The sequence below is a fragment of the Caulobacter sp. genome (assembly GCF_965279145.1).
GTDB lineage: Bacteria > Pseudomonadota > Alphaproteobacteria > Caulobacterales > Caulobacteraceae > Caulobacter.
Genome location: NZ_OZ257139.1, coordinates 2,497,982 through 2,555,652 on the forward strand (window position 1 = coordinate 2,497,982; position 57,671 = coordinate 2,555,652).

Consider the following 57,671-nt stretch of genomic DNA (forward strand, 5'->3'; position numbering starts at 1 on the left):
CACCTTGGTATAGCCCAGATTGATGCGGGCGGTGTCGATGGCGGCCTTCTGGGCGGCGACGTTGGCGGCGGCCTGCTGGCTGGCGGCCTGCGCCTCGTCATTGTCCTGGCGGCTGACGGCGCCGGTCTCGACCAGGGCCTTGTAGCGGTCGGCCTTCAGCTTGGCGGCGGTATAGGTCGCCTGGGCCTGGGCCAGGCCGGCGGCGGCGCTGTTGTAAGAGGCCTGATAGGTGGCGGGATCGATCTGGTACAGGGCCTGGCCGGCGCGGACGACGCCGCCTTCCTGGAACAGGCGCGCCTTGACGATGCCGCTGACCTGCGGACGCACCTCCGAGATCAGAAAGGCCGAGGTGCGGCCAGACAGTTCGGTGGTCAGGCTGACGGGCTCGGTCTTCGCGACAATCACCCCCACGTTCGAGGGGCCGCCCATGCCCGCCATCCCGGCGGCGCCCTTGCCCTGGCCGCAGGCGGCGAGGGTCAGGGAAATGGCGGCGAGTGCGACGGCCGTCGCCGTCGAACGGTGAGAAAACATATGAGACCCCGGATTTTTTGGTCGGAAGGCGCCATCGCCGGGCCATTGCCCTTGACGAAGACCTTATGATGAACAATTTGAGAATGAACGTTCATTCTCAATCGAGGCTGGACATAAGTGCGAGGCTGTCGCAAGTCAACACCGACCGCGTCGCTTTTTGGCTGACCTAACGGAAATGTAATGCGAAACGAGATTTTCGATGTCCGATGAGGCGCAAGTCGGCCGTCCGTCGGTGGAATCGCGCCGCCAGCAGATTCTCGACGCGGCCTGCGACCGCGTGCGTCAGTCGGGCTTTCACGGCGCCAGCATGGCCGAGATCGCCAAGGCGGCGGGCCTCAGCGTCGGCCAGATCTATCGCTACTTCGAGAACAAGGAGGCGATCATCGCCGCCATCGTCGCCCAGGACCTGGCCGAGATGCGCGAGAAGTTCGCCGAACTGGAGCGCGAGCCGGGCGCCCTTCTTGACGCCCTGGAGGCGCATCTTCCGGACGGCGTGGAGAAGTGCTTCGATCCCAAGCGGGGGGCGCTGGTGCTCGAGGTGCTGGCCGAGGCCGCGCGCAATCCCAAGGTCGCCGCCATCGTCCGCGAGGCCGACAAGCAGGAGCGGGCCCTGGCGCAGTCCATGCTGCAGCGCAGTCGCCAGCCCGAATGGTCGGACGCCGAGTTCGAGGCGCGGGGCGCGGTGATCGGCCTGGTGTTCGACGGCATCATCATGCGCGCGGTCAATGATCCGGACCTGGACCGCGAAGCCCTGACCAAGGTGATCCGCGTGGTGATGCGGGCCCTGCTGAGCTAGACCGCCGCGGCGCGGTTCCGACGTCCGCGCCACGCGGTGATCGCCACCAGCGTGACCAGTATGGCCAGCAGCACGGCGGTCGAGCCGATCGTGCCAAAGCCCAGTCCGCCCTTGGCCGGGGTCTTGGTCAGAAGGTCGCCCATGGTCGCGCCGAACGGCCGGGTCAGGACGAAAGCGGCCCAGAACAGGGCCGTGCGCGAGATTTTCGTGAAGCGCCAGCCCAGGATCGTCAGGGCGATGCCGCCCGAGATCAGCAGGTTGCTGGTCAGATAGCCCAGGCCCGAACTGTCGGCCAGATAGTCGCCCAGCGCCGTGCCCAGGGTGTTGGAGGCCAGTATGGCGGTCCAGTAGAAGGCCTCTACCCGGGCGTCGCTGATGTGGTCGACCTTCAGCGAGCCCAGGGTGAAGCGCCAGGTCAGCAGCACGGTCACCAGAATGGCGATCAGGATCGCCGAGCCGGTCGCGTATCCCAGGCCCAGCGAGCGGTCCATGTAGTCCGACATCGTGGTGCCGGCCGTGCTGGTCGACAGGATCACCGCCCAATAGAGGAACGGGTGGAAGGTCCTGGCCCTGAGCTGGGCGATCAGGGTGATCACGAAGATCCCGACCAGGATCAGCGAGCTGGCCGCGTAGCCGACGTTGAGGGTCATCGACAGCAGGTCGCCGCCGGTTTCGCCCACGGTCGTGGCGCAGATCTTCATGATCCAGAACGCCAGGGTCACCTGGGCGACCTTGTTGGCGTGATCGGCGGGCGTTTGGCGCATCGCGAGATCTCCGAGGGAGCGCCGGACTGCGGCGCGCGGAGCCTGGAACACAATTCCGCTGAAGTCGATCCGGGCGGCGACGCCCGACTAGCCCTTGTGTGCGCGTGGTCCCAGAGGGCCAAGGGTAGATATGGTTACCGCCCGCTGCGACAATCTGTCGCGAAATATAGTCTCTTTGCGCGTAAATGTCGCAGAGTTCATCTCAGTATTTCTATGGGTATGTCAGGTTGTTTGCAGCTCAACTTTTCGGACTTTGAAATTATAAAACCCATATTGCACTCGTTAACCATCCTATTTCATTCGGAATAAATTGCCTGGATCGAAACTGCAGCCAGGCAAAAGCCTACCGGCAGTCAAAATGACGTCGGAAAACCTTGAATAGGAAATCTTCGTTATGGCGCTGAACAGCATCAACACGAACAGCGGCGCGATGATCGCGCTGCAAAACCTGAACACCACGAACGCCGACCTGGCGACCGTTCAGCAGCGCATCAACACCGGCAAGAAGGTGGGCAGCGCCAAGGACAACGGCGCGATCTGGGCGACCGCCAAGAACCAGTCAGCGATGGCGTCGTCGATCAATTCGGTGAAGGACTCGCTGCAACGCGGTCAGTCGACCATCGACGTGGCCCTGGCCGCCGGCGACACGATCACCGACCTGCTGGGCAAGATGAAGGAAAAGGCCCTGGCCGCTTCCGACACCTCGCTCAACACCTCGTCGTTCAACGCTCTGAAGGCCGACTTTGAATCCCTGCGCGATCAGGTGACCAAGGCCGCCACGAACGCCCAGTTCAATGGCGTCAGCATCGCCGACGGCTCGACCACCAAGCTGACCTTCCTGGCCAACTCGGACGGCTCGGGCTTCACCGTCGCCGGCAAGACCCTGACGCTGGCCGGCCTCGGTCTGTCGACCACCTCGAGCTTCACCGACGCCGCCACGGCCAAGACCATGATCGCCACGGTGACCACGGCCCTGGGCACGGCGACCAACAAGCTGGCCTCGCTGGGCACCAGCTCGGTTGGCCTGGACACCCACCTCACCTTCGTCGGCAAGCTGCAAGACAGCCTCGACGCCGGCGTGGGTAACCTGGTTGACGCCGACCTGGCCAAGGAAAGCGCCAAGCTGCAGTCGCTGCAAACCAAGCAACAGCTGGGTGTGCAGGCGCTGTCGATCGCCAACCAGTCTTCGTCGTCGATCCTGAGCCTGTTCCGCTAGACACAAGCGGTTCCGGTACGGAAAAGGGCGGGTCTTCGGACCCGCCCTTTTTTGTTGTTCGCGAGGGTGTGGGGCATGGCGCTTGCCCGTCACCGGGGGTAGCGTGGTCTCATGCGCACCAACTTCACCGGCGACGATCGTATCCTGCTCGACCGCTTCATCGAGAGCGTCCTGCTGCGGTTCAGTGACGGCAAATACAATCTGGCCGACGCGACCGAGGAACTGGCCCAGGCCTTCACCCGCGTCGCGGGCGGAGAGCCGGACGCCCTCGACCACATGCGCGGCTTGATCGAGGCCGGCGACGACGCCTAGACCAGCGCCCGGTACCTGAAGTTCCGGAACCGCGCCGAGCCCTTGCCGGCCGCGTAAAGTCCCGGCTTCAGCATCAGGAACCCGCCGCGCACATTGTGGTGGTAGCCGCTGACCTCCATGCCCCGGTCGAAACGCTTCCAGGTCGCTCCGCCGTCACCGCTGGTGTGGAAGGCGACGATGTGGCGGTCGTTGCGCAGGCGCAGCAGCATCTTGGCCCCATGCGGATTGGCCGGGCGGCCGCGCTCGATGCCGTACTGGTGGGTGACGAAGTTCTTCTGGTCGAACCCCAGGCCGCAATAGAGCTGGCGGTCATAAAACAGGATCAGCCCGGCGCGGGTGTCGGGATCGACCTCGATCTCGCACTCGATCTCATAGGCCTGGTCGCCATTGACGAAGATCAGCGGCGCGCCGGTCGACGGGGCTTCGCCGGCGCCCTTCAGGGTCAGGACGCCGTTCTCGCGCGTCATGCGGTCGTGCTCGCCCGGCTTGGGGTCGAAGAAGTTCCACTGCACGCCGTACTTGTCGGTGGAGAAGTCGTCCGACAGCGCCATGCCGTGCGGTACGGCCTTGCCGCCTTTCGGCTTGGGCAGAGGCTTGGCCAGGTCGCCGCCACCGACCGTGAACCAGCCGTCCTTGGTCCAGGTCACCGGAGCCAGCAGGGTCTGGCGGCCCAGGGTGTAGAAGCCGTTTTCATAGCCGTGATAGACGGTCCACCAGTCGCCGGCCGGGCCCTCGACCAGGGTGGCGTGGCCGCGCGACCACCACGTCTCGGAATTGTCGGTGGTGCGCACGACGGGGTTGTGGGGATCGTCTTCCCACGGACCGGCCAGCGACTTGGCGCGGGCGACGATCACCATGTGGCCGGTCGGCGGGCCGGCGGTGCCGCCCACGGCGGTGACCAGATAGTAGTAGTCGCCCTTCTTCATCACCTTGGGGCCCTCGGGCGAGAAGCCTTCGACGTCCCAGTCTTCTGGATAGTGCCAGGGATTATAGACGTGCTCGGGCGCGCCGACGGTCGAGAGGCCATCGGGGGCCAGCTGGATGCGGTCGCCGCCCGACAGGAACAGCCAGCGCACGCCGTGCTCGTCGACCACATGGCCGGGATCGATATAGCGCGGCAGTTTCAGGTCGATCGGCTCGGACCACGGCCCCTCGATCCGGTCGGCCCAGATCACATAGCTGGTGTTGCCGGCGGGGTGCTTGGCCGGGAGGAAGATGTAGTAGCGGCCGTTGTGCTTGCAGAGCTCGGGCGCCCAGATCGAGCCGACATTGGTCTTCAGCGACGCCACGACCGGCGCCCAGTTCACCAGGTCCTTGCTGTGCCAGATCAGCAGGCCCGGATAGGCGTCGAACGACGAGTGGGTCATGTAGTAGTCGTCGCCGTCCTTCAGGATCGACGGGTCGGGATGGTCGCCGGCCAGGATGGGGTTGAGGAAGGTCCCGTCGCCCAGGTCGGCCTTGCGCTGGCCCTCGACGCCCTTGGCCCAGGGTGAAGAGGCGGCGCGGACGGGCAGGGCGCCGGGCTGGGCTTCGGCGGCGGCGGGAACGGCGGCGACGGCCGCGCCGGTCAGGAGAGAGCCCAGGGCTCCCCGGCGGCTGATCTGAACCATACTCGTTCCCTTCCCAGGTTACTGGCCGCGCGAACTCGGGTCGCGCTGGCGGTGTTACCGGTCACTTAGCGACAATGATTTGGCGTTGTCCACCGGTGTCATCGTGATTTTCGCGGGACAACGCTGTCACCGGCGCGGCGTTGGGAAAGGCCGGACCGCACAAGAAAACGCCCGGGAGCGGGGCTCCCGGGCGTTTGGTCCTGTAGATGCTCCCCCTCTGGGGGAGCTGTCGCGGAGCGACTGAGGGGGCGGCGCCGGCGGGAGTTAGCTTGGCGCTGTCTGGATCAACGCCGCGCCGCCCCCTCCGGCCCTCCGGGCCACCTCCCCCAAAGGGGGAGGATCTGCCTGTCGTCACCCTAACCCTGCATGTCTTCCAGCTCGGTGCCCCGCGTCTCCTTGATCAGTTTCTGAACCAGGAAGAACGAGACCACGGCGCTGAGCGCGTAGAAGCCATAGGTCATCGGCAGGCTCTTGGCCGCCATCGACGGGAAGCTGACCGAGATGGCGAAGTTGGCGATCCACTGGGCGAAGCCGGCGACGGCCAGGGCCGAGCCGCGCATCTGGTTGGGGAACATCTCGCCCAGCATGACCCACATCACGGGGCCCCAGCTGAGGTTGAAGAACACCACATAGGCGTTGGCGGCGACCAGGGCGGTCAGGCCGACGGTGTCGGCCAGGTGCAGCGCGCCGTTCACCGTGGTGGCGGTCGAGAAGCACCAGGTGAGGACGCCCAGGGTCACGGCCATGCCGGCCGAGCCGATCAGCAGCAGCGGCTTGCGGCCGATCTTGTCGATCAGGGCGATGGCGGCCAGACAGGCCACGATCGACAGGGTTCCCGACAGGATGTTGATCTTCAGGCTGTCGTCCTCGGTGAAGCCGACCGACTGCCACAGCACCGAGCCGTAGTAGAAGACGATGTTGATGCCGACCAGTTGCTGGAAGACGGCCAGGACCAGGCCGGCCCAGAGGATCGCCCGGACCTTGCGGGTGGCGGGGTCCAGCAGGTCGGAGAACTTGGGCTTGTGGTCGGCGCTCAGCGAGGCGCGGATCTCGGCCACCTTCTTGGCGCCCTGGCCTTCGCCGAACAGGCGCGAGAGGATCTTGTCGGCCTCGGCCTCCTTGCCCTTGGCCACCAGATAGCGCGGGCTTTCCGGGATGGTCAGCAGGGCGAAGAAGAAGATCGCGGCGGGGATGGTCTGCATCCAGAACATCCAGCGCCAGGCGGGCAGGCCCAGCCAGAACGGCGCGGTCGAGCTGCCGGCGGTGTGGGCCAGGACGTAGTTGGCCACGAACGCGCCGGTCAGGCCGGTGATGATCATGATCTGCTGCACGGACGACAGGCGGCCGCGAATATTGGCGGGGGTGACTTCCGAGATGTAGACCGGGCACAGCACGCTGGCCGCGCCCACGCCCAGGCCGCCGATCAGGCGGAAGGCGATGAACACCAGCGAGGTGTCGGCGGCGCCGGAGCCGATGGCGCTGACCAGGAACAGCAGCGCCGAGATGATCATCACGGTGCGGCGGCCCCAGACGTCGGCCAGACGGCCGGCGGCGAAGGCGCCCACGGCGCAGCCGATCAGGATCGCGCCGACGTTCAGACCGGTGCCGAGCTTGCTGAGGTTGAAGGCGCTTTCCAGGCCTTCCTGCGTGCCGTTGATGACGCCGCTGTCATAGCCGAACATGAAGCCGCCGATGGTGGCGACGGCCACGATCGCGGCGATGAAGGCCATGTTGACCTTGGCGCCGTCGGCGCTCATGCCCGGGCTCGGTCCCGCGCTGGATACTGATGCCACTGTTCCCTCCCTTGGCCTCGTGAGGCCCATTCAATCCCTAGGCGGTCCTTGTCGGACCTCTGGTTGGCGGCGACCTTAGTGTTACCGGTATCAGCGCGCAAGCGGTGGTGAGGAAGCGCCAGATCCCGACTCACGCGGACGAACCAGAGCCTAATCCGTTTCCGGCCTCGGGATGAGAGTGCTGTCCCGCCAGGACGACCGTTGCGTGAAAAACGCAGGTCCCGGACCAAGACGAACATTGCTGAAAAGACATTTGCCCCCCGTGTCGCGGCGCGCTCTACGCGTGGACGTCGGAACCCGCGCGACCTCCCTTCGCGCGCCGGGCGCCGGCCTTTCCGGGGATTTGTCTTGCGCCTGAAACTTTCCTTGCTCGCCGCCGCCGCGGTGGTCCTGCCCTCCAGCCTCGCTTTCGCCCAAGCGCCCGTCGCGCCTGCCCAGCCCGCCAAGCCGGCCGCCGCCAGCGCGCCGACCGCCGTCGAGGGCGTGGTGGTGACCAGTGACTCCACGGCCATGCGCACCGCGATCGACCGCCGCAGCTACAGCGTCGCCAACGACCTGTCGGCCCGCACCGGCTCGATCAGCGACGCCCTGCGCAACATCCCCTCGGTCGAGGTCGATGTTCAGGGCAATGTCAGCCTGCGCGGAGACAGCAATGTCACCATCCTGATCGACGGCAAGCCGTCGGGCATGTTCAACGGCGACGGCAAGGCCGACGCCCTGCAGCAGCTGCCCGCCGACCAGATCGACCGGGTCGAGGTGATGACCAATCCCTCTGCCGCCTTCCGTCCCGATGGCACGGCCGGGATCATCAACCTGATTACCAAGAAGACCAACAAGGCCGGAACCACCGGCTCGGTCCGGCTCAATGTCGGCCCCAACGGCCGCTACAACGGCGGCATCAGCGCCAACCGCCGGGCGGGCAAGCTGACCCTGTCGGGCGACGCCGGCTATCGCTACGACACCCAGAAGGGCGTGCAGACCATCGACCGCGCCACCCTCGATCCGGCCAGCGGCCAGCTCCTGCCCAGCGTGTATGACGCCATCCAGGAAAACGAGGGCGGCGGCCTGAACCTGCGGGGCGGGGTCGACTATGACCTCGACAAGCAGAACCGCCTGAGCGGCGAGGTGCGTTTCCGCGGCATGAATTTCGACAGCAACGCGTTCGAGACCTCTTCGGCTCGCAACGCCCTGGGCGGCGTTTCGCGCGCCTATAACCGGACCTCGGACGCCAGCCTCGAGCGCAACAACAGCGCCGTCAGCGCCGACTGGCGCCGGCAGCTGAAGGGCGCCGACCATCTGCTGACGACGCATCTGGAATATGAAGTCACCGACTTCACGCGCGACTCCAACGCCATCCTGCGCAACACGCCCGGCGCCACGGTCTATGAGACCCAGGGCTTTGACATCAACCAGACGCGCACCAACCTCAAGGTCGACTACAGCAAGCCGCTGCCGGGCGACGTCAAGCTGAAGGCCGGTGTCGATTTCGAGGTCGCCCAGAACGACTACGACAATCGCGGCGCCACGGGCGCGGCCCCCGGATCGCTGATCGTCGACCCCAACCGCACCAACCGCTTCCTCTATGACCAGGACGTCTATGCGGCCTATGTCACCTATGAGCGGCCGTTCGGCGACCTCACGGTGCAGGGCGGTCTGCGGGCCGAGCAGGTCAATATCGACACCAACCAGCTGACCTCGAACCAGAAGAACAAGAACGACTATTTCAAGGTCTATCCCAGCCTGCACATGGGCTACACGATCAACGAAAACAACACGTTCAACGCCAACTACAGCCATCGCGTGCAGCGTCCGGGCGCGCAGGACCTGAACCCCTACCGGGTCTATATCGACCCCTATAACTACCGGGCCGGCAATCCGGACCTGAAGCCCCAGCAGACCGACTCCTATGAGCTGGGCTGGCAGTATCGCAAGGCCCAGACCTACTATCTGGCCACGGTCTATGTGCGCCAGAACAAGGAGAGCGTGACCGACGTGGTGCGCGATCTGGGCGGCGGCGTGCTGCTGACCACCAAGGAAAACCTGGGCAAGAACAACAGCGCCGGCCTGGAGCTGGTGGCCAACGGCCGCCTGACGCCCAAGATCACCTACAATCTCAGCAGCAACATCTTCCACAACGAGATCACGGCGACCAACCTGGGCTTTTCGGGCAAGCGGTCGGACACCATGGTGTCGGGCCGCGCCAATGTGAATTGGCAGGCCACGCCCAAGGACTTCTTCCAGGTCAACGCCTTCACCACGGGCCGCCGCCTGACGCCGCAGGGCTATCGCGAGCCGATCCAGATGGTGAATCTGGGCTATCGCCGCAAGGTGAACGACAAGCTCTCGTTCGTGGTCACCGCCCAGGACGTGCTGAAGGGCTTCGAGGACACCGTCGTCATCAACACCCCGGCGCTGCGTGACACCACCACCCGCACGGCCAATGTCCGCGCGGTGTTCTTCGGCTTCTCCTACAGCTTCGGCGGCGGCAAGCCGCGCCCCGAGCAGTTCGACTTCAGCGCTGGTCAGGTGGGGTAGGGGGGCGCAATACCTCGCCCCCCAAAAAACCGCTCATCCCCGCGAAAGCGGGGACCCAAGCCGATTGGGCCGGTTGGCAAGGCCGAGCGATCACCCGCCGCCTCAGCTTGGGTCCCCGCTTTCGCGGGGATGAGCGGACTATGGATAGGCTTGGGAACAGGCCCTATTCCGCCTCGATCTTGTCCTGAGTCTTGGTGTCGAAGTCGCTGGCGTCGTGGCGCTCGCGCAGCTGGCTTGAGGGCTCGCCGAAGGTGCGGTTGACCATCCGGCCGCGCTGCACCGCCGGGCGGGCGGCCAGGTCGTCGGCCCAGCGGATGACGTTCTTGTAGTCCTGCACCGACAGGAACTCTCCGGCCTCGTACAGCAGGCCCTTGGCCATGCCACCGTACCAGGGCCAGATGGCCATGTCGGCGATGGTGTAGTCGTCGCCGGCGATGAAGGGGTGCTCGGCCAGCTGCCGGTCCAGCACGTCCATCTGGCGCTTGACCTCCATGGCGTAGCGGTCGATCGGATATTCCATCTTGAACGGCGCATAGGCGTAGAAGTGGCCAAAGCCGCCGCCCAGGAACGGCGCGCTGCCCATCTGCCAGAACAGCCACGACAGGCACTCGGCCCGCGCCGCCGGCTCGGTCGGCAGGAACGCCCCGAACTTTTCGGCCAGGTGGATCAGGATGGCGCCGGACTCGAAGATCCGGATCGGCTCGGGACCGCTGTGATCGACCAGGGCCGGGATCTTGGAATTGGGATTGGCCGAGACGAAGCCGCTGCCGAACTGGTCGCCCGCGCCGATATTGATCAGCCACGCGTCATACTCGGCGCCCGCATGGCCCAGGGCCAGCAGCTCCTCCAGCATGATCGTCACCTTCACGCCATTGGGCGTTCCCAGCGAATACAGCTGCAGCGGATGCTTGCCGACCTGCAGGGGCTTGTCATGGGTGGGGCCGGCGATCGGTCGGTTGATCGAGGCGAACTTGCCGCCGTTCTCCCGGTTCCAGGTCCAGACCTTGGGCGGGACATAGGCGGGGGCGTCGGTCATGGCAGGCTCCTGGCGGCAGTCGAACGCTTGCGCGCTTCTGATCTCGTCAATGTGGCGGTTCAGGTCTGAGTGCGCCAGTGCGTCCGACGGATTTGATCGCTGAACGAAAAGCGCCTTCAGGCCAGGCGCTTTTCGTAACGCCAGACGTCCAGCGGAAAGAGGCCGGCGGAGGTTTCCGTCGGCACGCACTCCACGCGCGCCAGCGTCCAGCCGGACTTCTCGTAGAAGCGGGCGGCTCGTGTGTTGCCGATCGCGCAGGCCAGCCATGGGGTCTGGATCCCCTGGGCCAGCAGGCAGGTCTCCGCGTCGGCGATCAGCACCGCGGCCGCGCCTGTCCCCCGCGCATGGGCGGCGACATAGAACTGGTAGAGTTCGTCGTCCTTGATCAGGTGAAAGCCCAGCGGCGCGCCAACGGGACCCAGGGTGCGCACCTGGGGCAGGGCGGCGCTCATGCGGCCGTGGAAACTGTCCTGCGTGCGCAGCTTGGCCAAGGCCTCCGGCACGATGGCCAGGTGCGCGTCACGCCAGCCTGACCACCACAGGTAGGCCAGGGCGTCGAGGTCGGCGGCTTGGGCGTCGCGGGGCGAGTGGCTCATGCGGCGAGGGTCGACCTAAGCCTGAATGACGTCAACCGCCGCGTGTCCTACCGTCCCGTCCGCTCCAGCGTCACCAGCACCAGATCATTCTCGCGCATCGGCAGGTCCAGGCTGAAATCACCCTTCGCGCCGACCGTGACCTCGCGGTCGATCTCGGGTTTGTCGGTGGTCATAGCGTTCAGGTCGCGCACCTGTTCGGGCGTCAGGTTGGCCGGCGACCCCATCGCCAGATAGGCGCTGTAGGCGTCATTGGCGCGATAGCCGGTGCGCCGGGCCTGCAGGCGATAGACCCCCGCCTTCAGCCCGGCGAACGTCGCCTGGACGGTCGGCGCGGCGGCGGCGGGCTGGACCCGGGTGTAGTAGGGCCGGTTGCTCAGCGCCTGGACCGGCTGCTCGAAATCCCAGACCAGGGCGGCGATCTTGCCGTCATCGACGGCGGCCAGCACCTCGGGATCGCTGATGGGGATTTCCTGACCCTTCAGGGCGTTCAGGTACTTGTAGGCGAACCAGGCCGGCTTGCGGATTCCCTGCGGGTTGATCAGGCCAAAGCCGCCCTGGAACGGCGCCGTCGGCGGGCCGGGCTCTTCGAACAGGTCGCTGAACGTCCAGTAGCTCATGCCCTGGACCAGGCCCTTCACGCCCTTCAGCTTGGCCAGGATGTAGGCGGCGCTGTGATAGCTGTCATGGACCGGGTCGCGCGGCGTGTAGCTGGTGCTCCATTCGGTGAAATACAGCGGCAGAGTGGGGAAGGCCGAGGCGGCGATCTGCTCGCGCACCCGGCGCACATCGCCAATGACCGCGTCGGGCGAGGGCGACAGCTTGGTGTCCTCCTTGCCGTTCTCGTCCAGGAAGCCGCCGTCGACGCCATAGGTGTGGGTGGTGACGAAGTCGATCGCCACGCCGTTGGTCTGGCAATAGGCCAGAAGCTCCGGAACCCAGGCCGCGCCGGCCGTCGAGGGGCCGCCGACCTTCAGGGCCGGGTCGATGGCCTTGATCGTCTTCGAGGTCAGGGCGAAGAGGTCGAAATAGACCTTTTGATCGGCCTTTTCCCAGAAGCCGGCCAGGTTGGGCTCGTTCCAGACCTCGAAGAACCAGGTGCGGACCTGCGCCTCGCCATAGCGGCCGCGCAGATGGCGGACGAAGGCGTCGATCAAGGCGGCCCAGTCGGCGAACACCGGATGCGAGGTGTTGCCCTTCCAGTAGAAGATGGTCTGCTCCGAGGTCTTCATCGCCGAGGGTGTAAAGCCCAGCTCGATGAACGGCTTGATCCCCATGCCCAGCAGGCGGTCGTAGAGCTGGTCGATCTTCGTCCAGTCATAGACGATCCGGCCGTCGACCGTCTTCACCGTGCCCAGCACGTCGTGGAAGATGTCGTGGAAGCGTACATATCGAAAGCCCAGTTCTCCGACGGCGGTCTTCAACTGGGCCAGACTGTCCTCGCGCAGCAGGGTGCCGGGGAAGTCCGAGCCGATGGAGAGGTCGTAGAAGCGGTCCATCGGCGCGCTGGCGCGGGCGGCGTCGATGGTGATCCGGCGCGTCGTCGGAGCGGCTGCGGCCAGGGCCGGCGTCGCGGCGGCGGCTACCATCAGTTGGCGGCGGGACAGCATCTGGGTCTCCTCCTCGTTGGACCTTTGAAAAAGCCCCCGGGATCGCTCCCGGGGGCCTTGGTCTCTAGTGGTTGTGCCTGGGCAGCTTGGCGGCCAGGTCCTGGTACTTGACCGCGAATTCCAGCACCCCGCCGGTTTCCAGCTGGCCCGTGTGGGCGCGGTAGATCTCCTGCCAGGGGGTCATGGTCTCGGGGACGGCGGGAATGCCTTCCTTGCGGCGTTCGGCGATGGTCGCATCGTCCACCAGGGCGTCGCAGCGGCCGGTGTTGAGGTCGATGCGGATGGTGTCGCCGGTGCGCAGCCACGACAGCCCGCCGCCGATCGCGCTTTCGGGCGAGGCGTTGAGGATCGAGGGGCTGTCGGCGGTGCCCGACTGGCGGCCGTCCCCCAGGGTGGGCAGGCTCATGATGCCGCGCTTGAGCAGGGCGTCCGGCGGCTGCATGTTGACCACCTCGGCCGAGCCGGGCCAGCCGATCGGACCCGCGCCGCGGATCACCAGGATGCAGTGTTCGTCGATGTTCAGGTCCGGGTCGTTGATCCGGGCGTGATAGTCGCCGGAGCCGTCGAACACGATGGCGCGGGCCTCGAAGATGTCTTCCTGGCCGGGCTTGGACAGATAGCGAGCCCGGAAGTCGGCGCCGATCACGCTGGACTTCATGATCGCGAAATCGAACAGGTTGCCCTTCAGCACCAGGAAGCCGGCCTTTTCGGCCAGCGGCTGAGCGTAGGGGAAGATGACCTCGCGGTCCTTGGTCTCGCGACCCTCGAGGTTCTCCGCCATGGTCTTGCCGGTGACGGTCAGGACGTCGCCATGCAGGCGGCCGTTCTGCAGCAGCTCCCACAGCACTGCGGGAGCGCCGCCGGCCCGGTGGAAGCGCTCGCCCAGATACTTGCCCGCCGGCTGCATGTTGACGATCAGCGGGATGTCATAGGCCTTGCGCCAGTCGTCGGCGGTGACTTCCAGCCCGGCGTGGCGGGCCATGGCGGCGATGTGCGGCTGGGCGTTGGTGGAACCGCCGGCCGCCGCCACCAGGGCGATGGCGTTTTCGAACGCCTTCTGGGTCAGGATGTCCTTGGGCTTGATGTCTTCATAGGCCAGGTCGACGATCCGCTGGCCGGTGCGATAGGCCATCTGGCCGCGCTCGCGATAGGGGGCGGGGATGGCCGCGCAACCGGTCAGGGACAGGCCAAGGGCCTCGGCCACGGCGTTCATGGTCGAGGCCGTGCCCATGGTGTTGCAGTGGCCGGCCGAGGGGGCGCTGTCGGCGGCGCGCTGGATGAACTCGTCCTCGTTGATCTCGCCGGCCGCCAGCTTGCGACGCGAGCGCCAGATCACCGTGCCCGAGCCGACCAGTTCGCCATCGTGCCAGCCGTCCAGCATGGGACCGCCCGACAGGACGATGGCCGGGATGTTGACGGTGGTGGCGGCCATGATCCCGGCCGGCGTGGTCTTGTCGCAGCCGGTGGTCAGCACCACGGCGTCGATCGGATAGCCGTGCAGGGTCTCGACCAGACCCAGATACGACAGGTTCCGATCCAGCGCCGCCGTCGGACGACGGCAATTCTCGAAGATCGGATGGACCGGGAACTCCATCGGAATGCCGCCGGCGTCGCGGATGCCGTCCCGGACCCGGGTGACCAGGTCCAGGTGGATGCGGTTGCACGGCGAGATGTCGCTGCCGGTCTGGGCGATGCCGATGATCGGCTTGCCGCTGCGCAGTTCCTCGGGCGTGATCCCGTAGTTCATGAACCGCTCCAGATAGAGGGCGGTCATGTCGATGTGGTCGGGATTGTCGAACCAGTCGCGCGAGCGGAACCGGCGGGGCGTTCTATTCGGGGAGGTCAAGGCGCACCTCGTATTGGGGCTGTCCCGCCACATCGACGGGAACGGCGAACAGGCCGCCGGCCAGGGGATAGGCGGCGAGGATCTCGTCGCTCAGTCCCTTGCGGGCGGTGGTGAAATAGAGCGTCTTCAGGTCGGGCCCGCCGAAGCAGGGCTTGGTCACGTTGGGGGCGGGCAGTTCGATGCGGGCCACGGCCTCGCCGTCGGGCGAGAAGCGCACGGCGCCGAAACCGCCCCACAGGGCTGTCCAGACATAGCCTTCGGAATCGACCACGGAGCCGTCGGGCCAGGCGCCCTCGATGCCGATCTTCACGAAGACCCGCTTGTTCGACAGCATGCCGTCCGCATCCAGATCATAGGCCCAGATGGTCTTTTCCAGGGTGTCGGTGTGATAGAAGGTCTTGCCGTCCGGCGAGACGCAGGGACCGTTGGTGATGCAGATGTCCCTGTCCATGCGGGTCACCGCGCCGTCGGCGGTCAGCCGATAGAGCGCGCCGCTGGGGGCCTCTTCGCCATCGTGCATCGTGCCGAACCACAGGCGGCCTTCGGCGTCGACCGTCGCGTCGTTGGGCCGGTTGTCCAGGTCCGCCGGCTCAATGGTCATCATCGGCGTGAAGCCCAGCGCCGGATGGAAGCGGTGCAGCCCGCTCTTCAGGCCGGCGATGAAGCCGCCGCCCAGGGGGGCCAGGAAGGTCACCTGATCGGGCGCCGAAAAGCTCAGCTGTTCGCCATAGGCCGGGTCGAAGCGATGGACCTGACGGCCCTTGATGTCGACGAACCAGAGCGCGTCACGATGCCAGATCGGCCCTTCGCCGAGGGTGGCCTTGACGTCCCAGACGCAGGTGGAGGCGATGGTCATGCTAGAGAATCCTGCTCAACAACGGATGGCCGGTGATAACCTCCCGCGACCCGTCGGGCCAACTCCCCGGATCGGATCCGGGGAGCCGCGGAAGGTCGTTTCCGGTCCTACCGCCAGCCGGCGTCGATCCAGTATTCGTGGCCGGTGCAAAGCGCCGCGTCGTCCGAGGCCAGGAACAGCACCAGCGAAGCGATGTGGTCGGGGACCAAGCGACCCTTGAGGCATTGGGCCGCGACGATCTCGGCCTCGCCTTCCGGCGTGTACCACTTCTCCTGGCGCTTGGTCTTGACGTTGCCGGGCACCACGCAGGTGACGCGGATGTCGTCGGGACCCAGCTCCCGGGCCAGGGCGCGGGTCATGCCCTCGATGCCCGCCTTGGCGGTCTCATAGAGGACCAGGTCCTCCAGACCCAGGTGCCAGCTGATCGAGCCGAAATTGATGATCGCCCCGCCGCCGCGCTTGGCCATGCCCGGCGCGACCGCCTGGGCCGCGAACAGCATGTGGCGCAGATTGACGCCGATGCGGTTGTCCCAATAGGCGGGCGTGATGTCGGCCAGCTTGTGGCGGTCGTCATTGCCGGCGTTGTTGACCAGCACGTCGACGTCGCCGATCTCCGCCAGGACGGCCTTCAGGCTGTCGAGATCCATCAGGTCACAGTGCCTGTAGACCGGCGCGATGGCCGCGTTCGGCGACAGCTGGGCGACCAGGGCCTGGGAATCCCCGTCGACGATGTCGAGGAAGATCACCTCGGCGCCCTGGCGCACGAAGCCGGCGGTCAGGCCGGCGCCGATGCCGCTGCCGCCGCCGGTGATGACGACGCGCTTGCCCTTGAGGCTGGGATAGATGGCTGAGGACATGCGGTTTACGACCACGAATACGAGGTTTTGGTCTGGGTGAAGAACTCGACCGCCGCGAAGCCCTGTTCGCGGGCGCCGTAGCTGGAGCTCTTCGAGCCGCCGAACGGCACGTGATAGTCGACGCCGGCCGTGGCCAGATTGACCATCGTCATGCCGGCCTTGGCGTGGCGCTGGAAGTGGCGGGCATATTTCAGCGAGGTGGTGGCGATGCCGGCCGACAGGCCGAACTCGACGCCGTTGGCGACTTCCAGGGCTTCCTCATAGTCCTTGACCCGGATGGTCGAGGCGACGGGGCCGAAGACTTCCTCGTTGTTGATCCGCATGTCGCGGTCGGTGTCGGCGATCAGGGTCGGCTGCACGTACCAGCCTGGGTTTTCCAGCTTCAGGCGCTGGCCGCCGGTGACGATGCGGCCGCCTTCGCCGGTGGCGATGTCGATATACTTGTACGACGTCTCCATCTGGTCTTCGGAGACCGCCGGGCCGATCTGGGTGTTGCTGTCGAGGGCATCACCCACGCGCAGCGCGGCGATCTTCTCGGCCAGCAGGGCCACGAACCGGTCGTGGATGCCGTCGGTGACGATCAGGCGCGAGCTGGCGGTGCAGCGCTGGCCGGTGGCGAAGAACGAGCCGTCCAGGGCGATGGCGACCGCGCGTTCCAGGTCGGCGTCGTCCAGCACGATCAGCGGGTTCTTGCCGCCCATCTCAAGCTGCACGCGGGCCTGGCGGGCCACGGCGGCGGCGGCGACCTGGGCGCCGACGCCCTGCGAGCCGGTGAACGAGACGCCGTCGACGTCCTTGTGCTTGATCAGGGCGTCGCCCATCGCGCCGCGACCGAACAGCATGTTGAACACGCCGGCCGGAGCGCCGCATTCCTGCATGATGTCCGCCAGCACCGAGGCGGTGGCCGGGGTCGGGCCGGCCGGCTTGATCACCACGGTGTTGCCGAAGGCCAGGGCGGGAGCCGCCTTCCAGGCCGGGATGGCGATGGGGAAGTTCCAGGGGGTCACGAGGCCGAACACGCCGACCGCCTGGCGATAGGTCTGGATCTCGACGCCTGGACGGGTGCTTTCCAGGTTCTGGCCGTGGCGGCGCAGGGCCTCGCCGGCGAAATACTTGAAGATCCGGCCGGCGCGGACGGTCTCGCCGATGCCTTCCGGCAGGGTCTTGCCCTCTTCGCGGGCCAGCAGGCGGCCGATGTCGGCGCTACGGGCGATGATGGTCGAGCCGACCTTGTCCAGCAGGTCCGAGCGGACTTCCGGCGAGCTTTCCGACCAGGCGGGGAAGGCCTTCTTGGCGGCGCTGACAGCGGCGTCGACCTCCGCCGAGCCGCCGTTGGGCACCATGGCGACCACGTCGTTGATGTTGGACGGGTTCAGGCTTTGGGTCGGGGCGTCGGAGGCGACGCGTTCGCCGCCGATATAGTGGCGTAGGGTGTCGGTCATAGGCCGAGGTCCTCGAAAGACAAAAAGTTAGAGCAGGCCGCGGCCGGCCAGATTGCGGATCAGGGCCGAGATCCCGAACGTCCAGGGCTTGGCCTGGTCGCAGGTGGTCACCGCGTTCTCGAGGACGCCCAGCCTGGGCGTCGAGACGCGCACGCGGTCGCCGACCTTGTGGGTAAAGCCCTGGCCGGGGGTGTCGCGGTCCTGGATCGGGGCGAACATCGTGCCCAGGAACAGGGCGAAGCCGTCGGGATACTGGTGCTGCTTGCCGAACGCCTGTGCGGCCAGCACGGCCGGGTCGCGGCTGATCAGGCTCATGTTAGAATGACCGTCCAGCACGAAGTTGTCGCGACCGGTGATCTTCAACTCGACCTCGGCCGAGCGCACGTCGTCCAGCGAGAAGCCGTCGTCGAACAGCCGCACGAACGGGCCGATCGAGCAGCTGGCGTTGTTGTCCTTGGCCTTAGAGAGCAGCAGGGCCGAGCGGCCCTCGAAGTCGCGCAGGTTGACGTCATTGCCCAGCGCGGCGCCGCGGATGTTGCCCGACCCGTCGCACAGCAGCACGACTTCCGGCTCGGGGTTGTTCCAGTGGCTGTCAGAGCGGACGCCGACATGGTCGCCCCAGCCCATCGACGACAGGGTCGGGCCCTTGGTGAAGATCTCGGCGTCCGGGCCGATGGCGACTTCCAGATATTGCGACCACAGGCCGTCCTTGATCAGGGTCTGCTTCAGGCGCTCGGCGCCCTCCGAGCCCGGATCGACGCTGCGCAGGTCGCCGCCCATGCTCTGCGACAGCTGCTCGCGAATCTCCAGGGCGGCGGCGGCGTCGCCCCGGGCGCGTTCCTCGATCACCCGTTCCAGGGTCGAGACGGCGAAGGTGACGCCGGCGGCCTTCAGGCACTGCAGATCGACGGGAGCCAGCAGCTTGGCGGCGGCGTCGCCATGGGTGTCGGCCCACACCGGGCGCACGTCCAGGGCTTCCAGCGGGCCCTTGTCCTCGCCGCGCGGGATCACCGCGCCGGGAGCATAGGCGTTCATCAGGTCGGCGACGGTGGGGGCGATCTTCGACATGTCCTCGATGCGTCCGCCGCGCACCAGCACGGGGGTCGGACCATCGCCAAAATCGATGCGGCCCAGCAGGGTCGCGTCCTGCCAATCATCCGGAAGGAATTGCGTCACGCCCACGGCGTCGTCTCCCCGTCTCAAGCGTCTGGACCTCACCACACCCTAGGGGGGCCGCGCTTGTTCATGTCAGCGCACTTGTTAGCGCTAACATGTGGGGGCGGCAAGCGGGGTGTGGCGCTTTGTCAGACCAATCGCGCTCCATAAATCCGCTCATCCCCGCGCAGGCGGGGACCCAAGCGGCGGTAAGGGATTGGCTCGGTATCACTCCGGCCCGCCTGCTCGGCTTGGTTCCCCGCCTTCGCGGGGATGAGCGGTGTTTTCTACTTCGGCGCCGGCCCGCTCGAATCCCGCACGATCAGCGTGTGCGGATGCATCAGTTGCCGGGGCTCGCCGGTTCCATCGCGCTTGCGGCGGATTTCCTCCAGCACCAGGTCCACGGCCGCGCGGGCCATGGCGGCGATCGGCTGGTGCACGGTGGTCAGGGGGGGCCAGATGTTGGCGGCGATCGAGGTGTCGTCGAAGCCGACGATCGAGACGTCGCCCGGCACGTCCAGGCCCAGGCGGTGGGCCAGGCCCGCGGTGGCGGCGGCCATGTCGTCGTTGCAGGCGAAGATCGCGGTGGGGCGCAGGTCGCTGGCCAGCAGCCGCTCGGCGGCCTCGAGGCCGGAACGATAGGTGAAATAGCCCTGCTCGACCCGCACGTCCTCCATCGGAATGCCGGCGGCCTTCAGGGCGGTCATGAAACCGTCCAGACGCTGCTGGCTGACCGTCTGGTTGGGGTGGCCCTTGATGAAGCCGAACCGCTTGTGGCCCAGGGCCAGCAGGTGCTGGGTCAGCTCGTAGGCGGCCGCCTCGTTGTCGATGCGGATGGTGGCCATGTCGCTGCTGGCCGTGCCGGTCGCCACGCCGACGGCGGCGGCGCCGGCGGCCTTGACCTCGGCCAGGACCTGCGGCGACTCGCACAGCGGCGGCGGCAGGATCAGGCCGTCGACGCCGGTCTTCAGCAGTCGGGTCAGGGTGGCGCCCGCCAGTTCGGGCTCGGCGCACTTCTCGATCACCACCTGGGCGCCGGTGCGGCTGCTTTCGTCCAGGGCGCCGACCAGGAACTCTGACAGATAGCCCGTCGAGGGGTTGTCATAGAGCAGACCGATGCGGAACGGGGCCGAGCCGGCCAGGCTGCGGGCCGCCGGATTGGGCGCGTAGTTGAGGTCGGTGATGGCCTGCTCGACCAGCGCCCGCGTCTCTTCCTTGACGGTGGTCTCGCGGTTGATGACCCGCGAGACAGTCATGGGCGACACACCCGCGCGCGCCGCGACATCGCGGATCGTCGCGCTCTGGGTGGAGCGTCGCCTTTGGCGTTCCGTGGGCTCTCTCATGAATGGTCCTGTGCTTTGGCGCGGGAGACTAGACCGTTTCGGCGCGCCAGTGGAAGACGGAGGCGAAGAGGGACATTCCCGCTATGGGAGACGGATGGAGGAAACAGGCATGACACCCTTCGGCGCTCTCATTCTCACCGGCGGCGGTTCGCGCCGCATGGGTCGCGACAAGGCCGATCTGGACTGGGGCGGCGCCCGGGCGGTGGATCGCGTGGCGGACCTGGCCCGAGCGGTCGGCGCCCAGCCCGTCATGACGGTCGGAACGGATCTGGGTCTGCCTTGGGTCCCCGATCCGGAGCCGGGCGCGGGCCCCGTCGGCGGACTGCTGGCCGGCGTCGCGGCCTTGCGGGCCTTGGGCGTCGAACGGGCGCTGATCCTCGCCGTGGACGCGCCGACGCTGACGACCGAGGATCTGGCGCCGCTTTTGGCGGCCGAGGCGCCGGGGGCGGCCTATGAGGACCTGCCGCTGCCGATGGTCCTGATGGTGTCGGCCCTGCCTGACGGCGCCGAAGCGGGATGGCCGCTGCGGCGGCTGGTCGAGCGCGCCGGGCTTCTGGCGGTCGCGGTTCCGGCCGGGGCCGAGGCGCGGCTGCGAGGCGCCAATACGCCGGAGGAGCGGGCGCGGCTCATTCAAAACCCGTCTTCATCCCTTCGCGGGGATCACGCGGGCTGACTAGTAGACATCGCGCCGATAGCGCCCTTGGTCCGTCAGGCGCTCCAGCGCTTCGGCGCCCAGGGTCTCGACCAGCACCGCGTGCACCTCTCGAGACATCCCTTCCAGCGACCCGCAGACCATGAGGCTGGCCCCCGCCGCCACCCAGGCCCTCACGTCGTCGGCCGCCTCAAGCAGCCGATGTTGCACGTAGAGCCGCTCGGCCTGGTCGCGGGAAAAGACAAGATCCAGGCGTTCCAGAACGCCCGTTCCGAGCCAGCCGGAGAGTTCGTCGGCATGGAAGGCGTCATGGGCCGAGGTCCGTTCGCCAAACAGCAGCCAGTTTCGTCCTCGCCCCTTGGCGGCCCGGGCCTTGAGGTGGGCGCGCAGGCCGGCCAGGCCCGTGCCCGCGCCGATCAGGATCATCGGGGCGTGGCCGTCCGGCGCATGGAAACCGCGGTTGACCCGAACCCGGGCCTCGATCATCGCGCCCTCGGGGGCGAAGCGGCACAGCCAGCCCGAGCCTAGGCCGGGCTTGCCATCCGCGCGGGAGGCCAGGCGAACGATCAGCTCGACGCTGCCGTCGGCCGGCAGCGAGGCGATGGAATATTCGCGATGGGGCAGGGCGGTCAGCCGTTCCAGCAAAGCGTCGCCGGACAGGCCGACCAGGGTCTCGGGGTCGCGGGGCAGGCGGCGCGTTGAAAGCGCCTCGGCCATAGTGTCGGGCAAGCCGAGCCGCGCGATCAGCGCCGCGACCTCGGCCGGATCGTTGCGCGGGCCGATCTCGAGGATGTCTCCCGCCTGCCAGGTCACCGCGCGGTCGGTGGGTTCCAGGCGGATGTGCCAGGCCTCTCCGCCGGGGCTGCCGGGGTTGAGCAGGCGGCGTTGGGCCAGTTTCCAGTCGCCATAGGCGGGCAGGCTCCAGTCGGGCGCGTCGGTCTGGCCGGTCAGGCCGCCCAGATGCGCCTGCCAGTGACGCAGGGCGGCCTCGTCGCCGTCATCGACCTCGACGCGATCGAACAGCGACGCGGCCCCCCGCTGGGCCAGCCAGACGTCGAGGGCGCGGCCAAAGGCGCAGAAGTTGGCGTATTCTGTGTCGCCCAGGGCCAGCACGCCATAGCGCAGGGCCGACAGGTCGGGCGCGGCGCTCATCACGTCGCGGATGAAGGCGCGGGCCGTGTCGGGGGCGTCGCCTTCGCCCGTGGTGCTGACCACGAACAGGGCCCGGCCAGCGGCGGACAGGTCGGCGGCGGTGACGGTCGAAAGGTCGCGCAGGGTGACGGGGACGCCGCCGGCGGTCAGGGCCCTGGCGGTGGCGAGGGCCAGGTCCTCGGCCAGGCCGGTCTGGCTGGAAAAGGCGACCAGCACCGGTTCGCCGGCGCCGCTGGCCAGGGCGGCGGCCTGACGGCGTTCGGCCCGGCGGCGCAGACCCTGGCGAGCGGCGATCAAACCGCACAGGCCCAGCCACGCCAGGGCCACCGCGCCGGCGGCCAGATGGCGGCGGGTCTCTGGATCCAGGGTCGACAGGTCGATCATGCGTCGAGCATGGCCTGCAGGGCCGGCGACAGGCGCTCTTCCAGGTTTTTGCCCCTGCGGCTGACGATCAGGGCCGGCAGGTCGTGGGCGGCGGCGAAGGTCAGGGCGGTGTCCGGCCCCATCACCGTCAGGGCCGTGGCCCAGGCGTCGGCGTCGATGCAGGCGGGCGCCAGCACCGTGACGCTGACCACGCCATGGTCGCTGGGCGCGCCGGAGGCTGGATCCAGCGTGTGGGCGTAACGTTTGCCGTCATGGTCGAAGAAGCGCCGATAGTCGCCGGACGTGGCGACCGACAGGCCATGCAGGGCCACGACGGTGCGCAGGGCGTCATTGGCGGTCGGGGGGCGTTCCAGCTCCACCCACCACGGCTGGCCGTCCGGCTTGGCGCCGGTTCCCCGCAGTTCGCCGCCGACCTCCACGAGGTAGGATTTCACGCCGGCGCGTTCGAGCGCGGCGGCGGCCTGGTCGACCCCGAAGCCCTTGGCGATGCCGTTCAGGTCCAGGCGCAGACCGCCGGGCTGGAACAGGGCGTCGCCGTCCAGGACCAGGCGCTTCCACCCGCCGGCCTCGCGGGCGGCTTCGATGGCGGCGGACGAGGGCGGCTCGCCCGGGAACGGGCGGGGGCCAAAGCCCCAAAGGTCAGTCAGGGCGCCCAGGGTCGGATCGAAGGCGCCGTCCGTCGCCTCGGCGATGGCGATCGCGCGGCGCAGCACCGCGGCCATGCCTGCCGGCAGGGCCGTCCAGCCTGCCACCGGCGAGCGGTTGTAGCGCGACAGGTCCGACAGCGGCTCCCACGGGCTCATCTCCGCGACCACGGCGTCGAGGGCGCGCTGCACCATGGCGGTCAGGGCCGGGAGATCGGCGGCGGGCTGGGCTGTCAGTTTGACAGACCAGGTCGTGCCCATGGTCTTGCCCGTCAGGGCGTGGATCACGCCGCCCAGCGGGCGGGCGGGCGGATCGGTGAGGAGAGGGACCAGGACGCGGGTCATTTGACGCTCAACAAATCCTTGCCCTCTCGGCCGCTGCTGTGCGGCGGCCGGGAGGGCAAGCTATCAGGGCCGCTGCGCTTCGAGCGTGGCGGTGTAGCTGGCGCTGAAGCCGTTGCCGGCCAGCGCCGTGACGGGGGCGGGAGGCCCGCCGGCCGGAGCGCCGGGCGCGCCGCCAGGGCCGCCCATGCCCGGGCCACCCATGCCGGGTCCACCCGGACCGCGACCGCCGGTTTCGCCGCCGCGCGCGGTGGCGTTGATCCAGTACATGCCGGCTTCCGGCAGGGTCACCTTGAAGCCGCCGTCGGCGCCGGTCTTGACCTTGATCTCGCCCGGGGTGGCGCGCCAGCGGGCGCCGCCGGGGACGATGGTCACGTCCAGGTCGGCGGCGGGCTTGCCGTCCAGCACGAACTTGAAGGTCGCCGCCTCGGTGGCGACGATGTCGTTGGGATGGGTCACCGGAACCAGTTCCAGGCCCTTGCCAGTGGGCTTCAGCGACTCGGTTGTCGGCTTGTCGCGGGTGACGAAGGTCTCGTTGCGGTTTGATCCCTTGATCGTCTTCAGGTCGGTCGCGCCGGCCGGAACCTGCTTGGCGAAGTCGTCGGCGCTGCCGCGAAAGCGCTTGATCTCGCCGTTCTCGGTCCAGCTGGCCTGAACGCTGTTGCTGGCGCTGACGATCTTGTAGGTGCCCGGCTGGGTCAGCTGGACGTCGAAGGTCGAGCGGAACTGGCCGGTCGAGACGTTCTGCAGCTTCACGGTCGAGCCGTCCGGCGCGATGGCGACCACGCCGTCGACGCGCATCGGGCGATGGTCGGGATAGAACAGCTCATTGGAGATGGCGGCGTCGACCGTCACCCACGAACCATCACCCGACAGCACGGTGAACGAGGGCACCATCCAGCCGCGGTGGGCGCTGGCGGAAAGCGGCAGGGCCAGGGCGATACCGGCGGCCGCGACGGCCAGGAGACGGGTCTTCAGGGACATCGGTTTTCTCGCTTACTTGACGAAGACGGTGACGGCGCCGAGCTCGGCCGCGCCCTTGACGGTGACGGGCTTGCTCGGCTTGCCCCAGGCGAAGGGCACGCGGACGGCTTCATGGCCGCCGACTTCGCGGGCGGCTTCGACCACCAGATTGTATTGACCAGGCTTGAGGTCCTTCAGCGCGCCCTTGGCGCCGCTGAACACCAGCTTCTGCGGGCCGGGCGCGCGGGTGGCGCCGCTGATCCCGTCGGCGGGGAAGGTCATCTCGCGGCCGGCCTTGCGCCACCACTGGCGCATGTCCTTCAGCCACTTGGTGCCGTGGTCTTCCTTGGAGTCGGCGTCGTACCAGATCGCCAGGGTGCCGGCGGCGCTGGCGTCGGCGTTCTCGATCCAGATCGCGACATAAGGCTTGTGATACTCGGCGACCGACAGGCGCGGCACCTCGACGGTGACGTTGAGATCGGCGGCCAGGGCCGGGGCGGCGCTGATCGCGGCGCCGGCGAAGGTCAGGAAAGAGACGGAACGCTTCACGGATTTCACCTCAGAGGTGGACGAAAAGGATGACGAGGATGACCGGCGCGGCCAGACCGGCGGCCACCAGCGGCCAGGTCAGGGGGCGGGCGCGGGCGTGGAACTGCAGCAGGATCAGGCCGGTGATCGTGAAGATCACGCAGGCGGCGGCGAAGATGTCGATGAACCACGACCAGGCCTTGCCGGTGTTGCGGCCCTTGTGCAGGTCGTTGAGCAGGCTGATCGCGCCGCGCGTGGTCTTTTCGTGCTCGACGGCGCCGGTCTCGCGGTCGATCGACAGCCAGACGTCGCCGCCGGGACGGGCCAGGGCGACATAGACCTCCGCGTCGGACCATTCGCCCTCGCGGCCGGCGATGTCGGCGCCGACGGCCTTGTCCAGCCAGCGCTCCAGCTTCAGCGGCAGGGGGCGCTTGCCCTCGACCGGACCCTTGGCCAGATCGGCCAGCATCTCCGGCGGCAGGGTCGCCTTGCGGCTGACCACCACCGGCTTGGCCTCGATCTGGCCGGCATGGTTCAGGGTGATCCCGGTGATCGCGAACAGCAGCATGCCGATCAGCGACAGGGCCGCGCTGATCCAGTGCCACTGGTGCAACTGCTTTAGCCAGAAGGAACGGCGATGCGGGGCGGTCGACACGGGGGAGGGGAAACCTTGGGGCGGATACCGGGAATGAAGTGCGGCTCGTCCATACTTGAGAACGAATTGCAATTACAAGAGGCGAGATCGCATCGCCGTGTTGCTGAATGATTTCAGGTCCGCGGCCATCAGCCGGCGATGATCGGGCCGGGCTTCCGGGCAAGTCTGGCTTAGGCGACGTCGCAGGGGGGGGCAGGGGCGGCCAGAGCAGGGGGGACATGGGCGCTCTGGCCGACCGGCAGGTCGGTGGAACTGGCGGGTTCACCGGCAAGGAGGAGCTTCCGACTTTCGCCGGAGGGAGACAATCAAGGGGCGTCGCTTAAGGGTTTTCCCTATCCGCCGCGCCGCCGGCCCAAAAAGGAGGACTCCGGACTCTCGACAAGCCCCGTTTGAGGGACGAAACATGCGCCCTCTGATCCGCCGGGAGCACGCCGGCGGGCCGCATTGGGGTGTTTCGTGAAAGCGCTGTTCTTCTCCGTATCGGTTCTGACCCTGGCCTGCACGGCCGCCGTCGCCCAGCCTCTGCCGCAGCCGTCGGCCCCGACGCCGCCGATCCCGGCCGCCCGCGATATCCCCTATCCGGGCACGCTGAAGCTGTCGGTCGACGCCACCGATCTGCAGCGCAAGATCTTCGAGATCCGCGAGACCATCCCCGTCGCCAAGGCGGGCAAGTTCACGATCTACTATCCGCAGTGGGTTCCGGGCGGTCACTCGCCGCGCAATGACCTGGACAAGATGGCCGGCCTGGTGATCACCGCCAACGGCAAGCGCCTGGCCTGGACGCGCGACCTGGTCGAAGTGTTCGCCTTCCACGTCGACGTGCCGGCGGGCGTGAGCGAGCTGCAGCTCAGCTACCAGTTCCTGTCGCCGGTCGAGACCAAGGTCGGCCGCCAGGTGATGACGCCCGACATCGTCAATGTGCAGTGGCTGCAGATGGGCTTCTATCCCGCCGGCTATTTCACCCGCCAGATCCCGGTCGAGGCCAGCGTCACGCTGCCGGAAGGCTTCAAGTTCGCCACGGCGCTGGAAACCGCCAGCACCAACGGCCAGACCACCACCTTCAAGGTCACGCCCTTCGAGACCCTGGTCGACTCGCCGATGTTCGCCGGCCGCTATTTCAAGTCGGTCGACCTGGACCCCGAAGGCCCGGCTCGCGTGCGCCTGAACATGGTCGCCGACCGCCCCGAACAGCTGGACTTCAAGCCCGAGCAGATCCAGATCCACAAGGACCTGGTGCAGCAGGCCTACAAGCTCTACGGCAGCCACCACTACGACCACTATGACTTCCTGGTCGCCGTGTCGGACCAGCTGGGCGGCATCGGCCTGGAGCATCACCGCTCCAGCGAGAACAATGTCGGCCCCAAATACTTCCAGGACTGGGACAAGGGCGCGGTCGGCCGCGACCTGCTGGCCCACGAATACACCCACTCGTGGAACGGCAAGTTCCGCCGGGGGGCCGACCTCTGGACCCCCACCCTCAACACCCCGATGCGCGACAGCCTGATGTGGGTCTATGAGGGCCAGACCCAGTATTGGGGCAATGTGCTGGCCGCCCGCTCGGGCCTGCACAACAAGCAGCAGAGCCTGGACGCCCTGGCCATGACGGCGGCCCTCTATGATAACCGGCGCGGCCGCGACTGGCGCAACGTCGCCGACACCACCAACGACCCGATCATCGCCAACCGCAAGCCGCTGTCGTGGGTCAGCTACCAGCGCAGCGAGGACTACTATTCCGAAGGCCAGCTGGTGTGGCTCGACGCCGATACGCTGATCCGCGAGAAGACCGGCGGCAAGAAGTCGCTCGACGATTTCGCCAAGGCCTTCTTCGGTGTCGATAGCGGCTCGTTCACGCCCCACACCTACACCTTCGAGGACGTGGTCAAGACGCTGAACGACGTCACGCCCTATGACTGGAGCAGCTTCCTAAAGACCCGCATCGAGGGCCTGTCGGAGCGCGCGCCGCTGGATGGCCTGACCCGGGGCGGCTACAAGCTGGTCTATACGGACACGCCGACCGACTTCTTCAAGACGGCCGAGACCAAGGGCAAGATCGTCAACCTGTCCTATTCGCTGGGCTTCACGGTCGGCGCGGCCGGCCTGCTGACGGGCGTGCAGTGGGACGGCCCGGCCTTCAAGGCGGGCCTGACCCAGGGACAGACCATCGTGGCCGTCAATGGCGAGACCTATGACGCCGACAAGCTGAAGGACGCCGTCAAGGCGGCCGCAAAGCCCGAAGGTCAGCTGGTGGAGCTGCTGATCAAGGACGCCGAGCGCTACCGGATGGTCAAGATCGACTATCGCGGCGGCCTTCGCTATCCGCGCCTGGAGCGGATCGCCGGAACCCCGGCGCGCCTGGACGACATCATCACCGCCCGCAAATAGGCCCGCGCGGCGTCTTGTCGCGGGTCGGGGCCCGGCTTGCGACAAAATGCCGGCTGGCCCCGCCCCGAGCGGCGGGATTAGGGTTGGGAACGTTCAAAATTCCCTCATTGAACGCCCCTAAAGCGTAAGGGGGCCCGCTTGCCCAGGCGGGCCCTTTCTCTTTTGGGTTAATGGTTGAGTTTGACGTCTTTCAGGTTGTATTGATCTGTTTGCGTCCCTGGGGTGTTTTCGCGCGCATCGGCGAAAAGGGCGGCGCGCGGGGCGTATCGCATGGCTGGCGTTCTTCCGGTTCCGCTGGTCGCGATAGCGATCGCCCAGACCGTCGCCGCGTCTCAAGACACCCCGTCCAGTCAGGTCACGGATGTCGTTGTCACCGCCGAGCGTCCGGCGGTGGTCGAGCAGATCGATCGCACCATCCATGACGTCAAGGGCGACCCGCTGGCCCAGACCGCCACGGTTCTGGAACTTCTGGGTAAGCTGCCGTCAGTGACGGTCACGCCTGCCGGCAAGGTGTCGCTGCTCGGCTCGAACGTGAAGGTGCTGATCGACGGTCGGCCCGCTTTGAACGACCAGACCGTCAAGACGATGCTGGGCTCCGAGGTTGACCGTATCGAGGTGATGACCAACCCCTCCGCCCGCTACGGCGCCGATGGGGCGGGCGGGATTATCGACATCCGCACTCGCAAGCGCTTCAAACCTGGCCTGAGCGGCGCGGTCACCACAAACGCCGACACCGACGGCAATGGCCTGTTCAGGGTCGCGCCGACCTGGACCTTCGGCAAATGGACCGTGGGCGGATCGCTGGGCGTCAATCGCAACGTCGGGCGCTCGGAAAGCCATAAGGTCCGGCAAATCCTGGCCCCGTCCCAGTACGCCTCGACCTTGATCCAGGACACGCTGTCCAAGAGCAGCAACGACGGAACCGCCGCCAAGTTTCGGGCGTCCTACAAGCCGGATGATCGCCGGACCTGGACCCTGACCGCCGGGACCTACCGGATGCCCAATGAGACGATCAACGCCATAGACTCGGTGTCCAGCGTTCCGGCCGTCGGCGCGTATCGCCGGTTCAGCCTAACCCCCGGCGACTATAGCAACGCCACCGCCACTCTCAGCTATGAGCGGACAGGGCCGCGCGAGGGCGAAACCCTGGCCGTCGAGGCCAGCTATTACGGCTCGCTCTGGACCCAGTCCGAGGCCGTCGATGAGACCTACGCCAATCCGGCCTCGCCCTCGGGGCGCCTTCGCACGGGCTTGAACGACGACACGGCCGACACTTCGGCCAAGCTTGATTACCAACGGCCGTTCGCCGGAAAGCGGCTCCTGTCGCTGGGCGGGTCCTGGTCGCGATCCGAGCAGGTCGTCGACAAGTTCTCGCAAACCCTCGTCCAGGGCGTCAGGGTGACGCCGCAATATGCCTATCGCTTGGATGGGGCGACCGACACCGGCGCGGCCTATGTCACCTTCCAGTTCACGCTAGGGCCATGGACCCTATTGCCGGGCGCGCGCCTGGAGACCTGGCGCGCCGACCTGCGGTCCGGCGGCCAGCCCGTGGCGCGGCGCGACACCGGCGTGACCGAAAGCCTCCATGTGTCCCGGGACCTGCCCAGCGGCGTCAAGCTGAAGCTCAGCTACGCCGAGCGTCTGAGCCGCCCCAGCCTGGATGATCTGAACCCCTTTCTGGAATACGGAGACGCCGATGTGGCCTTTTCCGGCAATCCCGACCTGAAGCCGTCCGTCACCCATGCTTTCGAGGTTCATGCCGACAAGACGATCCTCAAGCAGGAGGTCGGGGTGACGCTGTACGACCGGGAAACCCGGCGCACATGGGACAATTTCACCCGCGTGACCGCCGCCGGAGTGAGCGTCTCGAACCAGATCAATACGGGTGACAGCGCAAATCGCGGCGCCGAGCTATCCTTGCGCGGCCCGCTGGGCGCGCGCTGGCGCTATTCGGCGACGGGCAATCTGTTCCAGAGCGAGCGGCAAGTGCTGGAAGATGGCCGCGCGATCACGGACTCCCGCGTCCGATACGCCGGCAATGTGCAGCTCGACTACAAGGCCGCCGCCGGCAAGGCCGGGCGGGCGCCGGAGCAGGTGCAACTGGCGCTGCGCTATGACAGTCCAGAGCGGTCTTTCCAGGGCGGCAGCTCCACGGTGGCCAATGTCGACCTGACGTGGCGCCATGCGCTGACACGACGTGTCTCGGGAGAGCTGACGGTGACCGACCTGTTCGACCAGTTTCGCTATGTCTCGCACCTGGACTCGCCGCAGCTGATCCAGGACCTCGAGTTTCGGGGCTCGGGGCGGCGGTTCAAGCTGTCCCTGACCTACAAGCTGGGGGCGAAGGGCTGAGGGTGTCGAGGCGTGCATCCGGCAATAATGAGACCGGTAACATTCACGCTTGAGTGGTCTGATAACCTCCCCCATAGTGCCGGCCAAGGCGACGTCCCAAGTCGCCAGCCAATGACGCGACCTTCGGGGAAACGAACCAGATGACCACCAAGATCACCCGCCGCACGCTGGGCGTCAGCCTGGCCGCCCTGACGGCCGCCGCCATGCCGGGCCTGTCGCTGGCCGCGCCGAAGACCGCCGGCGACAAGCCGCTCTACAAGGATCCGACCGCCAGCGTCGACGCCCGGGTCAAGGACCTGCTGGGCCGCATGACGCTCGAGGAAAAGGCCGCCCAGCTGGTCGGTATCTGGCTGACCAAGGCCGCCATCCAGACGCCGGAAGGCGACTTCTCGCCGGCGGCCGCCAGCAAGAGCTTCCCCAACGGCCTGGGCCAGATCTCGCGTCCCACCGACCGCCGTGGCCTCAAGCCCGTGGCCGTGGTGGGCGCCGCCGCCGGAGCCGAGGACGGCACCAAGGGCCGCAACGCCGTCGAGACCGCCCGCTACACCAACGCCGCCCAGAAGTGGGCCATGGAGAACACCCGCCTGGGCATTCCCATGCTGATGCATGACGAAGCCCTGCACGGCTACGTGGCGCGCGACGCCACCAGCTTCCCGCAGGCCATCGCCCTGGCCTCCACCTTCGACACCGAGTTGGTCGAGAAGGTGTTCTCGCTGGCCGCCAAGGAGATGCGCGCGCGCGGCTCCAACATCGCCCTGGCCCCCGTGGTCGACGTGGCCCGCGATCCGCGCTGGGGCCGGATCGAGGAGACCTATGGCGAGGATCCGCACCTGTGCGCCGAGATCGGCCTGGCCGCCATTCGCGGCTTCCAGGGCAAGACCCTGCCGCTGGCCAAGGACAAGGTGTTCGTCACCCTCAAGCACATGACCGGCCACGGCCAGCCCGAGAACGGCACCAATGTCGGCCCGGCCCAGATCGCCGAACGCACCCTGCGCGAGAACTTCTTCCCGCCGTTCGAGCGGGCGGTGACCGAGCTGCCGGTGCGCTCGGTGATGCCGTCGTACAACGAGATCGACGGGGTGCCCTCGCACGCCAACCACTGGCTGCTGACCAAGGTGCTGCGCGAGGAGTGGGGGTATCAGGGCTCGGTCCAGAGCGACTATTTCGCCATCAAGGAAATGACCTCGCGCCACCAGCTGAGCGACAAGCTCGAGGACGTGGCCGTGATGGCCCTGCACGCCGGCGTCGATGTGGAGCTGCCCGACGGCGAGACCTACACCCTGCTGCCCAAGCTGGTGAAAGAAGGTCGCGTGCCCCTGGCCGCGATCGACGCCGCCGTCTCGCGCGTGCTGAAGATGAAGTTCGAGGGCGGCTTCTTCGAAAATCCCTATACGGATGAAAAGACCGCCGACGCCAAGAACAACACCCCCGAGGCCATCGCCCTGGCGCGGGAAGCCGCCCGCAAGGCGGTGGTGTTGCTGAAGAACGACAAGGGCGTGCTGCCGCTGGACGGCAAGAAGATCAAGCGCCTGGCCCTTCTGGGGACGCACGCCAAGGACACCCCGATCGGCGGCTATTCGGACGTGCCCAAGCATGTGGTCTCGATCCACGAGGGCCTTACCGCCGAGGCCAAGGCCGCAGGCTTCGCCCTCGACTATGCCGAGGCCGTCCGCATCACCAAGAGCCGGTCGTGGTCGGCCGATCCGGTCGACGCCGTCGATCCCGCCGAGAACGCCAGGCTGATCGCCGAGGCGGTCGAGGTGGCGAAAAAGGCTGACGTCGTCGTGATGGTGCTGGGCGACAACGAGCAGACCAGCCGCGAGGCCTGGGCCGACAATCACCTGGGCGACCGCGACAGCCTCGACCTGGTCGGCCAACAGAACGATCTGGCCAAGGCGATCTTCGACCTGGGCAAGCCCACCGTGGTGTTCCTGCTCAACGGCCGTCCCCTGTCGGTCAATCTGCTGGCCGAGCGCGCCGACGCCCTGGTCGAGGGCTGGTACCTGGGCGAGCAGACCGGCAACGCCGCCGCCGACATCCTGTTCGGCCGCGCCAATCCGGGCGGCAAGCTGCCGGTCAGCATCGCCCGCGGCGTGGGCCAGCTGCCGATCTTCTACAACCGCAAGCCCACCTCGCGCCGGGGCTATCTGTTCGACGAGAAGACGACGCCGCTCTATCCGTTCGGCTTTGGCCTTTCGTATACCAGCTTCGACATCTCGGCTCCGCGCCTGGCCAAGGCCAGCATCGGTCAGGGCGAGAAGGTCACCGTCGAGGTCGATGTCGCCAACACCGGCAAGGTCTCCGGCGACGAGGTGGTGCAGCTCTATATCCACGACGTGGCCGCTTCTGTGACCCGTCCGTTGCTGGAGCTGAAGCACTTCAAGCGCGTCACCCTGGCGGCCGGCGCCAAGACGACCGTGACCTTCGAGATCACCCCGGCCGACCTGTCGCTGTGGAACCTGGACATGAAGCGCGTGGTCGAGCCGGGCGCCTTCCAGATCATGGTCGGGCCCAATTCGGTAGACCTGAAGAAGGCCACGCTGACTGTGGCCTGATGGCGGATGCTCCCCCTCTGGGGGAGCTGTCGCGGAGCGACTGAGGGGGCCTTCACGGCATATGCCGAGCTAGCCCCCTCCGGCCCTCTGGGCCACCTCCCCCGGCGGGGGAGGATCTATCTTGCTGGGAGTGAACACCATGCGTCGCCTGATCCTCGCGCTGACCGCGGCCACCCTGCTGACCAGCCCCGCCGCCGCCCAGGACCTGCTGAACGCACTGTTCTCCGACCACGCGGTGGTGCAGCGCGACCGGCCCCTGCCGGTGTTCGGAACCGCCAGGCCGGGCGAGACGGTGACCGCCGCCTTCGCAGGCAAGACGGCCACGACCACGGCTGACCCCAAGGGCGCCTGGCGTCTCGATTTGCCGGCGACCCCGGCGGGCGGTCCCTACGACCTGACCGTCGCGACCGCGACCGCGACCCAGACCGTTCGCGACGTGCTGACCGGTGATGTCTGGCTGTGCTCGGGCCAGTCGAACATGGAGCTGAAGGTCGAGGCGGCCAATGACGCCTGGAACCAGATCAACAACGGCGCGCCCAATGACGCGATCCGGATGGTGACGATCGAGAAGGCCGACGGCCGCGCGCCCAAGGCCAGCTTCGCCAAGCCGCCGGTTTGGAAGCCGACTAACAAGCAGACCGTCGGCCAGTTCTCGGCCGTCTGCTACTACTTCGCTCGCGAGCTGCAGAAGACCCAGAAGGTCCCTCTGGGTCTGGTCCATGCGTCATGGGGCGGCTCTGGCATCGAGGCCTGGATGACGCCGACGGCCCTGCGCAAGGTCGGCGGCTATGACGACGCCATCGCCACCCTGAACCTGTCGACCACCGATCCCGTCGCCGCCAGCCGCCGCTGGGGCGAGACCATCAAGGCCTGGTGGGCGCCCAAGCATCCGGGCGAGGCCGCCATCGCCCCCTGGACCGGGGCGGGGCCCTGGACCCCCGCGCCCAAGGACCTGGGCGTTTGGGAGCGCTGGGGCGTGCCCGTCCTGGCCGAGTTCAACGGCGTGGTCTGGTTCAAGGCCGAGGTCGAGCTGACCGCCGCCCAGGCCAGCCAGGCCGCGACCCTGAACGTCGGCCAGGTCGACGAGATGGACACCACCTATCTCAACGGCGTCGGCGTCGGCGCGACCTCGGGCGCCTGGCTGGACCGATCCTATCCGCTGGCGGCCGGAACGCTGAAAGCTGGCAGGAACACCATCGTGGTGTCGGCCTATGACACCTACGCCAATGGCGGAATGTACGGCGACCCGGCCAAGCGCGCCCTGGTGCTGGCCGATGGCGTGCGCCTGCCGCTGGACGCGTGGACCTACCGCATCGAACCCCGCGTGGGCGACGACCAGCCCCGGGCGCCGTGGGACACCCTGGCCGGGGTCTCCACCCTCTATAACGGCATGCTCGCGCCCATGGGCCCCTTCGCCTTCAAAGGGATGGCCTGGAACCAGGGCGAGACCAATGTCGGCCGCGACAAGACCTACGCCCCATTGCTGACCGCCTTCATGGCCGAGCGGCGCGAGGGGCAGACCCCGGACATGCCGGTGCTGGTCACCCAGCTGGCCAATTACGGCGCCTGGGCGACCACCCCGGTCAATTCGGCCACGGCCGCCCTGCGCGAGGCCCAGCGCCGTGCTGTGGTCGCCGACGCCCATGCGGGCCTGGCCGTCACCACCGACATCGGCGATCCCTACGACATCCACCCGGGCAACAAGCAGGAGGTGGGGCGCCGCATGGCCCTGGCCGCCCGGCGCATCGCCGGTGACGCCGTGACCACCGGCCCCGCTCCGGTGTCTGCCAAGCGCGTGGGCGACACGGTGGTCGTGGCCTTCGAGCAGATCGGCGGCAAGCTGGTCACGCGCGGCTCGGACCGGGCGATCGGCTTTGAGCTGTGCGACGCCGCCGGCGCCTGCCGCTGGTCCGACGCGCGGATCGACGGTTCGACCGTGGTGGTGACGGTTCCCGCTGGAGCCTCGCCCGCCAAGGTGCGCTTCGCCTGGGCCGACAGCCCGACCTTCAACCTCTTCGACAGCGCGGGCCTGCCCGCCGTGCCGTTCGAGATGGCGGTTCGGTAGGTGTCCTCTAGCTCCGCTCTCCCCGCCGAAAGCCGGGCTGATGCGCCTTCTGACCGGGCCAAGTCCGGTCACGGGGGTGGGTTCGATCTGGACCCCGACTTTCGCCGGGGAGAGCGGGGTAGGGGGATCTGGCCGGCGATCGCGGCGCTGGTTCTCGCCGGCGCACCGGCCACGGCTGTCGCTTTCGCCGCGCCGACCGCCGCCCATGCCGCCGAGCCGGCCGCGATCACCGTGACCCAGGCCCCCGGCGCCTTCGCCCTGATCGCCAACGGCCAGCCGGCCCGTATCGAGGCCGATGTCACCGACTATCCCGGCGTCCTGCGCGCCGTCGCCGACCTGAGGACCGATCTCGCCAAGCTGTCCGGCGGCGCCGCGCCCGCCAAGGACGCGCCCGTCGTGATCATCGGCGCCATCGGCAAGAGCGCGGCCATCGACGCCCTGATCGCCTCTGGCAAGCTGGACGTCTCGAAGGTGGCGGGGCAGTGGGACGGCTTCGTCCAGCAGGTGGTCGACAACCCGCGACCCGGCGTGAAACAGGCCCTGGTCATCGCCGGCGCCGACAAGCGCGGCGCGATCTATGGCGCCTATGACCTGTCCGAACGGGCGGGGGTGTCCCCCTGGGCCTGGTGGGCCGACGTCCCGATCACTGCTCGCAAGGACCTCTTCGTAGCTCCCGGCGCCAACGTCCAGACGCCCAGGGTCAAGTACCGGGGCATCTTCCTCAATGACGAGAACCCGGCCCTGTACGGCTGGGCCAACAAGACCTTCGGCGGCTTCAACCACGCCTTCTATGAGCGGGTCTACGAGCTGATCCTGCGTCTGAAGGGCAACTATCTGTGGCCGGCGATGTGGGGCAAGGCGCTCTATGACGACGACCCGCTGAACGCGCCGCTGGCCGACGAGATGGGGGTGGTCATCGGAACCTCCCACCACGAGCCGATGATGCGGGCCCACATCGAGTGGGAGCGCTACGGCTCTGGTCGCTGGGACTACGCCGGGAACCCGGAGAAACTGCGCGACTTCTGGCGCGAGGGCGTCACCCGCATGGGGACGAACGAGAGCCTGGTGACGGTCGGCATGCGCGGCGATGGCGACGAGCCGATGAGCGAGGGCACAGCCACCAAGTTGCTGGAAACCATCGTCGCCGACCAGCGCAAGATCATCGGCGAGGTGACGGGCAAGCCGCCTGAGAAGACCCCCCAGGTCTGGGCGCTCTACAAGGAAGTGCAGGACTATTACGACGCCGGCATGCGCGTTCCCGACGACGTGACCCTGCTGTTCGCCGACGACAACTGGGGCAACATCCGGCGGCTTCCGGAACCCGGCAAGACCCGGCCGGGCGGCTATGGCGTCTACTATCACTTCGACTATGTCGGCGGCCCCCGGAACTACAAGTGGCTCAACACCAACCAGATCGAGCGGGTCTGGGAGCAGATGAAGCTGGCCGATGACTACGGGGCCGACCGCCTGTGGATCGTCAATGTCGGCGACCTGAAGCCCATGGAGCTGCCGACCGAGTTCTTCCTCGACTATGCCTGGAACCCCGACGCCATCACGCTGGAAAAGCTGCCGACCTACACCCGCGACTGGGCGGCGGCGCAGTTTGGGCCCGAGCACGCGGTCGAGATCGCAGCGCTGCTGGACGGCTACACCAAGCTCAATGCGCGGCGGAAGCCCGAGCTGATCGATCCCTCGACCTTCAGCCTGATCCACGACCGCGAGGCCGAGCGGGTCGAGGGCGAGTGGACCGACCTGGCCAACCGCGCCGACGCTGTTCGCGCGACCCTGCCCAAGACCGCCGACGCCGCCTTCTTCCAGCTGGTCTGGTTTCCGGTCCAGGCCAGCGCCAACCTGAACCGTCTCTACATCGCCGCCGGCCGGAACCGGCTGTACGCCGCTCAGGGAAGGATCGGGGCGGCCTACGCGCAGGCCGACCGGGTCGAGGCGCTGTTCAAGACCGACGCCGAGCTGACGCGCCAGCACGACGCGATCGCCGACGGCAAATGGGTCCACATGATGGACCAGACCCATATCGGCTATACCAACTGGCAGCAGCCCGATCGCAACATCATGCCCCCCGTCGAGCGGCCCAGTCCGCCGCGCGCGCCTATCCCCAGGATCGGGGTGGCGATAGAGGGGCGCGAGGCGGCGGTGACCGGGGTGGCGGAGCTGCCGGTTCTGCACCGCTATGGAGCGCCGTCGCGCTGGATTGACGTCTTCGACGCGGGCTTCTCGCCGACCCTCTTCGAGGTCGCCGTCAGCGCGCCCTGGCTAAAGGTCGCGCGCGGGCCGTCCGATCCGACAGGCGATACGCGCCTGGAAGTCTCGGTGGACTGGGCCAAGGCTCCCAAGGGTCTGGTCCGCGCGCCGATCACCATCAAGGGGGGAATGAACACCTTCACGATCACCGCCGTGATCGACAACCCCGCGCGAAAGATCGCCAAGGGCGCCTTCATCGAGGCGGGCGGGATCGTCGCCATCGAGGCCCAGCACTATGTCCGCGCGACGGCGACCGACGGCGTCGGCTGGAAGACCATTCCGAACCTGGGCCGCACCCTGTCGGGCGTGGCCGCCTATCCGACGACCGCTGCGCCCAGCATCCCCGGCCGGGGCCCGGCCCTGGAGTATCTGGTCGACTTCGAGAAGGCCGGCCCGACCGACCTGACGGTCTTCGTCGCGCCCAGCCTGGATTCCCGGGGCGACAAGGGTTTGCGCTACGCGGTGTCGATCGACGACGCGGCGCCGGTGGTGGTCAACACCATCCCCGACGCGTCCGAGCGCGCCTGGAACAAGGCCGTGGCCGACAATGTCCGGGTCCTGACGACACGCCTGGAGATCCCTTCGGCCGGAGCGCACCGCGTCAAGCTATGGCGAGTGGATCCGGGCGTGGTGTTCGAGCGGCTGGTGCTGTCGCGCCTGCCGTTGGGCGGCAGCTATCTGGGACCCGTGGAAAGCAGGCGATAAATTAGAGCTGTAAATTCCAACGTGACAGTGTCATCTAACCTCCTCTATCGTCCAGGGGGAGGCCTCGTATGACCCAAGAACCCGACGGCATGATCAGCACGCTGAAAGTGGCGCCGCGTCGCCGGCCACTGGACTTGGTGATCATCGCCGCTGTGATGATCGGCCTGGCGGCGGTGGTGCTGGTCAGCTGGACGCTCAAGCAGAAGCAGGCCGACGCGATCGAGGACACCTATTGGAGCCTGAACGGAGCGCGTTGCCCGTCCTCGGACGCCCAGACCCTGCGCGGCGCCCGCCCGCCGATGGCCGCTACCTTCGAGGGCGCGAAGTTCGAGCGTCGCTCGGGCTTCATCGAGTGTGTTCGCCATCGCTACGACCTGGGCAAGGGGCGTCGGGACTATCCTGTCTGCCAGTTCAGCAGCCCCCAGGTCGTGGGCGTGACCGTCGGGGCGGTGGAGACCTTCTTCGCCCAGCCCACCGGCCGCTCGCTTCGCATCGCCATCGCCGACGGCAAGCCGATCTGCGTGCTGATCGACCGGCTGCCGATGAAGTGAGGTCGGGGAAAAGGAGAGCGCGCCAGGGCGCCTAGATCGCCACTCGCTTGGCGATGGCGCTGCGGCGGGCGCTGGTTTCCAGCTTGGCCTTCTGCACGGCTTCGGTTTCCGTGGCGTGCAGCAGGTGCTCGATCACCCGCTCAAGGTGGTCGCGCATGGCCTGGCGGGCGGCGTGCGGGTCGCGGGCCTTCAGGGCGTCGAAGACGCGCTTGTGCTCGTGGATCCGCGGCTCCAGGCCCATGCCGCGTGCGCGGGTGAGGATGTTGCGGGCCAGGGGCGAGCGGTTGCGCCAGTCCCACAGGTTCTCGATCGTGGCGATGATCGCGCCGTTGCCGGTGGCCCGCGCGATGATCATGTGGAACTCGCGGTCGGCGTCCTCGCCGGCGATTTCCTCTTCCTCGTGCATGCGCACCATCAGCGCTTCAAGCTGGGCCAGCTGCTCGTCGTCGATGCTGGTGGCGGCCAGGGCGGCTGCCTCGCCCTCGAACAGGCGGCGGGCCTCGATCAGCTCGAAGGCGCCGATCTCGAAATCGAGCTCATGGTTCGGGGCGGCCGGGCGGGCGCTGCTGGTGACATAGATGCCCAGGCCGTGGCGAGCCTCGATCATGCCCAGCATTTCCAGGGCGATCATCGCCTCGCGCAGGGTAGGGCGGCTGACCCCGAACTGCTCGGCCAGTTCACGCTCGGTCGGCAGGCGGTCGCCAAGCTTGTATTGTCCGGCCTCAATGGCGTCGGCCACGGTGTCGGCGATACGGCGGTAGAGCTTGACGTTGTCGGCCATGGACGAATTCAGGTCTCGTGCGGCCCGAGGGCCGGTTCAGGTCGGTCACATCAAGTATCACGCAGATTCTCGACATCCGCTCGCCTTTTCACCGGTGACGCGCCGCTTTACGCTCCTGCTTCACCAATCGTGCATCGAGCCGTCCTCACGGCGGGCCACGGGCAGGTAGGCGCGCTTGTAGGGATGGCCGGCGGCCAGGGTCTCGTCGATATCGACGCCCAGGCCCGGCGCCTCGCCCGGGTGCAACATGCCGTCGTCGAAGGTGTAGGCGTGCGGGAACACCGCGTCGGTCTCCGGCGTGTGGCGCATGTATTCCTGGATGCCGAAATTGGGGATCGACAGGTCGAAGTGCAGGGCCGCGGCCATGCTGACCGGCGACAGGTCGGTGGCCCCGTGGCAGCCCGTGCGGACGTTGTGGAGGTCGGCGAAGCTGGCGATCCTGCGCAGGTGGGTGACGCCCCCCGCATGCACAACTGTTGTGCGGATATAGTCGATCAGCTGTTCCTGGATCAGCTGCTTGCAGTCCCAGATCGAGTTGAACACCTCGCCCACGGCCAGGGGGGTGGTGGTGTGTTGGCGCACCAGCCGGAAATTATCCTGGTTCTCGGCCGGTGTGCAGTCTTCCATCCAGAACGGGCGGTAGGGCTCCAGGTCCTTGCCCAGGCGACCGGCCTCGATCGGCGTCAGGCGGTGATGGACGTCATGCAGCAGATGGACGTCCCAGCCCAGCCGCTCGCGGGCGGCCTTGAACAGTTCGGGGGCGGCGCGGAGATATTTCTCGGTCGACCAGATGGTTTCCTTGGGCAGGTCGCTGTCGGCCGGCTCGTAGAAGAACTTGTCCTTGGAGACGCCGTAGGTCCCCTTCATGCCGGGCACGCCCGACTGCAGGCGGATGGCCTTGTAGCCCTGCTCTGCATAGGCGGCGGCGTTGGCCAGGGTCTCGTCGATCGTCTCGCCGTTGGCATGGCCATAGACCATCACGCCCGTACGGCAGGCCCCGCCCAGCAACTGATAGACCGGCAGGCCGGCGACCTTGCCCTTGATGTCCCACAGCGCCATGTCGACCGCGGCGATGGCCGACATCGTCACCGGCCCGCGACGCCAGTAGGCGCCCTTGTAGAGGAACTGCCAGACGTCCTCGATGTTGTGGGCGTCGCGGCCGATCAGGCAGGGGATGACGTGCTCGGTCAGATAGGCCTCGACCGCCAGCTCGCGGCCGTTCAGCGTGGCGTCGCCGATCCCGTAGGTCCCGTCCTCGGTCATGATCTTCAGGGTCACGAAATTGCGGCCCGGGCAGGTCACGATGGTCTTGGCGGCGATGATCTTGGACATGGGACGCTTTCGTCTGGGGCCAACAGGAAGGCGACCAGACGCGACGCGGCAGACCTGCGCGGCGTCGTGAGGGGTTCCCTCCCGATCATCGGTTTAACGGTGGGGGATGGGTTGTCAACCACGAGGTCAGACCACTATGTGTTCGGTGTCCCGACCTCTTCCGATCGGGTGGATCAAAGTTTCAAAGAAACCGCTCTACCCGGCGCAAGCCGGGGCCCAGATCGAACCCCTGAGCGATGGTGAGCTTGCGAGGCCGAAGCCGCGCCCACCCCAACCGCTCTGGATCAATCTGGATCTCGCCGGGAAGAGCGGAAGAAAAACTGTCTGGGAGTGAACGATGCGCCTGCTGACCGTCATCTGCCTGCTGGCCGGCCTCGCCGTCGCCCCCGTCGCCCGCGCCGAGGACGGGCATGACCTGTGGCTGCGCTATCGGCCGGTCGAGGCCAGCGCGGGTTACGCCCCCGCGGCCATCGCGCCGGTGGCCGACACCCCGACCCTGAAGGTGGCCCGCGCCGAGCTGGAGCGCGGCCTCGCGGGTCTGATCGGCGCGCCCTCGGCGCAGGCTGACCGCGTCATCCTGATCGGCACGCCGGAAAGCTCGCCCGCCATCGCCAGGCTGACCCTGCCGCTGAAGGCCGCCGGCGACGAAGGCTACCTGATCCGCACCGTCACCGTGGACGGCAAGACGACCACGGTGATCGCCGGCAATCGCGATGTCGGCGCCCTGTATGGCGTGTTCCGCTACCTCTCGCTGATCCAGACCCGCCAGCCTGTGGATAACTTGAACATCAGCGACGCCCCCAAGGTGAAGCTGCGGATGCTGAACCACTGGGACAACCTGGATCGCACCGTCGAGCGCGGCTATGCGGGCCAGTCGGTCTGGGACTGGTGGAAGCTGCCCGACTACAGCGCCGATCCGCGCTACGTGGACTACGCCCGCGCCAACGCCTCGATCGGCATCAACGGCACGGTGCTCAACAACGTCAACGCCAAGGCCCTGAGCCTGACCGCGCCCTATATCGCCAAGGCGGGCGCGCTGGCCGACGTGTTCCGGCCCTATGGCATCAAGGTCTATCTGTCGGCCCGCTTTTCCTCGCCCATCGAGATCGGCGGCCTGAAGACCGCCGATCCGCGCGATCCGGCCGTGAAGGCGTTCTGGAAGGCCAAGGCCGACGAGATCTACAAGGTCATTCCCGACTTCGGCGGCTTCCTCGTGAAGGCCAATTCCGAGGGGCAGCCGGGGCCGCAGGACTATGGCGCCACCCATGTCGACGGGGCCAACATGCTGGCCGACGCGGTGGGTCCGCACGGCGGCGTCGTGATCTGGCGGGCCTTCGTCTATTCCCACGAGCAGCCCGATGACCGCGCCAAGCAGGGCTATTCCGAGTTCAAGCCGTTCGACGGCCAGTTCCGCGACAATGTGGTGATCCAGGTCAAGAACGGCGCGATCGACTTCCAGCCGCGCGAGCCGTTCCACCCGCTGTTCGGGGCCATGCCCAAGACCAATCTCGGCATGGAGTTCCAGATCACCAAGGAATATCTCGGCTTCGCCACCCACCTTGTCTATCTGGGGCCGCTCTACGAGGAGACCCTGCGCTCGGACACGATGGCCCACGGCAAGGGCTCGACCGTGGCCAAGGTGGTCGACGGCTCGCTGGACGGCCGCAAGCTGACCGTCATGGCGGGGGTAGCCAATATCGGCGCCGACCGTAACTGGAGCGGCTCGCAGTTCGATCAGGCCAACTGGTACGTCTTTGGTCGCCTGGCCTGGGACCCCGAAGCCTCCACGCGCGACATCGCCGCCGACTGGGCCAGGATGACCTTCAGCAACGACAAGCGCTTCGTCGCGCCCGTCGTCGACATGATGATGGGCTCGCGCGAGACGGTGGTCGACTACATGACGCCGCTGGGCCTGCACCACCAGATGGGCCGCAGCCACCACTATGGCCCCGGCCCCTGGGTCAGCGGCGGCGAGCGCGCCGACTGGACCAGCGTCTATTACGCAAAGGCCGGGCCGGACGGCCTGGGCTTTGACCGCACCGCCACGGGAAGCAACGCGGTGGCGCAATACGCCCCTCCGGTGGGGGCCTGTTTCGCCGACCTGAAGTGCGTCGACGAGAAGGACCTGTTGTGGTTCCACCACCTGTCCTGGGACTATCGCCTGAAGTCGGGCCAGACCCTGTGGGATGGCCTGGTCACCCACTATTCGCGAGGCGTCTCGGCGGTCGACGCCATGGGCCGCACCTGGGCGGGGATGGCCCCCTATGTGGACGCCGAACGCCATGGCCAGGTGACCGATTTCCTGGCCATCCAGAAGCATGAGGCCCAGTGGTGGCGGGATGCGTCCGTCGCCTGGTTCCAGTCGTTCTCGAAGCGCCCGCTGCCGGCGGGAGAGGCCCCGCCTCCACATAGCCTTGAGTACTACGAGGGGCTGAGCTTCCCCTACGCGCCGGGAATCTGACGAAGGCGGATGATGGATGAGGAGCATCCCAGTGGGCGAAACCCGCTCATCCATTCGCCGCGCGGCTCACCGTCCCTCCGGGAGGGCAGGCTGCGGTCAGCGATCGGCGTTCAGCCGGGCGATCATCACCTTGCCGACCTCGTTCATCGCCGCCGAAACGTCCCGGCTCCAGACGGCCGGATCGACGGTGACCTCGTAGGTCCGGGTCTTCTGGCCGCCGACCCCGGCCATGATGCCGATGGCGCTGGCCACGCCGTCGCCGATCTTGCTGCTCCGCGTGGTGGTGTCGTCGGCCGAGACGATGGAGTCCGGCATCACGATGGGGCTGGTCAGGGCGTAGCGGGCGCGGTGGCCCTGGTCCATCATCGTCGACTTGGCCTGTGGGGTCAGCACCCACAGCTGGGTGTCGATCGGCAGCAGGGCGACATTGGCCTTGCTCTTCACCCGGGCGGTCGGCGGGCGCATGCCCAGCACGCCCCGGCCGCGCGCCTCGATCTCGGCGAAGTCGACCACCATCCGCACGCCCAGCACGCCGGCGTCCAGCTCCTTCATGGCCATTTCCTCGGGCACGAAGGAGCCGGTGGTGGTCATGCTGTCGCCCACGCCCCTGATGCGGCCGTCCAGGGGCGTGAAGTAGAACTTGTAGCCAGGAGGCGAGTAGAAGCCGCTGCGGTTTGCGCCGCCCCGGATATAGGGCGCGGGCTTGGCCATGTTCATCAGTCGCACCATGCCCGGACTGCGGGCCAGGGCGTCCTGCAGCGGAATGATCGTCACGCCGGTGGCGGCCAGCTGCTCGACGAACTTGGCGTAATAGGCGTCGGTGATCGCCTGCATGTCCTCCGGGCTGGGCCCCGAGAGCGTGTAGCTGACCTTGGACTGCTGGAAGCTGGAGCCGGTCGAGGCGGCCGAGGCGTTCATCACGAACTCGACCTGGAAAGAGGCGATCACCACCTGCCTGAGGCCTTTGACGCCGTTCTTCTCGTTCTGCCAGATCAGGCCGGGTCCGGCCTTGGACAGATCATCGCCGGCGGCGAACTCGATCGGCGCGGCCGCCGACGCGGTCTTGGGGCCCAGATTGATCAACGGCTTGGCGGCGTGGGCGGCCGGGGCGGCGGCCAATACAGCGCAGGCCAGGCCGGCGCGCAGCGGATTCCAGAAGCTCATCATGTCTCTCCAGCGGTGAGCCGCCGGGATAGCGAGGACCTATCAGGGCCACTTGGAAAAATCGGACATCGTGAAGGCGGCGACGCTATCGCAGCCTGGCGTGCAGTCCCTGATAGGCCGCGCCCAGGGCCGCCAGTCTTCCACGCGCCGCAGGACCCAGCATGGCGTGGGGCAGGGCGAAATAGCGCGAGGGGGCCATGCCCATGAAATGGTTGAAGTCGCGGGTGAAGTGGGACTGGTCGAAATAGCCGTCGTCGATCACCTCGCCCAGGGTGGCGTCGGGCCGTTCGCGCAGGGCCTGAAGGGTGCGCAGGAACCGCTGCCGGCGGATCAGCAGCTTGGGCGCGAAGCCGAACATCCGCAGGCTGAGACGGGTGACGTGGCGGGGGGAGAGTTCGAGACTGATCGCGATGGCCTCGACGGTGTCGAACGCCGGATCGAGAAGGCGCTCGTGAGCCCTCAGCAGCAGAGGCTCGAGGGAGGGCCCGCTGGCGTCCAACGCCGTGAAAAGGGCGTCCAGCAGGTCGGCCTGGGCCCGGTCGTCCGGCGCTTGGCGCAGGGCGTCCAGGATCTGGCCGGCGCGGTCGCCCAGCACCGCCTCCAGAGGCGCGACCCTGTCGGCCAGGTCGCTGGCCGCGACGGTGACGAATCGCGCCCAACCCAGGGGCAACAGGCCGACGCCCAGCACTGTCCCGGCCCGGCCACGCACGATCCCGGCCTTGCTGGTGGGACCAAACAGGGCCGCGGTCGGGGCGGGATCGTATTCAACGCCGCCGATCCGCGTCGACCAGTCGCCAGACACCGTAAAGCGGATATTGGCCCATTCGGGGTGTAGCAGGTCTTCCACGGGGCCGCAGGGCTCCGGGATGTCGACCCAGTAGTAGGCGGTGATGAAGCGACGCAGCGCTGGAGCCGGCAGCAGGAAGCGAACGGACGGCGTCGGAATCGACAAGACGATGAACCCGGAAACTGGCGACTCTACCTGGGGATGTTGGTCAGAGATCTGATGGAATGGAAAGCGCGCGAAGGCGGGGCGGGGTTCGATGCCGCTCGATCCGCGACTGCGAACGATCGTTTGAACTTGATCGGCAAATCCGTAAGCTCCCGCAAAAGAGCCGGAAAGAACCATCATGCCCAAGGTCGCCGCCAACGGGATCGAGATCGAGTACGACATCCACGGACCCGAAACCGGCGATCCGCTGCTGCTGATCATGGGCCTGGGCCAGCAGCTGACCCGCTGGCCGACGAGCTTGATCGAGCAACTGGTCGAAGAAGGCTTCCGGGTCATTCGCTTCGACAATCGCGACATCGGCCTATCCACCCGCTTCGACGCGGCGGGCGTCCCCGACCTGCCCACGGTGTTCGGCGCGCTGATGAACGGCCAGACGCCGGACGTGCCCTATCTGCTGTCCGACATGGCCGATGACGCGGCGGGCCTGCTGGAGGCCCTGGGGGTCGAGGGGGCCCATGTGGTCGGGGTGTCGATGGGCGGCATGATCGGCCAGATGCTCGCCGCCGGCCATCCCGGCAAGGTGCTGTCGCTGGTCTCGGTGATGTCGACGACCGGCAACCCCGCCGTGCCGCCCGCCACGCCCGAGGCCCTGGCGGTGCTGTATTCGCGTCCGACGGCGACCGATATCGACGGCCTGGCCGATCACGCCCTGAAGGCCCAGATCGTCATTCAGAGCCCGGCGTGGCCCGTCGATCCGGTCAAGGAGCTGCCGAAGCTGAAGGCGGCCATCGAGCGCGCCTATCATCCGGCCGGCGTGGCCCGCCAGATGAGCGCGGTCGTCGCTTCGGGCGACCGCCGCGCGGCGCTGGGGACCATCACGGCGCCGACCGTGGTGCTGCATGGCGACGCCGATCCTCTGGTTCGCGTGGAAGGCGGACGGGACACCGCCGCGACCATCCCGGGCGCCGAACTGCGGATCATCGAGGGCATGGGCCATGACCTGCCCGAAGGCGTCCACGCGGCGTTCATCGACGCCGTGAAGAGCGCGGCGGCGCGGGTCTCCGGCTAGCGCCGTCCACAAAAAAACGGCGCATCCCCGAGGAGGAATGCGCCGTCAATATCACGCGGCGTTGGGAAGGACCCGCGCGAAGGGGGAGGGGAGGTCGCCGCCGCGATCGCTCGCGACGGCGTGAGGTCGCTAGAACTTGCCGCGGATGCCGAAGATGATCTGACGGCCGGGCTGGTAGAAGGTGAAGGCGGCGTTGTCCCAGGCGAACGTGCTGCGCTGCGGCTCTTCGGTGATGTTGATCACGTCCAGGGTCACGCGCGGCGAGGTCGGCAGGCCCTTGAACTCATAGCTGGCCGACAGGTCCCACTGGCCGCGGGCGTCGGTGTTCAGGGTGGCGAAGGGAATGCCGTTCTGGTTCGGGCCCGAGGAGACCTGGGCGTCGTTCCAGACATAGCTGAGGCGCACCGTCGCGCCGTGATCTTCGTAGTAGCCGGTGACGTTGTAGGTCCACGGCGAGATGCCGACGGCCGAGGCCGGGGCGCCGGTGCCGCGCGCGTTCTGCTCGACGTGTGTGGCGTTGGCGGTGAAGCCCGAACCCTTGAGCACGAAGTCCAGGGGCTGAACCCAGGTGACTTCCTGGCCCAGAATGGTCAGCACGCCGTCGGCGTTGACCTGCTGGCTGACCGTGACCGTGGCGGCGTTGGGACCGCCCCGGTTGGTGATCGCCTGCTGTTGCAGGTTGGTCAGCTGGTCATAGGGCACGCCCAGCGACAGGAACGGGATGGTGTTGGTGCCGTTGACGGTGAAGCCGGTCAGTTCCTTGCGGAACAGGGCCACGCCCACATAGCCCGCGCCGCCCGTATACCATTCGCCGCCGAGGTCGAAATTGTTCGACAGATAGGGCTGCAGGTTCGGATTGCCCTGGTTGGCCTGCTGGGCCGAGGGATCGCTGAAGGTCGTGCCTGGCAGCATGGCCGACGGGTTGGGCCGGGTGATGGTGCGCGAGGCGCTCATCCGCAGGATGATGTCTTCGCGCAGGTTCCACGCCGCGTTCAGCGACGGCAGCATGCCGTCATACTTGGTGGTGCGCTCCAAGAACGACAGCACGCCGTTCACCGTCTGCGGGCCCTGGATGGTCTGTTCGGTGTCGTAATAGCGGACACCGGCGTTGAAGCGCAGATCGCGATCGAGGATCTGGGTGACGCCGTTCATCTCGATATAGGCGCCGGTGGTCTTCTCGCCGATGAAGCCCGACGCCGCGCCGGTCGCGGCCGACGACGAGAACGGCGCCGAGGCGTTGAACGCGTCGTAGTTGGTGGCGCTGAAGAACTTGTCCCTGTCCAGCGTGATGAAACCAAGTGGGCCGGCCTTGATATAGCTGGCCAGGCTGGCCGCCGGGACGGCGGAGCCGGCCGCGCCGTTACAGGCCGGGGTCGGTGACGGCGCCGGGCTCTGCGGGGTCACGCCGCCGCCGCCGCAGGTGAAGGTCTGCCAGCGGCCGCTGTTGTCGATGGCCGTGATCCGTCGGCTGACGTCGTCATAGGCCACGCCGACCTTGAAGTTGATGGCCTTGTCCTCGCCGAAGGTGGCGTCGAAGTGCGCGCCCTTGGTGGCGGTGACGCGCTTTTCGTTCTGGATGTTGGTCCGGCCGCCGGCCCAAACCCAGCCCAGGTTCGGGTCGTTCAGGCTCTTGCTGGGGGTGATGGTCGGACGATCGCCGCCCTTGTTGGAATAGGCGACGTTCAGGCCGCTGCCCAGCGGGGTGTTGAACAGCACCGTCGGGGCTTCGCGCAGGAAGACCGAGCGGCTCCAGTTGACCTGGCCGTCCAGCTTGATCCAGTCGTTGGCGCGCCAGCTGAAGCCGGGGTTCAGGTTCAGCACCTCGACGTTTTCGTCATAGGGACGATATTCGAGGAAGAACTGCGAGTTCAGGAACGTGCCTTCGGTGACGACACCGTTGCCGTCGACCTTGACGCCGGTCGGCACCATGAAGTTCGAATTTCGCACCGACCAGTTCATGTCGATGCGCTCGAACTTGCGTTCGGCCTTCGAATACATGGTGTCGAGATAGAAGTTGAGGGCGTCGCTCGGACGGTATTCCAGCGACACCAGATACGAGTCGCGGTTGCGCGAGCCCGAGCTCCAGCTGTCGCGGCCCAGACGCGGCAGCTGCGCGTCCGACAACTGGACCAGGCTGGTTCCGGGATTGAGCGCGAGCAGCAGGGCGCTGTCGATCGTCTGGCCGGGCGTCAGGCCATTGCTGGTGACGCCGGCCGGAACGACGGAGGCGAAGTTGAAGCCGTTGCCGCCGGTCACGTTGCAGCCCGTGCAGGCCAGGTTCGGATTGGTCCAGCCGATGGTCTCGAAACCCTCGGTGGTCGATTTGTTGCGGGCGAAGGCGGCGCCGGCCAGGATGCCGAACTCACCGGCCGGGGTTTCCCACGTCTTGCTGGCGATCACCGAACCGCGCGGGCTGATGTCGTCGGCCTGGTTGTTCTTGCCGGCCTGGAGCGAATAGATCAGCTGTCCGCTGGACTTGTAGTCGAACGGCCGGGCGCTGCGCATGTTGACCACGCCCGCCACGCCGCCCTCGACCTGCTCGGCCGTGGGGGTCTTGCTGACGTCCAGGCGGGTGAACAGTTCGGTCGGGTAGAGGTCCAGATCCACTTCGCGGTTCTGGTTCTGGCTGTCAGTGCGGCCCGACGAGGCGACGGCGGCCTGCGCGCCGTTCAGCAGAACCTTGGTGAAGTTGGTGCCCAGGCCGCGAATGGCGACGTTCAGGCCTTCGCCATTGATTTCGCGGGTCAGCTGGACGCCGGGCATCCGGTTCAGCGACTCGGCGATGTTGAGGTCGGGGAACTTGCCGATGTCTTCGGCGAAGACGGTGTCTGAAAAGCCGACGCTTTCGCGCTTGGCGTTGGTCGAGTTGGCCAGCGAGGCGCGGAAGCCCGTGACGACCACTTCCTCGACGGTGTCGGCCGGCGCGGGGGCGGTCGTCTGGGCCTGGGCGGCGAGACCGATGAAGCTGGTGGTCAGACAAGTGGCCCCGATCAGGGCCAGCCGGCGGCCGGATAGACGGCGTGCGGATGACGTCATGTTTCTCTCCCCTATGAGACGGCGCATGCGCGCTCGTTCGTCTTGGCCGCCGCCCTCTAATGGTAGCGGTCACAGGTGAGAGCGTTACGAGGTAAGGCCTTTTAAGTCAACGTGGTCATACCTTAGAATCGCGAGCTGGTCGGACCATTGTTATGTGACTGAGGTTTTGCGGCCACGGCGCCTGTTCCGGCCCTGTTGGCGGCGTGTTCATGGCCTGCGTGCGCGCCACCCAGTCGTCTGCCTGGATATAGGTCTGACAAGTCGGACGCGCGCCGCGGCTCAGTGGGCCGCCGTATCGACCTTTGCGATCACCGACATGCCAGGGCTCAGCCGCGCCGACAGCGGCTGGTTGGGGTCGATGGCGATCCGCACCGGGATGCGCTGGGCCACCTTGGTGAAATTGCCCGTGGCGTTGTCGGGCCTGATGACGCTGAACTCCGAACCGGTGGCCGGCGCGATCCGCTCGACGCGGCCGCGCAGGGTCTCGTCCAGCGCATCCACCGACAGCTCGGCGGGCTGGCCCACGCGGATGCGCCTGAGCTGGGTTTCCTTGAAGTTGGCCGTCACCCAGATCCGGTCGGGCACCAGGGCCATCAGCTGCGTGCCCACCGCCACCTGCTGGCCCTGGCGCACGCTGATCTCGCCCAGGCGACCGGCGCGCGGGGCGGTGATGCGGGTATTGGCCAGGTCGATGCTGGCGAGGTCGACCTGGGCCTGGGCGTTCTCGACGGCGGCTTCCAGCGAGCGCCGGCCCACGACGGTGGACGTCACGCCCGTGGCGGCGATGCCCTCCTGGGCGCGGGCCTGGGCCAACTGGGCCTCGGCGGCGCGCAGGGCGGCGCGGGTGATGTCGACCTGGGCCTGGGCCACCCAGCCGCCGGCCTTCAGCTTGGCGGCGCGGTCGGCGTCGGCGCGGGCCCTGACCACCTGCGCTTCGGCCCCGGCGATCGACGCGCGATACTGGGCCACCGAGCCGCGCGCCGAGGTCTGGCTCTGCTCGGAATTGGCCAGGGCCGCCTGGGCCGAGTGCAGCGCCGCCTGGGCCTGGCGAAGTTTCTGAGCGTAGATCCGGTCGTCGATCCGGGCCAGCAACTGGCCCTGGCTGACGACCTGGAAATCCTGCACCGCCACCTCGGTGACGTAGCCGGTGACCTGCGGCGCGATCACCGTCACCTGGCCGCGCACATAGGCGTTGTCGGTGCGCTGAACGGTCCGGGAGAACGGCGGCAGCTTCCAGGCGTACAGCACCATGCCCGCGCCCAGCACGGCGACGGCGATCAGCACGACCGTCCACATCACCCGGTTGGCCGGCGGCGGGGCGGACGGCGCGGCGGGCTGGGGAGCGGCTGTGGGGGCTTGGTCGGTCATGGCTTTCGGCTCTGTCAGGCGGGGGTGTCGGTCGCGGCTTCCGCCGCCTGTCGGGCGGTGGCGCGGCGGGCGAGGATGCGCGGGCGGAAATGGACGAACGTCACCCAGGCCGCACCGAGCAGGGCGACGATGGCGATCATCAGGAAGACGTCGTTATAGGCCAGCACATTGGCCTGCTGGGTGATCTGCTGGCCCAGCAGGCGCTGGCTCTCGACATTGCGCGCGGCGGGGTCGCCGACCACGCGGGCATAGGCGCCTGAGAGCTGCTGCAGGCGCAGCACCACATTGGGGTCGCCCAGCGTGATCTGCTCGGTCAGCTGGCTGGAGTGGAATTTCTCCCTCACCACCTGCAGCGTGCCCACGATCGCGCCGCCGGCCAGGCCGCCGATGTTTTGGCCCAGCGAGAACACCACGATGAAGCTGACCAGGTTCTGCGCGCCCTTGGTCAGCACCTGGACAAAGCCGATCAGCAGGGCCGGGCCGATGAAGAAGGCGGCGGCGAAGGCCAGCAGGGCCTGGCTGAAATACAGGTTCACCGGCCGTGTCAGCACGGTGGCGTGGCTGTCGATGAAGGCGCCCACGGCGATCAGGGCCAGGGCGATGGCGATGGGCTTGTTCAACTTGGTCATGTTCAGCGAGAGGGCGCTGGCGGCCGTGCCCGCCGTGGTCGCCGCCAGGATCACCCAGAACAGGCCGGTCAGCTGGTCGACGCCCAGGCCCATCAGCTGAAGGAAGCCCACCGCGCCGGAGGTCTGCTCGGACAGCACGATCCGCACCAGCAGGATCGAGATCACCAGCCGGACGATGTCACCGCTGGCCATCCAGCGCAGGTTGATCAACGGATCGTCGCGGTTGTGCTCGATGACCAGGGCCGCGCCGAGCAGCAAGATCGACCCGACCAGAGCCCAGCCGATCCACGCCGCCTCAGTCCACCAGACGATGCGGCCCATGCCCAGGACCGCGCACAGCAGCGCCACGCCCGGCGCGAATAGCGCGAAGGTGACGAAGTCTAGCCGGTCGAAGACCTTCAACCGCTGCGACGGCGGCAGCTTCAGGCCCAGCACGGCCGCCAGCGACAGCAGGGCCAGCCCCGCCTCGAACAGATAGACCCCCTGCCAGCCGGCCAGCTCGACCAGCGGATTGGCGAAGATCCGGGCCATGGGCGCGGGGAAGCTGGCCAGGCCTATGCCGATGATCAGGCCCTTCAGCCGGTGCGCCGGCGGGAAGACCTGCATCATGTAGAGGATGCCCAGCGACGACATGCCCGCCGCGCAGATGCCCGCCACCGCCCGGACGGCGATCATCGAGCCAAAGCCGTTGATGAACAGGTGGGCCAGGGTGACGGCCACGAACACCGTCAGGGTCAGCTTGGTGAACAGCTGCAGGCCGTACTGCTGGCGGAACTTGATCAGCAGCAGGTTCATGCAGGCGTTGGTCATCACGAAGACGATCGGCAGCCAGGCGGCCTCGGTGGTGCTGACGCCCAGATCGCCGGCCAGGGACGGCAGGTTGGCGCTGACCACGGCCGCGCCCAGGCCACCGGTCAGCGAGACCAGAACGCCGGTCAGCGCGTAGCGCACGCGGCGCGACAGGGGGTGGTCGGGCGTCGCCGGCGATCCCGGCAGGGTCGGTCGCTCGTGCGGCTGCAGCGTCGCGACATACTCGGCCCACGGGAGGTCGTGAGGCCGCTGGCTCATGGATTTTCGGTCGAGGTGGGACGCATGGAGTGTCGAACTCGCAAGCACGGTTAAGGTTCGATTTGAATCGACCCTGACATCGCTTCTCGCTGGCCGCCACCACGCTTCGCCCGGCGCCCAGCAAGCGCCTTCTAAGTCCGCTGACCGCAGGAAAGGCGATCAGTTCATGGCGTCGCAGTTGGCCTTTATGAACTCGAAGTGGCCCGGCATCACCTCGGCCGAACGGGCGATGACCGACTTGATCTCGGCCATGCGCCCGCGAAGCTCGTCGTCGCTCATCACGTCGACCATCGGGTCGTAGCCCTTGGGCAGCAGACCCTGGCCGACCATCACCGCGAACCATGAGGTGTCGTTGAACAGCTCCTCGTTCTCTCGGAAGATCCGCCCGTAGCTTTCGAACACCGCCATCTTGTCGGCCAGGTAGTCGGGGACCGACATCTCACGCAGATAGTCCCAGTAGGGCGTGTCGTTCCGCTTCGTGGCCTTGAAGTGCAGGATCAGGAAGTCGCGGATCTTCTCGTATTCGAACGCCATCACCCGGTTGTAGCGGTCGATGTCGGGCTGGCGGAAGTCGCGGTCGGGGAACATGGCCAGCAGGCGGGCGATGCCCACCTGGATCAGGTGGATCGACTGGCTCTCCAGCGGCTCCATGAAGCCGGCCGACAGACCGATGGCGACGACGTTCCTGTTCCAGCTCTTCTTGCGGCGCCCGGCCTTGAAGCGGATTTGGTTGGGCGAGGCCAGCGGCTCGCCATCCAGATGGGCCAGCAGATAGGCGGTGGCTTCGTCCTCGCTGATATGGGCGCTGGAATAGGCGTAGCCGTTGCCCAGGCGATGCTGCAGCGGGATGCGCCATTGCCAGCCGGCCGGGCGGGCGGTGGCGCGGGTGACCGGCGCCGTCGAACCGCCCAGCGCGCAGGGCACGGCCACCGCGCGGTCATTGAGCAGCCATTGCGACCAGTCCTCGTAGCCGGTCTGCAGGGTCTGTTCGATCAGCAGACCGCGGAAGCCCGAGCAGTCGATGAAGAGGTCGCCTTCGATGACATCGCCGCTCTCGAGCGTGACGGAAGTGACGAAGCCGGTCTCGCCATTCTGCTGAACGGTGGCGATCTTGCCCTCCTGGCGCACGATCCCGCGCGCCTCGGCGTATTCGCGCAGGTACTTCGCGTAGAGTCCGGCGTCGAACTGGAAGGCGTAGGCGATCGAGCCCAGCGGCGAATTGGCCTGGCCGTTGGGGCGCATGAACCTGTTCTGCCGCGCGCCCAGCGTGTTGAGGGAATAGGCCCCCAGATCGGTGTCCTGGCCCATGGCGTGCAGCTTGAGCCAATAGGCGTGGAACGACACCGCCTCCATGTCGACACCATAGGGCCCGAACGGGTGGTGATAGCTGTGGCCGATTTCCTTCCAGTCGACGAACTCGATGGCCAGCTTGAAGGTGGCCTTGGTCTTGCGGACGAAGTCGTTCTCGTCGAGGCCCAGCATGCGGTTGAAGATGTTGATCTGCGGGATCGTGGACTCGCCCACGCCCACCGTGCCGATGGCTTCGGACTCCACCAGGGTCACGCTGGTCTGGCCGTCCCGCGTCAGGAAGCGGCCCAGCGCGGCGGCGGTCATCCAGCCGGCGGTGCCGCCGCCCACGATGACGACGCGGCGAAGGCGGTTGTCGATGATCATGCGGTCTTCTCGAAATCAGGGGCCGCGCAATAGCGGGCGATAAAGGCTTCGTGGGTGGGCAGGGCCTCGGCGGTGCGGCGCACCAGAGCCGACAGGCGCTCCAGCTGGCCGCGCACCACCTGCTCGTCCAGGGTGTCGACCAGCGGGTCGTAATTGCGGGGGCGGATATTCTGGCCCAGCAGCACCGCCACCCAGCTGGGCTCGGCGAACAGGTCGTAGTCCGACTGGAACAGGCGTCCTCGCGCGGCGAACAGGTCGATCTTGCGCTGCAGGCTTTCGGGGATCTCCATCTCGCGGGCCGCGCGCCAATAGTCGCTGTCGGTGCGCTCGTTGGCCTTGAAGTGCAGGATGATGAAATCGCGGATCAGCTCGGTCTGCAGGATGCTCAGCCGGTTGTACTCGGCGGTCTCGACGGGATCGAAGCCCCGGTCGGGGAACAGGGCCAGCAGCTTGGTGATCCCGGCCTGGATCAGGTGGATGCTGGTGCTTTCCAGAGGCTCCAGGAAGCCGGACGCCAGGCCGATGGCGACGCAGTTCTTCACCCACATCTGATTGCGGCGACCGGCCTGAAAGCGAATGAAATTGGGCTCGGCCCGGGCCGGACCGTCGAGGGTGGCGCGCAGGCGGGCCAGGGCGTCCTCATCGCTGATGTGCCGGCTGGAATAGACATAGCCGTTGCCTGTGCGGTGCTGCAGCGGGATGCGCCAGCGCCAGCCGGCGCTGTCGGCCGTCGCGCGGGTGAAGGGCGTCAGGCCGTCGCCGCCGGTCTCGCAGGGCATGGCCACCGCGCGGTCGTTGGGCAGCCAGTGGCCCCAGTCCTCATAGCCCGTCTTCAGGGCGCCCTCGATCAGCAGGGCGCGGAAGCCGGAGCAGTCGATGAACAGGTCGGCGGTCTCGACATGGCCGCCCTCCAGGGTGACGGAGTCGATGAAGCCGTCCTCGCCGCGCAGGGTGACGTCCACCACCTTGCCCTCGCGCCGAACCACGCCCAGGCCCTCGGCGAAGCGGCGCAGGTAGCGGGCATAGAGGCCAGCATCGAAATGGAAAGCGTACTTCAGGCTGGACAGGACCTGGCCGGGATCCTTGCTGGGCAGCATGAACCGGCCCAGGCGGGCGGCCGTGGCCGACAGATTGAAGTCGTCGATCGGCTGGGTCGAACCCTGGCTCTGGGCCTTGAGCCAGAACTGGTGGAACTTGATGGCTTCGATATCCAGGCCAAAGCCGCCGAACGGATGCAGATAGCGATGGCCCAGCCGCGTCCAGTCGACGAACTCGATCGCCAGTTTGAAGCTGGCCCGCGTCTGGCGCATGAAGTCGGCTTCATCCAGGCCCAGAAGCTGGTTGAAGGTGTTGATCGGCGGGATCGTGGCCTCGCCCACGCCGACCGTGGCGATGGCGTCGCTCTCGATCAGCGTGATCTGGACGGTCTTCAGCACCTTTGAAAGCGCGGCGGCCGTCATCCAGCCCGCCGTGCCGCCGCCCACGATCAGCACCTTGCGAATGGGGTTGTCGTTCATGGGGCTACGCTTTCGATACGGCGACAGGCGTCATGGTGTTCAGGCATCGGCCATCCTCGCCAGCGCCTCGGCGTGGGTGGGCAGGCGCTCGGCGGTCTGGCGCAGCACCGTCCGCATTCGCTCCAGGGTGGCGCGAACCTTCTCCAGTGGCATGCGGTCGGCCAGCGGGTCATGGCGTCCGGGCGTGACGCCGTGGCCGATGAAGGCGGCGATCCAGCTCGGCTCCAGAAAGGTCTCCTCGTCGTACATCACCACGCGCCCGCGGCTTTCGAACTGGGTGAGCTTGTAGGCCAGCTTTTCGGGCATGGCGCCCTCACGGCCCAGATCCCAGATCGCGCCGTCGCGACGCTGGGCCAGGCGATAGTGCAGGATGGCCAGATCGCGGACGCGCTCGATCGTCTCCGCGCCCAGGCGGTTGTATTCGTCCATCGCCACGCCGCCGCCCGACCGTGGAAACAGGGCGATCAGTCGGGTGACGCCGCTCTGGATCAGATGGATGTCGCTGGCGTCGATCGCCTCGACCACGCCCGCCGCGCCGCCGATGGCCACACAGTTCCGCACCATGGACCGGGCGCGCCGGCCGTTGCGGAACGACAGGAACTGGGGCTCCGAAAGGCCGTGCTTGGGCAGGCCCACCCTGGCGGCGCGCAAGGCCGCCTCGTCGCCGGTCAGGTCGCCGCGATAGACCAGGCCGCTGTCCAGCCTGTCGCGCAGCGGAATGCGCCAGCGCCAACCGTCGGCAGCGGCCTCGATCTCGGTCAGGGGCGGCGCGTCGCGACGGGCCTCGGCCCCGATCCGCACCACGCGGTCGGCCGGCAGCAGGTCCGACCAGTCCTCGAAAGGTTCGGCCAGGGCCTGGCCGATCAGTCGGGCGCTGGGTCCAGTGCAGTCGACGAAGAGGTCGGCCGCGACCCGTTCGCCGTCTTCCAGGACGACCGCCTCGATGTCGCCGGTCTGGCCGTCGCGGGCCACATCGCGGATCTCGCCGCGGGTCGCCGTTACGCCGCCGCGCAGGGCCAGCTCGCGCAGCACCGCGACATAGCGGCCGGCGTCCAGGTGAAGTCCATAGGCCAGGGTCGACAGGGGCGAGCGGGGATCGGGGCTGGGCGGCGAGAAGCGGCCCAGGATCGCGGCCGTGGCGGCCAGGCTGTAGTCGTCGAGCGGCGCGACCTGACCCGCCAGGCGCAGGCGGTTCCAGTAGTGGTGGAAACCCACGCCCTCCAGGCTGGCGCCGATCTCGCCAAAGGCGTCGCAGTGGCTGGCGCCCGGCGTCCAGCCCGAGAAGCGCGAGCCCAGCTTGTAGGTCGCCCGGGCGGCCGCCATCAGCGCCGCCTCGTCCAGGCCCAGCAACGCATGGAACGAGCGCAGGGCCGGCAGGGTGGACAGCGCCCCGGTCGGCGCCGGGCCAGTCTCGACGACGCGGATCGCGGCCTGTCCGCCCGTGGCGCGAGCCAGGCCGGCGGCCGTCATCCAGGCCTCGACGCCGCCGCCGAAGATGGCGACGCGGCCCAGGGGCAGGGCCGGGGAGGGCCCGGTCATGCCACCGCCCGGGCGTTGCGGAAGCGTTCGAGGAAGGCCTGGTGGCTGGGCATGGCCTCGGCGGTCCTTTGCACGGCCGCCTTCAGTTCGGCCAGGCGTCGCGCCGCCTCGGCGGGATCGATCGTGTCGGCCATCGGATCATAGCCGCGCGGCAGGATGTTCTGGCCCAGATAGACGGCCAGCCACGAGGGCTCCAGGAAGAAGCCGTCGCGATACTTCACCACCATGCCCCGCTCGCGGAACAGCTCCATCTTGTAGGCCAGGCTGTCGGGGATGGGCGCGGCGGCCTTGTCGCGCCAGAACGGCGAGTCATCGCGCTGGGTGGCGTGATAGTGGAGCACCAGGAAGTCGCGGATTCGCTCGAACTCCAGGTCCATGACGCGGTTGTATTCGTCCTGGTCGGCCCGGGCGCAGCCCCGCTCGGGGAACAGTTCCAGCAGGGTGGTGATCGCCACCTGGATCAGGTGGATGCTGGTGCTTTCCAGCGGCTCCAGGAAGCCCGAGGCCAGACCGATGGCCACGACGTTGCGGTTCCACTGCTTTTTGCGACGGCCGGTCGTGAACCGCAGGAAGCGCGGGTCGGCCTGCGCCTTGCCG

Annotated in this window: 42 protein-coding genes (2 of these 42 running past the window's edge); 13 read left to right on the plus strand and 29 right to left on the minus strand. The window is 67.6% G+C overall.

Going from position 1 to position 57,671, the window contains the following annotated elements; all coding sequences use genetic code 11:
• On the minus strand, window positions 1-531 hold the start of the coding sequence (locus ACQY9P_RS11835; RefSeq protein WP_421739064.1) for an efflux RND transporter periplasmic adaptor subunit. It extends 618 nt beyond the left edge of the window; only the first 531 of its 1,149 coding nucleotides appear in the window; the start codon lies at window positions 529-531; the stop codon falls past the left edge of the window.
• 199 nt (window positions 532-730) lie between these two features.
• Here ACQY9P_RS11835 and ACQY9P_RS11840 point away from each other — a divergent pair, with 199 nt between their 5' ends.
• Complete coding sequence (locus tag ACQY9P_RS11840; protein WP_421739063.1) at window positions 731-1,327, plus strand: TetR/AcrR family transcriptional regulator; 597 nt, start codon at window positions 731-733, stop codon at window positions 1,325-1,327.
• On the opposite strand, the gene ACQY9P_RS11845 is transcribed toward ACQY9P_RS11840, so the two are convergent.
• Complete coding sequence (locus ACQY9P_RS11845) at window positions 1,324-2,091, minus strand: hypothetical protein (protein WP_421739062.1); 768 nt, start codon at window positions 2,089-2,091, stop codon at window positions 1,324-1,326. The genes ACQY9P_RS11840 and ACQY9P_RS11845 overlap by 4 nt on opposite strands.
• A gap of 394 nt (window positions 2,092-2,485) precedes the next feature.
• Between ACQY9P_RS11845 and ACQY9P_RS11850 the strand changes: the two genes are divergently transcribed.
• Both ACQY9P_RS11850 and ACQY9P_RS11855 read left to right on the plus strand, forming a co-directional pair.
• Window positions 2,486-3,307 carry a flagellin gene (locus tag ACQY9P_RS11850; protein WP_421739061.1) on the plus strand — a complete coding sequence of 274 codons (822 nt, stop codon included), beginning with the start codon at window positions 2,486-2,488 and terminating at the stop codon, window positions 3,305-3,307.
• 111 nt (window positions 3,308-3,418) lie between these two features.
• Window positions 3,419-3,619, plus strand: coding sequence for a hypothetical protein (locus ACQY9P_RS11855; RefSeq protein WP_421739060.1), 201 nt, complete (start codon window positions 3,419-3,421; stop codon window positions 3,617-3,619).
• Here the strand turns inward: ACQY9P_RS11855 and ACQY9P_RS11860 are convergent.
• Window positions 3,616-5,229, minus strand: a complete 1,614-nt coding sequence (locus ACQY9P_RS11860; RefSeq protein WP_421739059.1) for a family 43 glycosylhydrolase — start codon at window positions 5,227-5,229, stop codon at window positions 3,616-3,618. The genes ACQY9P_RS11855 and ACQY9P_RS11860 overlap by 4 nt on opposite strands.
• 356 nt (window positions 5,230-5,585) lie before the next feature.
• Window positions 5,586-7,022 (minus strand): sugar porter family MFS transporter, encoded by a 1,437-nt coding sequence (locus ACQY9P_RS11865; protein ID WP_421739058.1) that lies wholly within the window; start codon window positions 7,020-7,022, stop codon window positions 5,586-5,588.
• A gap of 348 nt (window positions 7,023-7,370) precedes the next feature.
• On the opposite strand from ACQY9P_RS11865, the gene ACQY9P_RS11870 reads away from it, so the two are divergent.
• Complete coding sequence (locus ACQY9P_RS11870; RefSeq protein WP_421739057.1) at window positions 7,371-9,557, plus strand: TonB-dependent receptor domain-containing protein; 2,187 nt, start codon at window positions 7,371-7,373, stop codon at window positions 9,555-9,557.
• A gap of 163 nt (window positions 9,558-9,720) precedes the next feature.
• Here ACQY9P_RS11870 and yghU read toward each other — a convergent pair whose 3' ends face one another.
• The 9 genes from yghU to ACQY9P_RS11915 all read right to left on the minus strand — a co-directional run bounded on the left by yghU (window position 9,721) and on the right by ACQY9P_RS11915 (window position 20,295).
• Window positions 9,721-10,593, minus strand: coding sequence for a glutathione-dependent disulfide-bond oxidoreductase (gene yghU / locus ACQY9P_RS11875; RefSeq protein ID WP_421739056.1), 873 nt, complete (start codon window positions 10,591-10,593; stop codon window positions 9,721-9,723).
• Between the two features lie 116 nt (window positions 10,594-10,709).
• Window positions 10,710-11,189: a GNAT family N-acetyltransferase gene (locus tag ACQY9P_RS11880; protein WP_421739055.1), complete on the minus strand. Its 480-nt coding sequence runs from the start codon at window positions 11,187-11,189 to the stop codon at window positions 10,710-10,712.
• Between the two features lie 47 nt (window positions 11,190-11,236).
• Entirely contained in the window at window positions 11,237-12,796 is a 1,560-nt protein-coding gene (locus tag ACQY9P_RS11885) for a GH39 family glycosyl hydrolase (protein ID WP_421739054.1), read from the minus strand.
• 64 nt (window positions 12,797-12,860) lie between these two features.
• On the minus strand, window positions 12,861-14,642 hold the full coding sequence (gene xylD, locus ACQY9P_RS11890) for a xylonate dehydratase XylD (RefSeq protein WP_428150089.1): 1,782 nt from the start codon (window positions 14,640-14,642) through the stop codon (window positions 12,861-12,863).
• Complete coding sequence (locus ACQY9P_RS11895) at window positions 14,626-15,498, minus strand: SMP-30/gluconolactonase/LRE family protein (RefSeq protein WP_421739052.1); 873 nt, start codon at window positions 15,496-15,498, stop codon at window positions 14,626-14,628. Before ACQY9P_RS11895 ends, xylD begins: the two co-directional genes overlap by 17 nt.
• A 107-nt stretch (window positions 15,499-15,605) precedes the next feature.
• Window positions 15,606-16,355, minus strand: coding sequence for a D-xylose 1-dehydrogenase (gene xylB / locus ACQY9P_RS11900; RefSeq protein WP_421739051.1), 750 nt, complete (start codon window positions 16,353-16,355; stop codon window positions 15,606-15,608).
• Between the two features lie 5 nt (window positions 16,356-16,360).
• Complete coding sequence (locus ACQY9P_RS11905) at window positions 16,361-17,797, minus strand: aldehyde dehydrogenase family protein (protein WP_421739050.1); 1,437 nt, start codon at window positions 17,795-17,797, stop codon at window positions 16,361-16,363.
• Between the two features lie 27 nt (window positions 17,798-17,824).
• Complete coding sequence (locus tag ACQY9P_RS11910; protein WP_421739049.1) at window positions 17,825-18,979, minus strand: fumarylacetoacetate hydrolase family protein; 1,155 nt, start codon at window positions 18,977-18,979, stop codon at window positions 17,825-17,827.
• A gap of 260 nt (window positions 18,980-19,239) precedes the next feature.
• Entirely contained in the window at window positions 19,240-20,295 is a 1,056-nt protein-coding gene (locus ACQY9P_RS11915; RefSeq protein ID WP_421739048.1) for a LacI family DNA-binding transcriptional regulator, read from the minus strand.
• 109 nt (window positions 20,296-20,404) lie between these two features.
• Here ACQY9P_RS11915 and mobA point away from each other — a divergent pair, with 109 nt between their 5' ends.
• On the plus strand, window positions 20,405-20,968 hold the full coding sequence (gene mobA, locus ACQY9P_RS11920) for a molybdenum cofactor guanylyltransferase (protein ID WP_421739047.1): 564 nt from the start codon (window positions 20,405-20,407) through the stop codon (window positions 20,966-20,968).
• On the opposite strand, the gene ACQY9P_RS11925 is transcribed toward mobA, so the two are convergent.
• The 5 genes from ACQY9P_RS11925 to ACQY9P_RS11945 all read right to left on the minus strand — a co-directional run bounded on the left by ACQY9P_RS11925 (window position 20,969) and on the right by ACQY9P_RS11945 (window position 25,615).
• Window positions 20,969-22,483 (minus strand): sulfite reductase subunit alpha, encoded by a 1,515-nt coding sequence (locus ACQY9P_RS11925; protein WP_421739046.1) that lies wholly within the window; start codon window positions 22,481-22,483, stop codon window positions 20,969-20,971.
• The gene (locus ACQY9P_RS11930; RefSeq protein ID WP_421739045.1) at window positions 22,480-23,472 is read right to left on the minus strand and encodes an FAD:protein FMN transferase; all 993 of its coding nucleotides are present in this window, start codon (window positions 23,470-23,472) and stop codon (window positions 22,480-22,482) included. Before ACQY9P_RS11930 ends, ACQY9P_RS11925 begins: the two co-directional genes overlap by 4 nt.
• A 63-nt stretch (window positions 23,473-23,535) precedes the next feature.
• The gene (locus ACQY9P_RS11935) at window positions 23,536-24,453 is read right to left on the minus strand and encodes a DUF4198 domain-containing protein (RefSeq protein ID WP_421739044.1); all 918 of its coding nucleotides are present in this window, start codon (window positions 24,451-24,453) and stop codon (window positions 23,536-23,538) included.
• A gap of 12 nt (window positions 24,454-24,465) precedes the next feature.
• On the minus strand, window positions 24,466-24,981 hold the full coding sequence (locus ACQY9P_RS11940) for a DUF2271 domain-containing protein (protein ID WP_421739043.1): 516 nt from the start codon (window positions 24,979-24,981) through the stop codon (window positions 24,466-24,468).
• Window positions 24,982-24,991: 10 nt separating this feature from the next.
• The gene (locus tag ACQY9P_RS11945; protein ID WP_421739042.1) at window positions 24,992-25,615 is read right to left on the minus strand and encodes a PepSY-associated TM helix domain-containing protein; all 624 of its coding nucleotides are present in this window, start codon (window positions 25,613-25,615) and stop codon (window positions 24,992-24,994) included.
• A 456-nt stretch (window positions 25,616-26,071) separates the two neighbouring features.
• Here ACQY9P_RS11945 and ACQY9P_RS11950 point away from each other — a divergent pair, with 456 nt between their 5' ends.
• From ACQY9P_RS11950 to ACQY9P_RS11975, 6 genes are all read left to right on the plus strand, one after another.
• A complete protein-coding gene (locus ACQY9P_RS11950) occupies window positions 26,072-27,997 on the plus strand; it encodes a M61 family metallopeptidase (protein ID WP_421739041.1) in 1,926 nt (641 codons plus the stop codon).
• Window positions 27,998-28,267: 270 nt separating this feature from the next.
• The gene (locus tag ACQY9P_RS11955; protein ID WP_421739040.1) at window positions 28,268-30,349 is read left to right on the plus strand and encodes a TonB-dependent receptor; all 2,082 of its coding nucleotides are present in this window, start codon (window positions 28,268-28,270) and stop codon (window positions 30,347-30,349) included.
• Window positions 30,350-30,489: 140 nt separating this feature from the next.
• Window positions 30,490-32,904: a glycoside hydrolase family 3 N-terminal domain-containing protein gene (locus ACQY9P_RS11960; RefSeq protein ID WP_421739039.1), complete on the plus strand. Its 2,415-nt coding sequence runs from the start codon at window positions 30,490-30,492 to the stop codon at window positions 32,902-32,904.
• 139 nt (window positions 32,905-33,043) lie between these two features.
• A complete protein-coding gene (locus tag ACQY9P_RS11965; RefSeq protein WP_421739038.1) occupies window positions 33,044-34,969 on the plus strand; it encodes a sialate O-acetylesterase in 1,926 nt (641 codons plus the stop codon).
• On the plus strand, window positions 34,970-37,933 hold the full coding sequence (locus ACQY9P_RS11970) for a glycosyl hydrolase 115 family protein (protein ID WP_421739037.1): 2,964 nt from the start codon (window positions 34,970-34,972) through the stop codon (window positions 37,931-37,933).
• Window positions 37,934-38,001: 68 nt separating this feature from the next.
• Window positions 38,002-38,484 carry a hypothetical protein gene (locus ACQY9P_RS11975; RefSeq protein WP_421739036.1) on the plus strand — a complete coding sequence of 161 codons (483 nt, stop codon included), beginning with the start codon at window positions 38,002-38,004 and terminating at the stop codon, window positions 38,482-38,484.
• Between the two features lie 31 nt (window positions 38,485-38,515).
• Here ACQY9P_RS11975 and ACQY9P_RS11980 read toward each other — a convergent pair whose 3' ends face one another.
• Together ACQY9P_RS11980 and manD are read right to left on the minus strand one after the other, a co-directional pair.
• Window positions 38,516-39,265 (minus strand): FadR/GntR family transcriptional regulator, encoded by a 750-nt coding sequence (locus tag ACQY9P_RS11980; protein WP_421739035.1) that lies wholly within the window; start codon window positions 39,263-39,265, stop codon window positions 38,516-38,518.
• A 120-nt stretch (window positions 39,266-39,385) separates the two neighbouring features.
• On the minus strand, window positions 39,386-40,597 hold the full coding sequence (manD, locus tag ACQY9P_RS11985) for a D-mannonate dehydratase ManD (RefSeq protein WP_421739034.1): 1,212 nt from the start codon (window positions 40,595-40,597) through the stop codon (window positions 39,386-39,388).
• A 337-nt stretch (window positions 40,598-40,934) separates the two neighbouring features.
• Here manD and ACQY9P_RS11990 point away from each other — a divergent pair, with 337 nt between their 5' ends.
• Window positions 40,935-43,058 carry an alpha-glucuronidase family glycosyl hydrolase gene (locus tag ACQY9P_RS11990; RefSeq protein ID WP_421739033.1) on the plus strand — a complete coding sequence of 708 codons (2,124 nt, stop codon included), beginning with the start codon at window positions 40,935-40,937 and terminating at the stop codon, window positions 43,056-43,058.
• Between the two features lie 96 nt (window positions 43,059-43,154).
• Here ACQY9P_RS11990 and ACQY9P_RS11995 read toward each other — a convergent pair whose 3' ends face one another.
• Complete coding sequence (locus ACQY9P_RS11995) at window positions 43,155-44,222, minus strand: hypothetical protein (protein WP_421739032.1); 1,068 nt, start codon at window positions 44,220-44,222, stop codon at window positions 43,155-43,157.
• A gap of 85 nt (window positions 44,223-44,307) precedes the next feature.
• Window positions 44,308-45,174, minus strand: coding sequence for a helix-turn-helix domain-containing protein (locus tag ACQY9P_RS12000; RefSeq protein ID WP_421739031.1), 867 nt, complete (start codon window positions 45,172-45,174; stop codon window positions 44,308-44,310).
• Between the two features lie 178 nt (window positions 45,175-45,352).
• Between ACQY9P_RS12000 and ACQY9P_RS12005 the strand changes: the two genes are divergently transcribed.
• Complete coding sequence (locus tag ACQY9P_RS12005) at window positions 45,353-46,243, plus strand: alpha/beta fold hydrolase (protein WP_421739030.1); 891 nt, start codon at window positions 45,353-45,355, stop codon at window positions 46,241-46,243.
• 129 nt (window positions 46,244-46,372) lie between these two features.
• On the opposite strand, the gene ACQY9P_RS12010 is transcribed toward ACQY9P_RS12005, so the two are convergent.
• The 7 genes from ACQY9P_RS12010 to ACQY9P_RS12040 all read right to left on the minus strand — a co-directional run.
• On the minus strand, window positions 46,373-49,279 hold the full coding sequence (locus ACQY9P_RS12010) for a TonB-dependent receptor (RefSeq protein WP_421739029.1): 2,907 nt from the start codon (window positions 49,277-49,279) through the stop codon (window positions 46,373-46,375).
• A gap of 279 nt (window positions 49,280-49,558) precedes the next feature.
• On the minus strand, window positions 49,559-50,647 hold the full coding sequence (locus tag ACQY9P_RS12015; protein WP_421739028.1) for an HlyD family secretion protein: 1,089 nt from the start codon (window positions 50,645-50,647) through the stop codon (window positions 49,559-49,561).
• 14 nt (window positions 50,648-50,661) lie between these two features.
• Entirely contained in the window at window positions 50,662-52,344 is a 1,683-nt protein-coding gene (locus tag ACQY9P_RS12020) for an MFS transporter (RefSeq protein ID WP_421739027.1), read from the minus strand.
• 159 nt (window positions 52,345-52,503) lie between these two features.
• Complete coding sequence (locus tag ACQY9P_RS12025) at window positions 52,504-54,018, minus strand: tryptophan halogenase family protein (protein ID WP_421739026.1); 1,515 nt, start codon at window positions 54,016-54,018, stop codon at window positions 52,504-52,506.
• Window positions 54,015-55,535 (minus strand): tryptophan halogenase family protein, encoded by a 1,521-nt coding sequence (locus ACQY9P_RS12030; RefSeq protein WP_421739025.1) that lies wholly within the window; start codon window positions 55,533-55,535, stop codon window positions 54,015-54,017. The genes ACQY9P_RS12025 and ACQY9P_RS12030 overlap by 4 nt, the downstream gene beginning before the upstream one ends.
• Window positions 55,536-55,574: 39 nt before the next feature.
• The gene (locus tag ACQY9P_RS12035) at window positions 55,575-57,074 is read right to left on the minus strand and encodes a tryptophan halogenase family protein (protein WP_421739024.1); all 1,500 of its coding nucleotides are present in this window, start codon (window positions 57,072-57,074) and stop codon (window positions 55,575-55,577) included.
• Window positions 57,071-57,671: the 3' end of a tryptophan halogenase family protein gene (locus ACQY9P_RS12040; protein WP_421739023.1), read on the minus strand. It continues 941 nt past the right edge of the window; only the last 601 of its 1,542 coding nucleotides appear in the window; its start codon lies beyond the right edge, outside the window; its stop codon occupies window positions 57,071-57,073. The genes ACQY9P_RS12035 and ACQY9P_RS12040 overlap by 4 nt, the downstream gene beginning before the upstream one ends.

Coding starts and splice junctions, on each gene's coding strand:
- ACQY9P_RS11840 (WP_421739063.1), top strand. CDS start 731: ATGTCCGATGAGGCGCAAGTCGGCCGTCCGTCGGTGGAATCGCGCCGC.
- ACQY9P_RS11845 (WP_421739062.1), bottom strand. CDS start 2,091: ATGCGCCAAACGCCCGCCGATCACGCCAACAAGGTCGCCCAGGTGACC.
- ACQY9P_RS11850 (WP_421739061.1), top strand. CDS start 2,486: ATGGCGCTGAACAGCATCAACACGAACAGCGGCGCGATGATCGCGCTG.
- ACQY9P_RS11855 (WP_421739060.1), top strand. CDS start 3,419: ATGCGCACCAACTTCACCGGCGACGATCGTATCCTGCTCGACCGCTTC.
- ACQY9P_RS11860 (WP_421739059.1), bottom strand. CDS start 5,229: ATGGTTCAGATCAGCCGCCGGGGAGCCCTGGGCTCTCTCCTGACCGGC.
- yghU (WP_421739056.1), bottom strand. CDS start 10,593: ATGACCGACGCCCCCGCCTATGTCCCGCCCAAGGTCTGGACCTGGAAC.
- ACQY9P_RS11880 (WP_421739055.1), bottom strand. CDS start 11,189: ATGAGCCACTCGCCCCGCGACGCCCAAGCCGCCGACCTCGACGCCCTG.
- ACQY9P_RS11885 (WP_421739054.1), bottom strand. CDS start 12,796: ATGCTGTCCCGCCGCCAACTGATGGTAGCCGCCGCCGCGACGCCGGCC.
- ACQY9P_RS11895 (WP_421739052.1), bottom strand. CDS start 15,498: ATGACCATCGCCTCCACCTGCGTCTGGGACGTCAAGGCCACCCTCGGC.
- xylB (WP_421739051.1), bottom strand. CDS start 16,355: ATGTCCTCAGCCATCTATCCCAGCCTCAAGGGCAAGCGCGTCGTCATC.
- ACQY9P_RS11905 (WP_421739050.1), bottom strand. CDS start 17,797: ATGACCGACACCCTACGCCACTATATCGGCGGCGAACGCGTCGCCTCC.
- ACQY9P_RS11915 (WP_421739048.1), bottom strand. CDS start 20,295: ATGAGAGAGCCCACGGAACGCCAAAGGCGACGCTCCACCCAGAGCGCG.
- mobA (WP_421739047.1), top strand. CDS start 20,405: ATGACACCCTTCGGCGCTCTCATTCTCACCGGCGGCGGTTCGCGCCGC.
- ACQY9P_RS11925 (WP_421739046.1), bottom strand. CDS start 22,483: ATGATCGACCTGTCGACCCTGGATCCAGAGACCCGCCGCCATCTGGCC.
- ACQY9P_RS11930 (WP_421739045.1), bottom strand. CDS start 23,472: ATGACCCGCGTCCTGGTCCCTCTCCTCACCGATCCGCCCGCCCGCCCG.
- ACQY9P_RS11935 (WP_421739044.1), bottom strand. CDS start 24,453: ATGTCCCTGAAGACCCGTCTCCTGGCCGTCGCGGCCGCCGGTATCGCC.
- ACQY9P_RS11955 (WP_421739040.1), top strand. CDS start 28,268: ATGGCTGGCGTTCTTCCGGTTCCGCTGGTCGCGATAGCGATCGCCCAG.
- ACQY9P_RS11960 (WP_421739039.1), top strand. CDS start 30,490: ATGACCACCAAGATCACCCGCCGCACGCTGGGCGTCAGCCTGGCCGCC.
- ACQY9P_RS11965 (WP_421739038.1), top strand. CDS start 33,044: ATGCGTCGCCTGATCCTCGCGCTGACCGCGGCCACCCTGCTGACCAGC.
- ACQY9P_RS11975 (WP_421739036.1), top strand. CDS start 38,002: ATGACCCAAGAACCCGACGGCATGATCAGCACGCTGAAAGTGGCGCCG.
- ACQY9P_RS11980 (WP_421739035.1), bottom strand. CDS start 39,265: ATGGCCGACAACGTCAAGCTCTACCGCCGTATCGCCGACACCGTGGCC.
- manD (WP_421739034.1), bottom strand. CDS start 40,597: ATGTCCAAGATCATCGCCGCCAAGACCATCGTGACCTGCCCGGGCCGC.
- ACQY9P_RS11990 (WP_421739033.1), top strand. CDS start 40,935: ATGCGCCTGCTGACCGTCATCTGCCTGCTGGCCGGCCTCGCCGTCGCC.
- ACQY9P_RS11995 (WP_421739032.1), bottom strand. CDS start 44,222: ATGAGCTTCTGGAATCCGCTGCGCGCCGGCCTGGCCTGCGCTGTATTG.
- ACQY9P_RS12005 (WP_421739030.1), top strand. CDS start 45,353: ATGCCCAAGGTCGCCGCCAACGGGATCGAGATCGAGTACGACATCCAC.
- ACQY9P_RS12010 (WP_421739029.1), bottom strand. CDS start 49,279: ATGACGTCATCCGCACGCCGTCTATCCGGCCGCCGGCTGGCCCTGATC.
- ACQY9P_RS12015 (WP_421739028.1), bottom strand. CDS start 50,647: ATGACCGACCAAGCCCCCACAGCCGCTCCCCAGCCCGCCGCGCCGTCC.
- ACQY9P_RS12020 (WP_421739027.1), bottom strand. CDS start 52,344: ATGAGCCAGCGGCCTCACGACCTCCCGTGGGCCGAGTATGTCGCGACG.
- ACQY9P_RS12025 (WP_421739026.1), bottom strand. CDS start 54,018: ATGATCATCGACAACCGCCTTCGCCGCGTCGTCATCGTGGGCGGCGGC.
- ACQY9P_RS12030 (WP_421739025.1), bottom strand. CDS start 55,535: ATGAACGACAACCCCATTCGCAAGGTGCTGATCGTGGGCGGCGGCACG.
- ACQY9P_RS12035 (WP_421739024.1), bottom strand. CDS start 57,074: ATGACCGGGCCCTCCCCGGCCCTGCCCCTGGGCCGCGTCGCCATCTTC.